This window comes from Pararcticibacter amylolyticus (assembly GCF_003130405.1).
GTDB lineage: Bacteria > Bacteroidota > Bacteroidia > Sphingobacteriales > Sphingobacteriaceae > Arcticibacter > Arcticibacter amylolyticus.
Map to the genome: position 1 here is coordinate 157,536 of NZ_QEAS01000007.1, position 57,671 is coordinate 215,206.

Genomic DNA, 57,671 nt, shown 5'->3' on the forward strand with positions numbered 1-57,671 from the left:
CTAATAAAGACAAAGCCGGGCGAACCCGGCTTTGTTTGATCTTATGGAACCAGATGGCGACTGACAGCTGACTGCCAATAACCAGCATCCGTTACAAAATATCAGTATTATTTTATAAACAGCAGTTCCCTGAACTTCGGTAACGGCCATTTGTCGTCTGCAACCAAACGTTCAAGCTTATCAACGTTATAGCGGATAGTTTCGAAATATGATTTCACCTTTTCATCGTAGGCGACTGCTTTCTCTCTTGCATCCTCAATCACGTTAGCTTTTTTGCGCTCGTTCACCATCTCAAGAACATTCGACCGTACAATATTGATATGGTATGAAAGCTTCTTAATGATGTCAAGCTGTGCCGTATATGCGTCTTCCTGAAGTCCTATTTCCTTCAATCCCTTTACGTTTTCGATCAGTGAAGTCTGATACGACACAGAAGCCGGAATGATGACGTTGTTCACCAGTTCTCCCATAACACGGGCTTCAATCTGAAGCTTCTTGAAATAGTTCTCCAGAAGGATTTCGTGACGGGCGTGAATTTCACGGGTGCTGAATACTCCGGTATCTTCAAAAAGCCTGGTTGATTTTTCGTCAACCAAAACATCCAGCGCTTTTGGCGTTGTTTTGATATTCGATAAACCTCTTTTTTCAGCTTCTTCAGCCCATTCGTCGCTGTAGCCGTTTCCTTCGAATCTGATTGACTTTGACTCTTTGATGTACTTTTTGATCACCGTCATCAGGGCAACGTCCTTTTTCTCGCCTTTCTTTAACAGCTTGTCAACTTCGACTTTGAATTTGGTCAGTTGTTCTGCTACGATCAGGTTGAGAATAGTCATTGGAGCTGCCGAGTTTGCTGAAGAACCTACAGCACGCAGTTCGAACTTGTTACCCGTAAAAGCAAACGGAGAGGTACGGTTACGGTCAGTATTATCCAGAAGTATCTGCGGGATCTTCGGAATATTTGTCCATAAAGTAGGCTCCTGCTTCATCTTTCCTGTTATACGGGAAGTTTCGATCTCATCCAGTACATTGCTCAGCTGGCTGCCCAGGAAGATCGAGATGATAGCCGGAGGCGCTTCGTTAGCTCCCAGGCGGTGATCATTGCTTACTGAAGCGATAGACGCACGAAGCAGGTCAGCGTGTTCATGAACAGCCTTAATAGTATTCACAAAGAATGTGAGGAACATCAGATTGTTCTTAGGAGTTTTTCCAGGTGATAACAGGTTCTTACCAGTATTGGTGATCATAGACCAGTTATTGTGTTTTCCTGATCCGTTAACACCGGCAAATGGCTTCTCATGAAGCAATACTTTAAAGTTATGGCGTAATGCTACTTTATCCATGAGATCCATTAACAGCTGGTTATGGTCGATAGCCAGATTAATTTCTTCGTAGATAGGAGCACATTCAAATTGAGAAGGAGCTACCTCATTGTGACGTGTCTTTAAAGGAATCCCAAGCTTCAGTGATTCAATTTCGAGATCCTGCATAAAGGCAAGAACACGGCCTGGGATAGATCCGAAATAGTGATCTTCTAATTGCTGGTTCTTGGCAGACATATGACCAAACAGGGTGCGTCCGGTGAGGTAAAGATCCGGTCTAGCGTTAAACAACGCAAGGTCAACCAGGAAATATTCCTGTTCGATACCAAGGGATGCGTTTACTTTTTCGATACTCTTGTCAAAATACTGAGCCACACCTACTGCTGCTTTGTCAAGTGCGCTTACTGCCTTGAGTAAAGGAGCTTTATTGTCAAGGGCTTCACCCGTATAGGAAACAAATACTGTAGGAATACAAAGCGTCTTTCCCATAATGAAAGCAGGAGAAGACGGATCCCAGGCAGTATAGCCACGGGCCTCGAATGTACTGCGGATTCCACCGTTCGGGAAGCTGGATGCATCCGGTTCCTGCTGGGCAAGGGCATCGCCTGTAAACTTTTCGAGTCCCAATCCATCACCTGATGGCTCAAAGAATGAGTCATGCTTTTCAGCAGTACTTCCAGTAAGGGGTTGAAACCAGTGGGTATAATGCGTAACACCCTGACTAATAGCCCAGGCTTTCATTGCTGAAGCTACCTGCTCTGCAATTTCACGCTCGATTCTTTCACCTAGAATGACAGAATCAGTAACACTCTGGAACGCTTCTTTTGAAAGATAATCTTTCATCTTTCTTCTATCAAAAACATTACAGCCGAAAAAATCGGAAATCTTAGGAGAAGGCAATGTAACTTCAGGAACTGATCTTGTCAGAACGGCATTTAATGCCTGAAAACGAAGATTTGACATGATAATATATTAGTTTTTACTGGATTTTATTGGAATAATAAAATTTGGGTCAAAGATTTGGAAAAAAATGTAAATATGCTAATTTATTGTGTGGTATTTTACATTAAAAAAATATATGGAAATTAGTAAATCGATATAATCAACGCATTCGCGTTGATTATCGCTGTATCCCATGAAATCGCGGACGTCTCTTAGTCTGTGTTATGTATTGTCTCGATGCTGAAGACGGCACTCTTGATCCTCTATAACACATATGAAAACAACGAATTGCATGGGCATAAAAAAGGGGAAAAGCGTCTTTTAACAACTCTTTTCCCCAATGACGGGTGGAAGGACTTGTTGTTGTCCACGGATTTTATGTACGATTTGACGCGTCTGGCTAATATGAGAGGGAAAATGATGGAGCTTGACCCCCAACTTCCAGCTTCAAGTTTGGCATCTTAGCACGTTTTTTTCGCATGCGCTTATTTCAATCAGTTTAATCCCTAGTAGAGAGCTAAATCTCAACTGGGGATTATTCTTTAACAGCAATTTTAGCACGCAGACCAATTAACTCCTGTGTATCGGAATCAACGTCATACATATATTCATAATCTTCAGGCTTCCTTTTCCCTGATAAATGAATTTCAAAGACGAATTCATCACCGTCTTTATTTAGAAAAGTAGCTTCACCGATGTTAAACTCATGGTTTTCTATTATAACGTACTTCTTTCCTTCTTCAGCAGTTGCATCCGAGGATATTAAACTTTGGTGTTTCATAGCAACAAAATTACGGATTAACGCAATTCTCTACTAGTTAAGTTTTTATTACCATAATCTCTACTATTTACTATATAAAACACTTGTCACTGATGTCGGAAATACCGAATCTGATAGACGATGCCGGAGTCGGGTTTTTGTCGTTTAAAATTTTAAGTATACCGTGATAGATCAGTTGGATATTCAAATTTTTAAGCCCCCAATAAAGCTTAATGATTAAAAGCTTGTCTTGTGGCTCGCTTTGCTTCTTGGGTACATAATCGTACAACCTATAATTAGTTCCGCCATGTGCTACTTCATTCCTGACCCTGAAACAATAATTCAACAATTCCTGAATTTTCTTTGCATCGGCCTTGTTTTCTGCAACAATAACCGATGAGACCAATTTCATGATTTCGGTAGAGGTATTGTTATCATAGAAACTCTCCAGGGTAAACATCAGGTCAAGAAAATTATCAATTGTAATATAATCTGAACGAACACCCTTCAAGAACCGATAAAAAGACCAGATATTCTTATGCCAGACTTGGGCGATTTGAGGCAAAACAGCTGTTAACGCCGGTAGCCTATCTTCTTCGATCAATAAAGGATAAGAAAAAATGTCGGAGTGTTCATCCATAATGTATTCGCCATTGCCGGAAAACGATAATAATCCACTCGATTGAGGCTTGAAAGACTCGTGAGAGTTGTTATGCGTGGGGTAAGTAATGTGAAGTCCTAGGAGAAAAAAAGAACAAATATCGCTGACCAACGAAATCATTTTACGTCTCATATCTTCAAAATCCATATCCCAGTTCATCATTTTTTCAATGTCAGTTTCCTCCGAAGTCCTGAGATTTTCAGTGTAAGTATAATCACCCTGAAACTCGACTGTAATAACCGCCAGGCCTTTGGCAAGCCTAAGATTTCCCCTATGAATGATATGTTCAAACTCTTTGAATGGCCCGATTTCCTGTATCACTAGTGTATTGGCTTCATGGGTATTGCTCATTGGAGCTGAAGTAAACGGATGGATTACAATTGAAATACGGTCAATTAGTGATGCAAAAGCTTGATCATAGCTATGCTGGGTATCAAACTTGACCTTCTTTTGGTAATAATCAGGTTGGCTTAAAAAGATCTTGCAGTCATTGGTAATGTCGAACTCAAACTTTGAAGTTCTGCTTCTCATCGAGGTTGGTAAAAACCATCGGAAAATATGTTTTTGCATAATGAATGTTATTTTGACTTGCTTCCTTTTCGAACCTGTAAGGTCTTTCCTTTTTCAACGATTAAAGAATCCTGACCGCCCACAATTTCACCATTGTCGTACATCAGGGTAATAGGATCAGAAAAATTAAATGTGTAGAATTCAAGTTGATGTGAGTGCAGACCATCTTTGCTTTCGGGATAATTATTATATAATAGCCTGTTATGCTTTGGTTTTAACGCATTGATCAGTGCCTTTTCGGCATCTAAATAAATGACATTATCGTCTATAGGTTTTTCGCCCATAAGCATCCTAACCGCAATATCCATTTCGTCATCGTCCGGGGAAAAGGTATTCATGAAAATGTTATCCTTGAATGATAGGAATAATATGGCAATTTCTTCGGTAGGCAGGGTTCCGTAATGAAATGGCCTTTCGACCGACAATATATCTTGCAGATGGGAATGCCCAGTGAGCCTTTTTATGATATCCTGTTCTGTTGCCTTACCAATGTAATGAACCTTGTATTTCAGGAATTTCGCAATGTCTCCCTTTATCCTGATATCCAGGGCATCCCTTAAGTAATGATAAATTAGTTTTTCGGGTGAAATCCAATAATAATCTTCCCCGGTATGTACCACGAAATTCGCCATTGAAGTAAATGGCATGGGATGCTGGAATACAACTTCCGATTTCGGATAGGTATAGTTAATAGCAATATCGCAGTGGCTGCCAAAAGGCACATTAAACTCGTCCTGAAATAACGGAAACTCACATTCGAGTATTTCACTGGTTCCTTTTTGATGGACTTCAAATTTTAAAACAGGGTTCTCAATGTCTTCACTGTCTATATAGAAATTTTCAAAGGTTAATACCGGGCGCTGGGCAATAATATACAGTTTTCCCGAATTGATAAACTGCTGGATGATGGCATCGTCTTTCACCATCACAAAATCGTAATTGCTCAGGGGGGTGTATGCCAATTGCAATATATTAAACAGCCTTTGTTCAGCCATAGTCTACGATTTTTTAACCAAATTCCTTTTTGCTTGCTCCGCTGCCATCTCTAGTGGACGCTTTACCATAACATCGTACCATAATTGCTCACTTACGACCATGATCTGATTGTCACCAGGCTTTACGTTACTGAAATTAGCCATAAAATTCCCCGCGATATCTTTTTCAGCTTTAAAGATATAGAAGCCGAATTTGTCAACGTGCAGGGATGCCGGGTTGCCAGGGTTTATAGCTGCTAAGACATTTTTCGTTTCATCTTTAAATGCCCCTGCCGTCATGGTGGCATAAGGATGCATTGTAAGCTGTTTGGCTTTGACATTGGCCTGCAGGTCCGCATTCGTCAGGGCTTTAAATTCCAATAAGCTGACCCTCAAGGATTCAGCCAGATCAGGATCTAGCTTATAGTCATTAAATGATTCCAATGATGATATATCAACCCGCCAAAACATAGAGTAAACCAGTAAGCGCATGATCACCGGATCAGGCGAATCAAGCTGCACTAATTTTAAATGCGGATGCACCGAAATAATTTTCAGATCGCCCTTTGCGACCTTATCCTGCCAAAATTTCAATGAAGCTGCTGAAGCTGTTTCCAGTAAACTCAAATAAGCTTCACACTCCTCACAAAGAATATAATTTTCTTTCGGTGAGTCCTGAACGGTTTTTGGTTTAGCGGTAAGTTCATTTTCACCGTTCAATAAATAACCTTTTCTCGGTGATCCCTTAGCGCCCAAAAAACCGGTCGATATAAACCGGGGTAAAATATGTGAATTGGTCTTGCCTGCGGCATTGACCCGGCATAACAAGCAATCGTCAGTAGCTTTTCTCATAATTTTATTTAAACAGTTTCGCGGGTAGTATGAACGGCGATATATCGGCTGATTTCCTCAAAACCAATCTCCTGAAACATACGATTGGTCACGGGATCGCTTGCATCAGATACAATTCCGCATTTTCCGTCACCATTAGTTGTAATCTGCCTGGTAATTTCGTGCACCAGACATTTGGCATAGCCCTTTCCACGATCCTGGGGATTTGTATAGAGGCTTCCAATAATTGGTAATTCCGTATCAGAATCCAATACACTTGCCATGGTCGTTATTTTACCGGCAGATTCCCAATGACAACTTGTTTCCTGCAAAATTGATTGATAAGAAAGCTGACGGGCATGGTTCAAGTCCCGGCCTTCGCGTACTCCCCATTCCTCTACGCCATAACGGTAGGTCATTTCTGCAACGGTATCCAGATCGGCCGTCGTGCTAAAAAAAGCAGCGCCGTTACATGGTTTGGTCAACGGCTTAACCTGCTTACATTCAAACAAAACGCGCTGTTTAAAAATTTCGTAGGCTACTCCGCTTTTTCCAAACAGTTCCAGGATCAGTTTGTCTGTGCCGCAAAAGGAGAATCGCTTGGTATATTTGGCAACATCTATCTTGGTCAATAAACCATCAAGGATAGTATCAGACCATTTTAAAGCATATAAATAATAAACCGAATCGCCCCAAACAGCAATTACATTCCCGTCGTCGTCATCAACTATGTTATAAGCCTGATAAACAGATTGTCTGCCAGCATTCAATTCGTCAAAATATTGAATCAGGTGATAATGCGCCAGTCTGTTCTTGTAAACGACCTTCTTATTTTCATTAAAAAAATCCTGAACCTTAGGATATTCGACGATTTTGAACATACATTAAAACATTTAATTAAATGTACAAAAGAAAATCAAGACACCTTATAAAACACTTATGCCCCGCAAGGGGCCGCCCGGAATTTGGGCGACACCTTGCGGGGCATACAACATTAAGGTACGGGCTACAGCGCTAACCCCTTAAAAATCCTTGTTGCCAAATGTTGGTTAACCATTGCTCCGCAAATTCGGCATGATCATGCTGCATCATATCATCACATCTGATAATAACTCCATTTTCATTAAAGGTAAGGCTTTCTTCATCGATGCCCATGTTTGACTGTTTGAAGGAATATGGTGTTACCTGCACATCCTCATAAGCTTCGGTTTGACCGCCCCTGTGATCCACGACCACGAAACACACTTCGGGGTCTGCCATCAAATCGCCAAGCTGTACATAATAATGGCAAAGGCTGTATAACGCCGCTTCACCGCCATAAGCCACACCGATATTTTCAATAGTCAGGGGCATAAACGGCTCATTTTCTATTTTAAGGTGCTGTTTGCCGTTCATTTTATCTAAAAGCAAACAGAATATTTTAGTGCAATCTGAATTTAACGTTTTCATAAAAAGATGCGCCCTTTGCACGGTTGCGCCTCCGTTTTGATTAGTGTTTCAAAAAATGCCGGTTAGGTCGGTTGCTGTTCAGCACTTCGCTGCCATATTTCGCCCTGATTTCATCAAGCGATTTTTTACCGCCCTTATTGACTTTATATTCAGCGGTACGGAAGTACCAGGCCAGCTTTTTAGGTGCAAAGAAAAATCCTGCCTGTTTCAATGTTTGTTTAACGGGCCTGGTCATGCCCGTTACCCAAATCCACCAGCCCACCAGTTCAATGGTGATACCATCCAAATGAATAATGGCTTCTATCGCTTTGCGGTAGGCTTCGGATGATAAAATTTCATTCTCGGTTTCCTCTTCCGACAGGTTAGCCCCCTTGATGACTTTGGCACTGGCAAATGCATATTCCTTGTTGATTTCCTGCATGGTCAGCGTATCACCTCCCAAATCAGGATGATGTTGCTTCGCCAGTTTTTTGTAAGCCGACTTAACCTCGTCAAGCGTCTTACACTCATTAAACCATTTCATGAACGGATTTTTGAGGTGCTGTAAATCTCTGTATACTCGGCTAACTGCTTGTAAAATGTATCGGGGTTATCCTCTTTGAACTGCTCCCCGTAACCCTCGTAATAGATTTGATCGAGGTACTCGATAAATGCCTGTTCCATCTGCTTGAAATTTTGATTAAATAGCCTCCCGATGAATGATCGGGAGGCATTGAAGGTTAAAGGGTCAACGAAATTTGCGCTTCCACCTCGGCCAGTTTGCCCTCACAAAGCGCCTTAATGTTGGTCGCTACCTCGTTAATAATAAAAGGATTCTTGGTGCTGAACGTATTCCCGTTATCATCTGTAATTTTCAATTCGCAACGCTGAAAATGGTTCAGGTTGGTTTCCTCGGCGTCGTCTAACTGCTTCACCTCAAAAGCGTCCAAATCCTCAATAGTGGATAGCAGTTTTTCACGTTGGTTGGATAATCTGCTTAAATCTTTGATTTTCTTTAAGGTCTGTTCCAAATTCAAAGCGGGCTTTTCCTGCTCCAACTGAAATTTGATTTCTTTTTTTGTTGGCTCTGCCTTTGGTGCCTCTCCTGTGGGAGTTTCCGCCTGTGGTTTTACCTCTTCGAGTTTAGCCTGTTCCTGCGGCTTTGCTTCTTCTGCTTTCGATACAGCGTTTACAGGGTTTCCCGCCACGAATTTTGGGGTTTTGTCAGCTTTAACGGTGTTTACATTTGCTTGTCCGTTGTTTTTTGCTTTTGTTTCCATTTTGTTAGAAATTAAGAGTTTGAACCGGCGTACTACCTTTCCGCCGGAGCCTTTCCTGGCTTTTTGATAGTCACCCTCACCTGATTGGGCGGGGATTGCGGACAAGGCTTTGCCGAAAAAAATACTACCCGAAGGGTGGAGATTTTTTTCGAGCAAACCCGTAGGGCTTGGCCTTGACCGTAAGACCCGGCCATCAGAAATTTGTGCTCAAAAAGCTTGGAAACCACTCTTTATACATCTTGGAAAAATCATCATGAAGGTCAAGAAGCAGCGCTGCGCATGCAGGGCTGCACCGGCAGGTTAAAACAGCGGCTGAAGGCTGTGCAGCGGAGCGAACAGACAAAGCGGCTGTCCTGCCTCGCATGATCAGCCACTTTAGCTTAAACAGTAAAATACTTACATTTGCAGGGTGTCATCCGCCTAAACAGCGGTAGACAGAAAAGATTTATTGAAAATATTGCGTTACGCAATCCTCGCTAAAGAAAACTGGTAATTTTTAAATGCACGAGGAAAACAGCGTAGCCCATGCCAATGGCGTGTGGCTGGCTTGTTTCGTGCATGGGTATACCAGTACCTCTTTAGCGGACAAGTTTTGCCCGCGCCATTGGTATTTATGATGAAAATAAAGGATTTAGTTACCCCTGGCAATGAAATGTTAGTTGCCGGATCGACCGCACTTCAAGCGGACAGGACGATTTTTCAGGCACTCGACCAATTTCTGAAATTAAAGTTAAGCGGCTCCCTGCCTGTTTATCAGCAAGGGAAATATATCGGCAATTTGGCCTTGATAGACATCACAAACCATCTGCTTGGTGAACATAAGATCGAAAAAGATAAAAGGTACAGATTTACACGTGGCCTGATGATCAATGTTATCAGATTAAGGAATTTGGCCAAACAAATTCCCGCAGCAGAGCATCGGTTAAAATTCGTTGCTGAATGTGACAGTATAATTATGGGTATAAAGGATTATATTTAAAAGTCTGTTGCCAAGGTTTAATAGTATTTGAAAGATTCTGCATCAGAACTAACAGCGAAGCTTTTTCCGAATGAAGTTATATAAATATGTCACCAGTGCGCGGATCGATATCCTGCAAAATCAGAAAATAAGATTTAGCCAGCCCTATGCACTCAATGATCCATTTGAAACTCAACCTTATTACAGTGATCATCAGGAAATCCATCCATTAAAAAAACTTGCCGAGTTTGCCAGCATCGTAAAAGAAGTTCAGGATACCGGCGTTATACCGGAAGAAAAAGTAGCCCGATGGGAAGAGGATCGGAAAAAACCGCAAAAAAACATCTTAAGCTGGTACGTGAATACCAATTTCGTGTCCTTATCACTGACAGAAGATCACGAAAACCTGTTGATGTGGGCACATTATACAGGTAACCACAGCGGATTTGTCCTCGAACTTGACAGCACACACGCTTTTTTTACGGATACTACTCGCTACCTCTATCAGGTTCCTTACGGAAATAGACGTCCGGCAGTAACGCTCCGGGAGTTTGAAAAATTAATCGTTCGGCAAGCCAACTTGCTCAAAAATGGCACGCCTGAAGCAAACGAAATGCAAAAAATAGTGCAGTTATTTCAAAAAAGTCACGATTGGGCCTATGAAAGAGAATGGCGGCTACTGGCGGTTCCTGAAAATGCGCTCAATTTTAAGAAAGAAGACCAGCAATATACCATCCATATCGGACAGGATAGAGCGTTTGATGAGGAATTTGAAAGCAGTTATGTAGCCCTTTTCCAGTTACCTGCTGATTGTATAACCGCGATTTATTGTGGAGCAAGGATCACCAAAAGTGCGCTGCGCAAACTTTATCTGCTTATTGAAAACAATGAATGCTATCATCATATAGATCTTTTCATAGGCGTAGTGGATCATCAGTATTACAAATTGAATTTCCGAAAGGTTGAAGCGGCCGATATTTTAGTGGTGGGTGAATTACAATACCATATGGCAGTAGTCTCCGGTAAGCGAAAGCGGCATGTCCCAAAATGGTATAAATTTTCCATGCTTGACCACTTAGAAAAGGAAAGGCTAAATGCGGTGATCCAACATAAGGTATGAGGCTTTGGATAGAAGAGCTAATCTTTGATTTCGATAAAATCGGTTATTTCACCGGCTTCAACGCGTTCTTCCGAAACATCGTCTATCGTAATCTCTTTGTAGGTAGACTTGATTTCCGGGCTGATTCGGATCTTTAAGGAGCCCTCCGTCTTGTAACGTTTAGAAATCAGCTTCCAGTTTAAAAGTACTTCGCTATCGGTTGCTGCAGGCTTAATATAAATGTCAGCAGATGTAAACGCATCATCACCCACCAGTATGTTATTCCTGGGGATCAGCTCGCCAGATAGTGTTTTCGCATCAACGTAAGTAGTTGGCCGTACGACATGGGCAACCGCTATGAGGGCCGGAAAGTCATCTTTAACATTTGTTTTTGCAATATCCTGAATATCCCCTTGCAGCCAGAATGATAGTTTGTAATCTTCCAGCGCTTCGCTGCCTGTATTGGTAATGACCAGGTTAAATTTGGCGTAACTAAAATTAACTGTAGCCCTGACTATTCGTGCTGACATACCGGCATTAAACATCCTGTTCCATGAAGCATTTGCGTTCATGGCCGCTGAAAGTCCCATTAGCCCCTTCTCCAGTCCGGCAGTAAAATCTTTCCTGTAAACTGTTTTGTGTTGTTTAAACTTAGGTTTCAGGATTATTTCATTTTCCCCGTTTTCAAACGTTACTTCAACACTGGTGGTATTTCGGAAATTCTGGCTTTCCATGTAATAATTAAAGGTCTGCCTGTTTTCTTCGATCAGGTCAGCAATATCTTCCCATGAAAACAAATGGACTTCAAAAATGCCGCTTTCTATGTTTTCCAGGTTTTTAAGGCGAACAAATTCTTCTATACCGGCATCTTTATTGGCCGTGGTTGCAAAATACAGTTTCTTCAACGGCGGTTTGAAATTCTTTGCTTTTTCGATCTCGTTGATCACTTCCTGTTCCGTAAACTGTTTGTTTGCATATTCGTCTTTCCCTTTGCATTGGATGCCGAAATATTGCGTTTCTCCCGACGGTATTCCAAAAACATCCACACCATTTTGTGCCTAGCCGGTGCGTCCGTTTTTCTTGATCTCCTTACATTCCCATATCTCACCCCATAGTTTTTTACATAGGGTTTCAAAATCCTGCCAGTTCAGCGGCTTACGTAAAGATTTAGGTGCTTGCATAAGGATTGAATTACTTACCGATAAAATCAGGCTGTGTCAATTTAGCTTTTGGTAAACTTACAAATCTTCATCAGCAAAAAACGTTCAAACAATCATTTGTTTTTTGTCAGAGATTTGAGGTTATCAAAAAAGGGGACAGTTATAAAAAGGTAGATCAGTTTGAGGTACTGATCAATGTTTGCCAAATGCGCGTTTATGATAGCAGTAAATTTTTCTACGAGGTCCTTTTGTATATCGCTTATGGCGAACTCATACCGATATTGTTCCAGTCTGTTTTTATGTTTTATGTCAATGGTGTAAAATGAGTTGACCAACGCGAGGTCTGGCATAGTGATAAACCCGTTATGGGCTACATGGTTGCGGTAGGGTTTTAGTTCATCTAAATTTTGTTTGACCTGCGACCAGATGCCTTGAAAGTGCGGATGATCTTTTGCGAGCAGTTTCAGTACGTTGGCTTCTAAGTTCAGGCCTTTTTTTATTTTAAGCATCATCACCTCATTGATTAGCAATAGAAAAAGATCCGTCATCTTTCCCATACGTAAAAAGAAATTTTCATAGTTATATCTGATCATTTGACCAGCATTTACAGTACGGTCAAGCCTAGATAATCCAGGATTGTGTGCACTGATCAATTGCTCCGTCAGCGCAATATCTTCGATATTTTGTTGAATATCCCAAATGCGGCTCTGAACCCGCCATAGATACTCACCGGAAGGTGTCTTGCGTATCTTAGCCTGTTCTTCGTCGGGTTTAACAGCAAAGACTTTAACAAACAACTCATTGAGTCCCTTAATGAATTGCATGTCTTCCGATTTCATGCTGTTTAATTCTGCGTTGGTCATCGTTTTTGAGGTTAGTAGAGGTTAAGACAACTGCATTTTTGAGTGGTCTTTGATCGCCTTGGTAATATCCGGCCTGTATCTTTCAATTACCGCATCGAATATGCGCTGGACAAAGGGTGCCACCTGGTACTGTAGCTCTTCGTCAGGTTTCTCCCCACATTCCAGACAATCCATATAATCAGAGGACATCATATAATGGTCATTCATATAAAACAGGTAGCCAAGGTGAAGAATAAAAATCTCCCGGAGATCATTCCTAAACCTTTCCAATATCTTCAAACGTTCATTGATGTAAACCCTATTGTCATTGAGCAACAGGGTGTTGTAATACAAATAGTGGGTATGATCGTTGCACCGTTGCCTGATGGCTTCAAATCCGCTATTTTTAAAGCCCCCGTTTTGGTAAAGCAGCTGAGTGATCGCTTTAACTTTACCAGAGGCAAGAATATATTCGGACATGGTACCAAAACCCGGAATAGATTCTGTGCCCCGGCGCCATTTTTCAATCTTTTCAACGACAAAGTTATCAATAGAAAAATGATCTTCCAGGTAAAGATTAGAATATATATTGATGATCGAGGAATCATAATATTTACGAAGCAGGGCATACCCGTCATTGATGCGCCCCCGTTTCAGGACATCAAAAATCGATTCCAGCGTCCCCTGAATAGAGCTAAAAATATAGGTATCCATATTCAAAAGGCTGCTTACTCCCTGGGTAACCCAGTGCATAGTCGAGAAGGACAGGCTGTCGTAGAACTTGGCATTCATGGTAAGCTCGTCAAAAATCGCGTGCTCCTGATACTCTTTTGAATTAACCTGCATGGTAATCTGTTTTTAATATAAAGCCAAAAGTATTTTCAATGTACGCAGTCTATCTGCGCGGTGATAATATTGTTAAAATAAATTTGTCAATACCTTTGAGGGCCAACGTACATTGATAACTAAACGAACCTGTTAACGATCAGTGGCTGAAATATTTCGTCCGTATTCTCTTCCAGTTGATTGCCGATAATACAATCTATATTGACAACAAACGCATTATTGGCAAAAGAAAAACATTTCCGCGGGCCATTCACATCCCTTTTGCTCAAATCATTGAAAGCAGATTCGGGAATGCGGCCTTTAAGCTGCTGGAAAGCAAGTGCATCAAAATCGAAAGTGACGACGTAACGCTGCCCGTCAATATTTACTGCTCCGGAAATACTGTACATATCCGGGTCTAATTGCCCGATATTCGTGATCGGCACGGCGGGAAAGAACATGCTCTCAAAATGGTCAAAGCCCAAGCGTTTTAAATGTAATCCTAAATCTTTAGCCAGCTTATGCTGGTCATTATTGAAAATAGCATCAGGTTTTAAAAAACGTTGAAGGTCGCCCCAGTAAAGCGATATCGCTTCGAGCGAAAATTGCAGTACCGGATCGTTTTTACTGATATTATAAAGAACGAACTCATTTCCATTGCAAAGCGCAAAATAATTTACCCGCACTTCGCTATGGATAGCATAAGAATAGGCTTGTTCAACATGCTTTGACTTGACCAGCATTTCACCGGGAGCTTTCGCGTCCATGATCCAGGCCGGCCGGTCATTAACCTCAAAAAGGTAGTCAGGAATGATATTGATAGGATGACGCTTGGAGCCTATGGATACGAAAGGGTGCAACAGCTGGCGACTCCTAATGATCTGGTATGGCTTGCTGGCACTATACCCCAATCCTTTGATTATCGGAACCACCAGTTCCTCGCGTACAGCATCCTCTTTAAATTCGGGGTTTTTTAAATGTGAAAAGTCAAATCCCTCAAGGATATTAAAGATAGGCTGTGTTTTCATCTATAAGTGTCGGTTTCAGGCTGCCATTAATAAAAATTACTCTAAGTTAAAATAAAACCTGAAGGGCCACAATTATAAAGCCCGCCGGAAACCGGCAGGCTTTATCCCAAAGCAGTTTACCCTGTTATTTACTTTCCTTGTTCTTCAGTTCGGTTACTTCATTACGGCCTGCTGAGGCGAGGTTCTTTATCTCCATGTACGCCTTGCGTAAACGGGTGCCAGCTGCTTTGTTGTTTTTCTCGTAAAATGCTGCTGCATCTTTTTCTGTGGCAGCTAACAGTTCTTTTAATTTTTCAAATGAGTTCATAAGTTTTAAAATTTGAAGTTTGAATATATGGGTTAATTAACTCGATAACAAATCAGATCGACATTCCCTGTTCCTGCCTTTGGTTAAGCTTTTTCTCGAAGATGTTCTGCTGGCCTTTTGCCATATCCTGCGAAGGCTCTTTCAGGAATTGTTCACGTTTTTCGATCTTGCCGTTCAATTGAAAGAAGTTGATGTTGTTGAAACGGGGCATCGCTTCGACACGAAGTTTTAGCTCTTGACCGTCCTGTCCAACTACGGTTACCACAGGTTTATTGCCGTCTTTGAGCGAATCGATCACCTGGGCTTCTTTTTTGGGATCAGCCAGCTCCTTGATGCCATACTTGTTCAGTTCCTTTGCGACATCAAAGCCGTAGCCCTCGCTATACTGTTTAACCTTATAATTGCCGTATTTGTCCTTGGGCTCATCAAACTGGTGAACGTTCCAGGCTTTATAGCTTTCTCCGGCGCGACTGACCAGATCGTCCCGATAGGCGGCGCGGCCTTGCAGCATATTGGCTGCTTGTACTACGTTGAAGCCCCGACCTCTATCCACGAATTGCGAATTGGCGATCACCGGACTATAATAAGCGGTACGGAAATCTTTGTTGACATAATCGACCTTGCCTTTTTCAATTGTGGCGAGCGTCATTTTATCGGCCACACTTTTGCCCACTGCCAGTTCACTGGTCTGTTTCTGCGATTTGAAATAATCCATCGCCTGTAAGGCACTGTCAAATTTCCTTGTGAGGTGCTTGCCCTTTTCTTCCGGGTTAGGACTGATCACAAAATACTGTTTGCCTTCTTCCAATGGTTTGGCTTTTGACAAGGCCAGGTCGTACCTGTTCAGGAAATAATAATCGCTCGAACCTGATTGTTTAAAATTTAAGGTAACGTCCAGCTGGCCGTTATCGGCCGGAACCTGTGTGTGAAGCTGGAAACCAGGCTTGCCTTTCTCCATTTCCTTTTGCATCTGTTCGATGAGCTTCTCATCGAATTTCAAGGCACGCATTTCGCCCTGTAGATTCTCCAAATTGTTTTTGTTCATCTGATAAGTATTAATGAATAGTCTGTTTTTTCGTATTGTCGCGCAACAGCAACGGATAGCCTGATTTGAGCGGCTGCTTGATGCGTTTTAACTTTTTGGTCAGAAGCGACCGTGCTGCATCAATACCCGCCCCGGCAATTTGGGTGGTCAGGTCAAAGCCCGTGATGCCGATGCTTCCGGCAGCATCAACCACGCCACCGTTTACTGCATCGGCCAATACCGCTTCGGGCGCATTGATCCCGCTCATGGCATCGCGCATATCAAATACGGTCAGGTTGACCGGTACGATGGAGTTACCCAAACGGATATTCTTGATCTCCAGGTTCAATCGCTGGTTACTGAATGCAGCCAAACCAAAAATCAAATGCCCTTTAGGGATGACCTGCCCACCCACGATCAGGCAATCCAACAATTTGAGTTTGACCACAGCGCCCTGAACAGCTTTCTGATCGCCCTCGATCACTGCGGGTATCGCTCTAAACTGACTGTCCGGTGCAGCGGCTGGCATCGCGTTCTTGTACTTCAATTTAGCCAGCTCTGGATTTTGGATTTCCTGAATGCTTTGCAGCATGGCCGACAACTGCTTCATTTCCGCATCTTCGCCTGAACCCGATTGCATACTTTTCATCAGCATTTCCAGCTTGGCCACATCTTTTTCTAGGGCTGAATCACTGGCATTGTTTTTACTGGTCACAACTCCCGTAGCCCTCGGCTCATCAGGCTTGGCCATTTCTTTGTTCAGTGCCGCCAACTTATCAGCAATTGCCTTGGCCTGCGGGTCTTCCGGCAGTCCGTTAAAACCCAATCGCCCGGCTACCGCCTCAATTTCTGAGGCTGAAGTATCGTTGCCGGACTTTTTCAGCTGGTCGTAGACCGACATCTTATCGGTGAGCGTATCACGGTTAAACTGGGCATCCGGCAGGGTCATATTGATACCTGCCTGTTTGGGCTGATCGGCAGCCGCCGATTTTTTGCCACCACCCAGGGCATAAAATGCAATGGCCAGCAGTGGAATGATCAGTAAGGGCAGGAACAATAGCATCCTGCGCGTTTCGATTCTTTGTTTCATTTTAAAGTTATTATGGTGAATAAATAGGTTAATTAAATGCGGAAACCAGCAGGTAAAGGCAGTACGCCCCGAAACCTAGGCTGAACAGTACGAGCAGCCATAGCCAGTTTTTAGCCGTTAGACCGGCCGTTTTGCCGTTTAGCCATTCTGCCAGTCGGCATTGGGTTTGGCGGATGCGGCCTGCGATGCGGTCAGCCAGGGCTTCCTGCTTAGGCGTTAGCTTATCCGCTGTGCCTTTTGCGAATAGCTTCATTGTTTAGCGGCGTTAGGGTTTACGTCCTGGTTAAGCAAGGTTTCCCATTTTTGAATGAGAAAACCGTGCGGGTTGTTATCAGAGCGGCTGACGTTGCGCAACCATCCCTGCGTGACAAGCTTGCGAGTGACTGCTGTACTTGAGCGTATCAGTTTTTGGGTAGCATAACACCTGAAATGATATGGGTATTCGCTGATGTCCAGTTGGATACTGTCTATGCTGATCTCCTGGGAGATATTTGCCGAGATGATATTATTATAATAGCCCTGCTCTTTCAGATTTTCATAGTTTTTGCGGGCGCTTTCATCGGCCAGGTTCAGTGCCTTGCCCATGTTGGCCTGTATCACTTTCTCGTCAGGGTCTAGGGTAAAGAACCAGTGGTGGAACATACCAATATGGTCGCGTGCCTCTACCGCCACGTTGTCCTTTCTTTCAGCCGAAAATGCTTCCAATGCCTTACCGTTCGCCAGGATATAGATCTTGCCCTGCACGGTCTTCACCATATCAAAACTGGTATAAACCGCAAAGCCGGAAATCAGTATACAGGCCACGACAAGGAAAAGGCTGAACCTTTTGATGTGCTGGAAAGCGGTATCGATGTTCTTAAGTTGTGTGAACATAGTTTATCCTTTCAATTTGTCTTTTAAATAATTATTTTGGTCGCCGCCTGCCTTGTCGGTGTTCATCCTGCGCCAGGCATCGCCCATCGCATCGGCCACCATGCCACCTGCGGCTATCCCGGTGTTCGCGGCAGTGGAACTTCCACCTACGACAAGCATGTTTACCTTTTGCAGCATTGCATTGCCACCGCCTGCATGGACGATATAATTCGCCACGTTCGGCACGGTGAAATAGCCGACAATGCCGATGACCATAAAAACGAGATACCCAACATCTGTGGGCGAAAAGAACGTATCGCCCGCCTGCCCGATCTGGCTCAAATCGATTTTGAGCATGTTTTCCTGTATCTTCCCCAGTATGGCACCGAAGATATTGGCGACGGGCAGCCACATGAAAATGTTGATATAACGCGCTAGCCAAACGGTCAGGGTATGTTGGAACCCATCATAAACTGCAAAGCCAAATACCAACGGCCCGAGTATGGCCATGACGATCAGGTAAAAGGTACGTACTGTATTGATACACAAGGCCGCCGCTGCGAAGAGTACCTGCAACACTTCCGACATCCACTGTTTGATAGAGTTCTTAAAGTTGTAGGCATTGCGGTCAAGCCAAAACTTAATATCATTGCCGACGCCCTCGAACATACCCTCTTTTTCTCTATTGGGGTCTTTTGGATGTGTGTAGCGATACCATTTATTTTCGTCACCATTGCCGGTTTCCCCAATATACATTTGCCAATGGGTGCTTTTTTTAATGGCTTCTTCTTTTTGTTTCAGCAATGCGGCTATCGCTTTATCACTATCACGAACCATGCCGCCCGTAGCCGAAACAACGGGTTGGAGTACGCCGTTCAGTACCCCGATGACCATCGGAAAAAGAATAATGGCCAGACCCAAAGCGAATGGCCGTAACAGCGGGTAAAAGTCAACCGGCTCGGCATTGGCAATGTGCCGCCATACCCTTGAAGCAATGTACCACAGCGCCCCGAACCCGGCCAAACCTCGCGCTACACCGATCAGTTTGGAACATAAGGGCATCATATCCCGGTAGACCTGATCGAGTACAGGCTGCAAGCCCGTAATACTACCTGCCATACCATTACCACTTTGCGCAAAGGAAATAACAGGCAAAAGCATGGCTAAGAGTGCGATAAAAGCACCCAAAAAAATTGTCTTTCTCATAAGCCGTTAGTTTTTGTTAAAGTAATTGTCCACGCCTTGCAGGTCTGCTTTCTCCCGCGTTCGCTGGATGCTGAGCATCCCGGTTTCCCGGTTGAACGAGCGCAAAAAAGTCAGTTTGTCCAGGGTATCATCATAAATCCGGTCAATGGCCTGTAGCCGTTCGTCATCGCTCATGCGCATTTTGCCCGCCGTAATCACCATGAGCAACCGGTCAAGGTTTTGCAGACTTTCATTAAAGAGCTTCTGATAGACTTTCGACAAGTAATCCAGTTCCGCTACGGAAAAAGAACCACTGCCTGAAAACCGCTTGTAGGCCGATTTGTATTCGGAGAGGATATCGCCCTGATAGGTGATGATGTCCGCTACCTTGTGGTATCTTCTGACCTCGGGACTGACGAGCATTAAACCATCCAAAAAGACTTCGTGCAGGCTGAAATTGCCCTGGGCGATGTTCCTGACGGAATTATAGCCGGTGGTTAGAATAGTGTAACCTTTTTTCATATCGCTCAAAATGCTTTTGAGTTGCGATAGCTTTTCCACGTTGAGCAACAACTGCTGAATTTCCGTGCTTTGCGCTTTCACATCGGGAGAAAAGAGGTTTAGCACCAATACACCACATAAGCTGACCCATAATATTTTCATCCTATTCATGATACCTCCTTAACTGGCTGGTCGACCTTTTTTCGGCTTCCTGCAATCGCAAAAACAGATCGGCCTTATTATAAAAATCCTGCGTAAAAGCTGATTTGTCCTGCATAGCGTCAAAAATCTGGTTCAACCGTTTGATCCGTTCATCATCGGTCATTTCTGCTTTTCCCGAAGTGATGACCAAATACAACTGTTCCAGGTCGTTAAGGCACTCGTTGATTACGCCCGCCTTGACATCCAGCACATATTCAAGATGTTCGCCGCTAAACCCGCTGGCCAAACCATTGAATGTTTTAAGTATATCCAACTGCATGGAGATGATCTCTGCGATTCGTACATCATTTCGGATAGCTGGCGATACCTTTTTTAGCTCCGTAATAAATAGTTCATGTAGCTTAAATTCGCCGTTAGTGATATCGCGGATCGTAGATAAACCCGTTCCCGCAATTTCATAGCCCTTCTTCGCATAACCTAGATACACCTGCAAAGCGGCGATCTGCTCGATCAGGTATTTCTTCTGCGTTTTCTTTTGGCTCCACCATTCGGCAAAGGTCTGTGCCTGAAGGCTGAGAGATGCCAATAACAACAAGCAGCAAACCGGAATAATTTTAATTGATTTCATACACATGCTTTAAGGTTTTTACTTCCAGTTCAGAACGGGCACGCTGTATGGACAGCGTAATGTTCTGCTGGTTGAACTGTTTGAGGTCGGCATAATTCTGCTCCATTTTGCCCCAAGCCTCATCGATCAGCTCCAGGCGTTTGGCATCGGACATCTGCGTTCTAAAGGAGTTGATGACGATAAAGATCTGATCCAGGTTTTTTAGGCTCTCCTCTAAAATCCCTTTGTACACCTCTTCGATATGCGACAGTTCATCTGCTGAAAAGTGCTTATCCCTGCGGAAAAGACTGGCTGCCCACTGATATTCCCTGACGATCTCGGCCTGTGTACCGGTCAGGTCTTTGATACGCTGGTAGGTGCTGATCACGGCTTTCACCTTTTGCAGTTCCTCATAATACCCGCTATAAAGTTTCTTTTGCCTTTCCGTCCAGTCGGATATTTCCGTCAGCTTGAATTTGGACAACTGATTTTCAACCACCTTTTGCGCGTTCTGCAACCAGATGGTCTGGTTTTGCAGGCGCTGTACCTTCAGGTCAATGGCCTTGATCACTTTTTTGATACCGGCCTTAATGACCTCGGCAATGATCAGTTGCGCATTGGCACCGGTTGGCAGAGCGACCAGCACGGTCGTGCCGCTGAGCGACAGCACGACCATATAAGTTTTTAATACTTTTTTTAATGTTTTCATACTTAGATAATAGGGTCAGGGGATGCGCCTGTAAAGGCTGTTCTCTAACAGCAGGCCATCCGCACTAAAGCGGATCAACCTGCCTTTTTGCTGTCCGGTCATGACCTTTTGTTCAGGATCGTAGATCGCTTTCCATTCTTCAGATTCCAGGATCAGTTTCCCGGGCTTACCGCTTTCATTGAGCATTCTAATGCCGGTCTTCCGGCGGATGATATAGTTTTCTTCCTGTATCTTTTCTACTGCCAGGGTATCGCTGGCGATACTGAACTCGCTTTTGGCCTGGTTCACATAGGTACCGCTGAAGGCAACCTGCGGATGGCGCTGGCAACCACCGAATAAGCTCATGGCCAAGCCAAAAAGGATAATAAAAACAGCACACCACTTTAGTGAACTGTCTGTTTTCAATGTTGAACTCCACATAATCAATTGGTTTTAGTGAATAAATCTGTTTACAATGCTTCGTCTCCGTTACGGAGCTGGGCCGCCAGTGCGGCGACCCCACGGGATATGTCGCCGTACTTGGCGGCGTATTCCTGAACTTTCATTTTCTCCCTTTCTTCGGTGGTGTATACCAAATATTCTTCGAGCGAAACCTCTGTGCGGTAAACCTTGGAATGGCTGGTGCCGAGCGATATAAAAACCTCTTTGTACTTCAGTTTGGGATCGTTGGCTTTGTTCATGGAAAGGATCTGCGTTTTTTCCGTTTCGCTGAAACCGAGCATGGCCTGTACCTCGTCAAACTTGTTCTGGTACTTGCTCTGATCCAGCAGGATTTTACAGTCGGCACTACCGATAATGGCCTTTTTGACAATGGGCGAGCTGATAATGTCTTCGATCTCCTGCGTGACCACGACCGCCTCCCCAAAGAACTTACGGACGGTTTTAAACAAATATTGAATGTACCCGCCCATGCTCTCTTTGGCAATGCTCTTCCAGGCTTCTTCCAAAAGCAAGACTTTACGGATACCCTTCAGCTTACGCATCTTGGAGATAAACATCTCCATAATGATGATGGTCAAGACCGGAAATAATATGGGATGGTCTTTACACTGGTCAATTTCAAAAATCACCAGTCGCTGTTGTAGGAGGTCAAGGTTTTCCGTGGCATTCAGCAGGTAGTCGAACTCTCCACCCTTATAATAAGGGTTCAGCACATAGAGAAAATTCTCGACATCGAAATGGCGCGTCTGGACTTTTCCATCTTCCAATACCTGTAAGTATTCCTGCATCAGGAAATCGTAGAAAGAATTAAAGCAGGGAAATATTTCAGGGTGCTTGTCCAGATAAGCGTAGTATAAGGTCAGTGAATTACTGATCGCCACATATTCCGAGCGGGTAAATTTCTCATCGTCCTTTTTCCAGAGGGTAATGAGCAGGGTTTTGATGCTTTCCTTTTTTTCGGTATCCAGCACATCGCCTTCGGTGATATAGAAAGGATTGAAACGGATTGGGTTTTCTTCCGAATAGGTAAAATAATAACCCTCCACCAGATCACACAAGCCCTTATAACTGTGCCCCACATCGACGATGACCAGATGTGCACCTTGCTCGTAATAGCTTCTCACCAGGTGATTGGTAAAAAAACTCTTACCGGAACCGGAAGGGCCGATAATAAATTTGTTCCGATTGGTTGTCCAGCCCCGTTTCATGGGTTCGTCCGAAATGTCCACATGCACCGGATAGCCCGAATTGCGTTCGGCCAGTCGAATACCAAAAGGAGATAAGGAACTGCGGTAATTGGTTTCCATGTTCAGGAAACAACAGGCCTGTTCTGCAAACGTGTCAAAAGTATCGCCCATCGGGAAATCCCCTGCATTGCCGGGGATGCCCGCAAACCAAATTTGTGCCGCGCCATCGGTTTCCTGTTTGCAGACCGCATCCATTGCCGCCATTGCCGAACCTACTTTGTTCTTCAGTTCTGCCGTGTCCTCGATATTGTCCGCCCAACATAGCACGTTGAAATGTGCCTTGACGGGCAGCTTTTGCGTGGTAATGGCTTCATTCAAAAAGTCGTTGCAGGCATCCCGCGATATCGCATTTTCCCGCGAGTAGGCAGAAAGCGATTGCAGCCGCAATTTTTTGGCTTCCAGTTCTTTAATCGTCTTCTGGCCGTCGCCGATAAACAGGTATTGGCAGTAGATATGATTACAGTCCAGCAGCTGTCCCAACGGCGAAGCGAAACCGACACTGAATTTGGTCTTGTCGGTAGAATACCTATCGTAATTGATACGGCTGCCACAAAAAGCGGGCAGATCCTCCGCATCAGATAATGCATAAAGTTCGATCTGTTTATCGCCGATACGAATACCATCCCTGATATGTACGTCCCTGATCATAGGCTGTTTGTGCCTACCGAGCAAAAAGCAATACCGTTCTAAAATACCGGCCTCGCCAGCTGTCCCGGCGAGTTCATCGTCTGTCAATCGCTGCAACCCGAGCAACCCACTATCAAGCAGTATCCGTTCAAACTGCCCACAGGCAGATAAAAAGGTTTTGTAACGGCGCTCATCCTTTACCTGTACCGGTGCTACGGATTTCCGCAATATGCCGGAATAAGAAGACGATGATGCCCTGCGGTTTGCAGGTTGTTGGGTTAAAAAGATAAAACATTCATGTTCCAAATAAGGCCGCTCATTGAAATGTCGTTCCGATGCACGGGACAACACTTCATGGTCACCAAATGCCTGCTTACTGAAATCGGCCTGCACCTTGCCACGAAGGAACCAATCTATCTTTTGCAGGATACTACCGGGCGGCAATACCCGTACCGCTTTCACAAAAGCCAGGTGCAATGCCTCGAACTGATCAGCGGACAGCGTGCCTGTCTCGGGCAGGGTCACTTTGAAACCGATCGTTAAGTCCCCTTGCATGGAAACCATAGACCCGTTTTCGACCTTCCAGATTGGCAAAATATTTTCCATACCGATCATAGGCCAGTCCTCCTGATTAATGACGGGTCGGTTGTATGTACCTTTAGCCTAGTGAACAACCGACGGGAACGGAAACTGATATAACGCGGCAAGCCACGCTTGGCAAAATACTTCTCCAGTCCATGCACGCCGAAGCGTTTGGACATACGGGCTACCAACCAGAACAAGACACTACCCAAACCGAAGATCAGCGGTAACAGGACGTATATCGGCATACCGATCACGTAAAGGATGGCAAAACTGACCAGCAAAGCGACCAGTCCGCCTGCAAGCCAGGCAATGTATTGCCCCTGCAAACCTTTAAAAACGATGGGCTTATTGATGCCCTTATTGATCTGATATATTGTACTCATAAAAAATAGATTAAAGACCGGTACAGGCGAAGCCGATAGCATTCTTGTTCAGCAGGGCACCCGCCCGAACCGGTCAGTTTTAAAAATTGTTAGATGCCAAAGAAAGATTTCAGCACCGTGGCCACCACCACTAGGAACACACAGCTCCCGAACCATGCCGCGGCAACCTTGTTGGTATCCGGCTCCCCGCTATTCCACTTGGAATACACCTTAATCGCACCGATCAGGCCCAATACCGCACCAATGGCATACATCAGGTTGCACCCGGCTTCAAAGTAACTGGTCACCTTACTGGTCGCCTCCTGAATACGTAGGATAATTCCTCGACGCCTTGTTGTATTTCTACAGTAGGTTTTCGTGTCATCTCCTCCAAACCGTACGTACCTGTCTCCAGGTATACGGCTTTCCACTAATATCCGCAGTCTAACTTCCATGATGAATCTTTTTGTGACAGGGTACGCATACCGCCATCGTTTTCCTTGCACGACCAATCATTTTGATTTCCCACGCCTCTTTCTTGGGGCGTTCTTTGAGGTCACTGATTTTCCTGACATGGTGCATTTGTAAGGGCACATCTGTCACACCACATAGTTCGCATGAACGGGCGTTTAGCCTATCTATCATGCTGGTATGTGCGTGTCTCCCCGTATATTTCGGGAACTCGTCAACCCGTGCGGTCAATGCTTCATCACGTTTTTGAAAACCACGATTGTAGAATATTCTCATCCTGTTACGGCCTTTTTTGTCCGTATATCTAATGGTGAACTCTCCGTTGATTTTGAACTTATCCAGTACTTGCCCGGTGAACAGCCTGTATTTTCGACCATAGGTTTTGTACATGCTGTATTCCATGAAGTAGTGGAAAGAGTTAATCGCACCAGCATTTAAGGCAATAGAGTAGTAGTTGTAGAAGCCTATGATTTCAGAGTTGTACTGGCTGATGATTTCTAAGTCATCTTTATTAAGCAGCCATGGCCTCGATTTTGGTTTCCAATGTTGCTGACTGTCGTAGTGTTTGAATTCTACAGCGCCATAGTACATCAGCTTTTCCTTCATCTTATCTTCCGGCATTTTCAGTACTACCCGTTTGTTATAGATGCGTTCTAACCGTCCTGATTTATTATCCCTTTTGGTTAGGTTGGATTTCTTTACATTAACATCGTATGAAAGGAATCTCGCTGCGTTTTCCGAGTGGGTAATCAGCGTTTTCTCTTCCGAGAGTTCCAATTGCAACGTATCATGCAGAAAGGTTTTGATGTCTTCCTTTATGCGTTTGCAATCTTCTTTATCACCGATTATTCCCACTAAAAAGTCATCAGCGTACCTGACGTATTTCAGTCGTCTGTAATTGCTGTCCATATCTTGACCGTAGGGTATCATTACTCTTTCACGTTCTATTAGCCTTATTTGGCTGATGAGTTCTTTTCTTTCGTTCTCATCACTTGTGATTTTCAATTTGTTTACCAGTCTGATTTTCATCGTACCGATTTTTGAGCTTTCAGGGGTTTGTTTCCTTGATTCGCCTTTATCGAATGTTTGGGCATATTCTTTCATGTATTTGTCCAGTTTATCGAGATAGATATTAGCCAGTATAGGGCTGATTATCCCACCTTGCGGTGTCCCGCTGTACGTTTTATGAAAGACCCAATCTTCAACATAACCTGCGTTCAGGAACTTCCTTATCAGTCGGATAAATCGGTCGTCTGCAATGCGTTCCCGCAGGATATTGATAAGCACCTCATGTTGGATGTTATCAAAGAATCCTTTGATATCGCCTTCAACGAACCATTTGACCCCTCTGTAGGTCGTTTTGATTTGCATTAATGCGGTATGACAGCTTCGTTTGGGACGGAAACCGTGAGAGCAATGTTCAAATTGCCCTTCGTAGATGGCTTCCAGTATCATTCTTACTATCTCCTGCACCAACTTATCATCGAATGCTGGTATGCCCAATGGACGTTTCTTCCCATTTTTCTTTGGGATGTATGTCCGTCTTGCCGGGCATGGCTGGTACGATTCATCACGAATGGTACCCATCAGTTTTTCAATCCGTTCCAAGCTCATCCCATCGACAGTACTGCCGTCTGAGCCGGGTGTCATGTTGCCGGGTTTCGCATAAATGCGCTGGTAGGCTACATGGTACATTTCCGGATTAAAAAGAATCCTGTATAGCTTTTCAAACCGGTAGCTTGAAACCATACTGTGTTTTGTTAGACTGTTCAATACTTTTTGCGGACTTCTCATAATGTCTCACACATTTTCCTTTATTAGTATTAAAAGATATTAGCTGCTTCCCTTCGCCATGTACAGGGCGTTACCCTGCTCAGACTACTACGGAAGCTCCGTTACCATATCGGATTTTCAGAAACTGCTCTCATAGCCGCGCCAGCGGCATTCCGACTTAGGTAATCCCCAGTTAACTGCTTAGTAACTATGGCTCGACAAATTGTCGGATATGACTTCCGCCTTTTCCTGCTTATTGCAGTTGTGCTGTAATTTGTTCTATGGTCTCTAATCACGCCGGGCTAAAAGAGACTATTACAGTATGACGAGTTTAGTTATCTTACGTCATAGACACGGTTGGGGCCACTCGGGCTATCATTTGGTTAGTATGAACCTTATCCTCGTATTTGTCTTTTCATCTCCCCATTCAGTCGCAGCCTGATAACTGGCTGACTCATGGCTTTACCGACATGCTGTTTTCCCCGGTATTGGTTTCCCTCACGGATAAGTCGGTGATGATGGATTTTTAAAGAACACTAATCCAGTTTCTTGCCAAAGAAACATTTACTAAGCAGCCCTATCTGGGCGCACCTGCCGAACCATCCTGGGCCAGTAACGGGATACTGCACAGCAGGTTATAGACGCAAAGCGTCATGGTTAGCAATAATCCTTTAGCGATCAGTCTTTTGCGCTCTGGTTGTTTTTCAAAGTTTTTTTTCATACCTATTGATTTGATTTCCTCTAATGGGCAGCCATTCATGCCGCCGTTACCTGCGGTAAGGAAAAGCAGATCAATACTTGTTCTACTAAAAAACAGCGTTACAGCCAAAGACTTTCCAGTTCCTCTTCGGACAAAAAGAACGGTACATGTTCGCGGATAAAATCATTTAGCAGTTCACGCGAAGCCTCCGGTATCGGGTATCGATCCCTTATCGAACGGAAAAGTGCATAGAATTCCTCCTTGCCGCCCAGGTCGCGTTCGATCTCACGGCAGGCCGATTTGATTTCTTCCTGCACGTCCGGCAACACGCCAAGCCTTGACTGTTCAGGTAATCCGAAAGAAAAATCTCCGGCATCAACCACACTTACCCCTCGTTCCAAAGCCCGTTTGCCCATCAGGTCGTCTTTAGGCACGTTTTCCAGCACATCCACTTCATCCTGCCAGCCGTGCGGCAGGGGCACGTCTGTGGCTGGTGTTTTTTTGCGATAGAACAGGAGCCATACACCGGCGTACCAGACCAGGCTCAATACCGCTGCGGCAAGCAAAAATTCCTGCCATGAAAAATTGTTGAATAGCATAAAATATTGTTTTTAACCTGCCGCTCCATTACGGCAGGCTTGACGATGACAAAGTTTAGGAACCTGCAAAAACCTTTATCTCTAGTAGCTATAAATAAATAATAAGCCACAGATTTACAATACTATACGGCTTTTACTATTCGGGCATGGAAACACTTTTATCGATGTATTCCATCAGCATTTCCTGCATCGAATCCAGGTATTTGAGCTTGCTGAGCCGTTTGCGGTTCTTGATCTCGCGCAAACGGTTGGCGGGTATACCGATTTCCAGTCCAAAGGCTTCTTCCAGCCAGCGAAAAATCTCCGTTAACCCGGCCTTGCCATCGTTCAGCTGTTTGGTCAGGTAGAGCGCATAACCCAATTCGACCAAGTTGATCGAATCGCCCGTCCATCGAAAAGTTTTTAGTGAAGCTCCTGCAGAAACAGCTAGAACCGGAGCCGGTCGATCCAGCTCCTTTAATTGTTCCAGGATAAATTCCTGTAATAGCTCGTAGGCGATAAACTTTGCAAATAGATAATCCCCAGCCGTAGAAAAGCCGGGATCGAGTTCCGGTACTTCGGGGATGAAGACCGGCTGTACCTCTGCGCCGCGCAGGAAAAGGATCTCATCCATTTCGGTAAAACCTGACCGGTAATACCCGTAGTGAAAAGCATGTTGCTTGAAAAAGCGGGATATGAATTTAAGTTCCTCTAGCCAGTAATCGCGGAGCATTTGTTCTGTACCTGACGGTTTGCCGTTCATCAAGCCAAACCAACAGGCCAGGAATATTTTTTGCGCATAGTATTCGGGCTTTTCAAATTTGAAAAAATAGATCTCATCAAATTTGTCTTTGAAGGCCATCGCTGTTTTTTCACTTCGGGCAAAGGCCAGGAACTCGGAGATCAGCGACATGGCCTGGTTAAATTTTTCCACCAGGGTCAGCCCGTCATTAGCGGTAATGGATCTTACTTCCGCACATAATTCACGAAAGGCAACTTTAAGGGTTTTCTTCCTCATATAGGTATGATTAAATGAACCCGTACGGCACCTGTTTACTGGTATCTACTTGCACACCGCACGGAAAACGTACACTTTTTTCATAGGCATTCTCATTTTAAAAAAATCACTATTGGAGCAGATCACAACTTATGCGAATGCCCCAAATGTGCGCCTCTTCAAGAAAAATCATCTACGCAAAACCACTATTTCTGCTACGCAAAAGCATCCGTAAATACAAAAACGGCCCTCCGCATTCCGGAAAAGCCGCTTTAAAACAAAATAAAAAAACGATAAGTATCAGACGCCCTCGGTCAGGGCATCTCCAATTTGGCCATCAGTTGCTGTCGGGTCGAAACTTCTGCTTTTTCGTGGATAAACTGAATGTGCTTACCCAAAGTACCGATGGAAATACAGAGCATATCGGCGATCTCCGCCCGCGAATAACCCTGGCGAATCAGGCGCACCACTTCGAGTTCGCGTTCGGTAAACCGGTACAATAAGATATTCCGCTCAAAAGCCTGTGAGAAAGGCACCTTGTTTTGCAATTCCAATAACCGTTCTTTATCCAAACGCTCCGCACGTATTGAGCGGGAAATGAAAATAAAAGTGGTAAACAAAAAGCCCAGGTTGGTGACCAGAACTTCGACCCATTGTGTGACGTGCAGCCATGAAAAAACACTCATCAACACCCACGGTGCAACAGAGCAGTACACCAACATCATTTCCAGCTTCGTATTGTACTGGCCATCCTGTTTTTCTTCATCGAACATTCTACGGACCGCCACCAGAATTACCCATATTAAAACGATTGAATACAGAAACGGCACCGGCATTCCCCACGTAATCGCCTTTTCCAGATCAGCGGTCAGCGGATAAACGACCAGGAACGCGGTCACATAAGGTAACAATAAAAACAGCGGTACACCCACCAACGCATGCCAGCGTAGGGAGGAAACCCCAAATCCCTTGAAGAAAAAAAAGGGAAAATAAGAAGCCATTAAAAACCCGCCGCCATAGGCAATGATATTCTGCGTCATAACCGGCAGCCAGCGAATATTGGGATCGGGAAAAAAACCACCGGTCACATTATAGAAGATCAGCAAGGCCAGCAACACCAGATACCAGAACCGCGACTTGTCATCCGGCCAGGCCAAATAGTGCGTCACCTGATAAAAAAGAAAACAACATTCAATCACGACGATCACTAACGTAACGCCGTGCATTTCTCCAAAAGCAAACATACAAGTAGATAGGTTTATGTTTACGGTTGAAGTTCAGTTGGCCGGTTAAGGAAATATAAAAGGTAGCCAAGATCGATCGTGCCATAAACCGAGAACCCCGAACGGATATACCAGGGCAGATTGCGCTCCGTAGAAGTTTCCAGCATCACGAATCGACCGGCTGCCTCGCTGATCTCGACCACTTTGTCCATCAATAACGTTCCCAATCCATTGCGCTGAAAAGCCGGATCAACCCCAATAAACCAAAGGTAGGCACTTTTGCCCGGCAACTGCATTGCTTTGATCTTACCCTCGCGCGACAGCACTTTCCCGATACCCATGATGCCTACGCAATTCCAGATCAGCGAAAGATCAAGCGTAAGAGAAGTAAAATCGGTTTTTTTAAGTTCAGGATAAAGGATCAACGCACAACCTTTGAAGTCTTCGGTAACCAGCACTTCACCATAACGATAACAAACCTCAAATGCATAGTCCATCAACCATTTGATCTTTTGCTTGCTGTCCTCTCCATTACCGGCGATGTATAAAACACTCAAGTTATCGGCAAATGCCCGCGACAATATTTCTGAAACCGCCGTCTTATCGGCTGGGTAAGCTTTTCTGATCATTGGATATTTATCATAGGTAAATTATTAAAATCAAATTCTCTTGGAAGCGAAAACTCAAAGCCAAGAAAGCGCCACCCGCACCGGTGACGCCTCTACTACTACTAACTATTAACTAATCTTATAAAGAACAAACGTGCTTAAGACCAAACCTTCATTGCCATCTCATTTCTTACTTCACTTGTAATCGTTGTCAGTCGTTTTTTAGTCCACCTTTTAAATACTTGTTCCCCTTTGCAATGATTGGTATCGCCGATTCTTGATAGATCGCAAGGCCATATCCCCGGAGGGCATCCATTGTATCCATCTGGTGCATTTTTGGCTGCATAGCTTTGCCATCGCCTTCTTTAAAATTATTTTTATAAAACTGGTTAGCGCCACCCAAAATGGGTTTAACGGCAAGCAGTTCAGTGGTATGGTCTTTAAAAACCGGGGTAACCCGTTCCTGGGGCGCACGTGATAGCATACCTGCAAACGTATTTTTCCGGTAAATGCCATTCTCAGACCAGTCGCGAAGCGAAAAGCCGGATAAAAATTGGTTACCGATCACCGTGTAGCGGCCATGATTGACCTCCGGAAAAAAGTCCACATAATCATTGTCATAAAACACGTTCTTTTTTACCAAAGTCCCCTGTGCCATCCAGTCGAGCCATAGGCCGACAAAAGCACCATGCACCCGGTTACCGGAAATCTCTATATCAATGGCACCATGAAACTTCATACCCGCCATTTCTGCCCCATAGAAATTGCGTCTTTTGTAGATGTCATGTATAACGTTGTTCAGTATCCGTGAATAAGCCGCTCCGAAACTGCCGCATATGCCCGCTGCACCACAATTATAGATCTTATTGTTCCGTACCAGGTGCGAGCCGATGTTCCCTTTATTCCATCCGCCAGCGATCACCCGAATAATCATTTCGTTATAAACCACCGACCCGTCTTTCGACATGTCCGCAGACCAGACATTTTGGCCCGAAGCCCGATCTTTTCCCAGAGTGATGCCTACGCATTTGCTGTCCGAGATCACATTGTCCTCGATCACCCAGCCCTTGCTCCAGTTCGTTCCGATCAAGCCAACTTGCTCTGCCGTGGGTGGCGCCCACTGCGTTGCGGCCTGGGATAAATGAAAACCCCGGACGGTAATGTAATTTACGCCTGTTTTTTGCGGATAAAAGCAAGCCGGGCGCACATTGATCTCCACCAAAGCATTATTGGGATTGGTGTTGCCGAAGTTGGCCTGTATGACCGTACTGTCACCTGAATACCTGCAGCTCCACGAGTTTTCATCCCTGACGTTTAACCTTTCCTCCAGTGCTTTTCCGTTCAGGTATACTTCACCGGTATGCAGCTGCATTTCTTTCGGAAAGAACCAATCGCCAAAAATGATATCATTATATGGATTGTATTCGCCAAAAAATCGATCCGGTAATCGCTTTTCCCATACACCGTTACCAAGCGATGCCCAATCCCTAACTACTTCCGATCCTTTGATCTCCACCAGCTCTCCAGGTGCAGCCCGGAACGTGATCCGGTGGTCTGCATCCGTACCTGAAAAAGCTGGCGCAACCCATTCCCGGTAGGTTCCGGCGTGTACCGTCACGACATCGCCGGGCCGGGCAAGCGCCGCAGCGTGGTTAATCGTCAAGAACGGTGTACTCTTCGTACCGGGATTGGCGTTGCTGCCATTTTTGGCGACATGGTATTCCGCTGCAATGAGCCTCGTGGCGCAAAGCATTACAGCTAATAGCGATAAAAGCTTTTTACTCATCATCAATGCTCCTGTATCGCTTTTTGAAACATCGCCTTTTCATTCTCTTTGATATTGGTGCTATACTTATCAAGGTAAGCTTTCGCTGCGGGTTTATAAGTGTTCCAATCCTGCTGATTGTACGTATGAATGACCTTAGCCCTTAAATAGATTTCCTCACCCGGCGAACCGAAATCTTTGATCTTGCTTTCTACTTCGTTCCAATTCGGTTTTGCGTCCGGTGTTGGTACATATGGCTGGATGACATCTGTAAAGATGGTATTCATGGCTTTCACATAGGCCGTGCGGTCCGTCTTTGCCCGTGCCAATAATGAAGCAAACCCTTTATCGCTTACCTTTTTCGTCATACCGTCGATAAAAACAATGTCTTCCACACTGTAAGGCGCTTTAAGCGTGGCGAGGTAATCATTGCCAAATCGCGCCTTACCGGCCAGGTCATTGGTCTGTCCCGCCAGCATCGTTAACCGTTTCAGGAAAGCCGCGTCGTGTTTACCATTGATATATTGCTGAATAGCATCGGCATATACCTGTGCCGGTTCAGTCAGGTCAGCATCTTTCGCGGTAACAACCGGCACATTGGTATTGGCATCCGGGTTCAGTTGGCTGTGAATTTTTCGTAATTCCGAAAATGGCACCTTGACCACTTCCCGGTCATAGGTCATCAGACCATTTTGCTCGCCTTCCACATCAAAAGGCTGGGTATAAATCGAACCCGATAAGCCTTCCTTTTTCAGCAGTTGTAAATGCTGGTTCATAATTCGGTATTTCCCGGCTAGGGCCGCAGGTTTTTCCTGGATGTAGCCCCAAGCCGAACCGGTCAGCCACTGATGATCAGGGATAAAAACACCGATCCCGCCAAACTCACCCACCACCTGTGCTTTTCCGGGCTGCTTGATCGGCATCATCGGATCAGGATAAGCATGCACATCCGTCATATCCGCAGACACATATGTATTTGGTGAAGGAGAACGCAGTTGTTCATTCACATATAACAACTCACCTGTATGACCATTGACAATACGCGAAGGATCTGTTTTCTTTACCCATTCGGTTAGCCGCTGCTGATCGTACTGGCCCCATTTTTCGTTGAACAGTACCCAGCAAATAATACTCGGGTTGTTATGCAGTTGCACCAGCTCTTCCGCTGCCTGCTTTTCAAACGCAGGTTTGGCACCTTCCGGTAAGCCCTGGTTCGGGTTCACAAAGTCTTGCCATACGAGCATACCCAGCTTATCCGCATAATAATACCAGCGGGCGGGCTCGATCTTAATATGCTTGCGGATGGTGTTAAAACCCATCGCTTTGATTGCTTCGATATCAAATTTCAGGGCGGCATCGGTCGGGGCGGTGTATAACCCGTCCGGCCAGAAGCCTTGGTCTAAAGTACCGAGGTTGAAATAGGGCTGATTATTGAGGGCAATACGGTCAACACCCTGCTCATCTTTCGTGATCGAGATCTTACGCATACCAAAATAGCTTTTAACTTCATCCGAACCTAGCTTCACGTTCAGATCATACAGGTAAGGGTCGCTAACACTCCATAGGCGCATGTTGGTTATCGGGATAACGATATTGCTGTTGGTTTTTCCTTCGACGGTCTTTCCGGCAGCGGTCAAAGTTACAGCGGCGTTTAAAAGTGAATGCACAACAATATTTACCACCTTTTCATCAATATCCGGTGTAATGGTTAGTCGCTCCACGTAAATGTCGGGTACGCGCTCCAGCCATACGGTCTGCCAGATACCCGAAGTGGGCGTGTAATAAATGCTCTGAGGGTTCAATACCTGTTTACCATGCGGTCCATAACCCTGATCACTCGGGTCCCAGACTTTTACGACGATCTCATTCTCGCCGTTTTTTAGTAATGAGGTGATATCATAGGTAAACTCTGTATAACCGCCCGTATGTTTCCCGGCTTCCTTACCATTAATCAGCACTGTGGCCTCAAAATCTACCGCGCCGAAATGGAGCAGGGTTTTGCCTTTGCCATTGTAGGTAAATGTTCTCTTGTACCACAGGTTTTCGTTGGGATGCAGTACTTTCCTAACGCCGGATAGCGCCGACTCAATGGGGTAGGGTACTAAAATCTGGCCTTGAAAATTAGCAGGCTGTGCGACATCTTTTTTGGTAATGGCATAGTTCCACAGCCCATTCAAGTTTTGCCAGTCCTTTCGTTTCAGTTGCGGGCGCGGGTATTCCGGCAACGCATTAGCCGGGGCTACTTCCTTTGTCCAACGGGTTTGAATAGGCAGAGGTTGTACTTTATATTGCTGGGCCGTTGCTAATAATGGCATTACCGGCAAAACGGTTATTATTATTCTCTTAATAAACTCTTTCATAACGTAATTTCATTTGTGAATTTTTAATCACCAGCAGATCCAATTCCAGTTTGTGCTAAAAGTTATATTTGCTGCCAGCCAGAATTGTTTACTGCGGCTTATTTTATCAGGATTGTCAAAACAACATTTAAAAGCTTCACAATAAATGGCGCGACATCCCAATAATCAGTTTCTTGATTTGCCCCCCGGTATGCCCTTTGGGGCGTTGGAATAATAACCAAGATGTCCCGAATTTCGCCTTGATAGCCGTTCATAGCTGTCCAATCTGTTGAACCATAGGGGGCTTGGCGAACACCATCAAAACTGTGCACTATTTAATATCAAATTAGTCTATTTATGCAGTTTCCGTTTTCTCAGGTAAGCAATCAGTTCATGTGGCCTGTCCGTCTGGATGATATTTACCCCTCTAGCAATCAGCCAGCCCCAGCTTTCTTCAAGCTTTCCTTCAACAGATGCCACATCGTCGTTGTGCCCTCCACAGAGATTCGCCCATAAAGTATTCACCCAAATTCTGGAACCGCCTTTTTTGATGAATTCATTGCGTTTGAATATGTCAATTGTATCATGTTCAAAGACTAGCTCAACCGCTGCAGGCTTCAGGTGTTTTTGGTAATCCAGGATCATCTGCTTATTGCCGCCATAGTCAGTTTCTACAACGGGCATGAACGTAATCGAATCCAATATGCTTCCATACATGGCGTGTAGTATCGAATAATGTTCGTCGCTCTTGAACAAAGCCTGTGATAATGTTCCTGTTTTCTTCAGCACAGCAAATGCCTCTTTGTAGAAAGGCGTGCTATGGTCCAGGTTCACCAGCACTTTACCTTTAGTGAGTAACATGACGTCTTCAAGTGTTGGGATACGTTGTGATGTAGGCGCGCCCAATCCATCCCGAAGGTTTAGCCGTTTTAATTCGGCAAGCGTAAAATCTGAGGGCTTGCCCTTACCTGTTGTCGACCGGTTTAGCGTCTGATCGTGCAGGATCACCAACACACTGTCTTTCGACATTTTCAGATCAAGTTCGACAATATCCACACCTTCCGCGATTGCGAGTTTGTAGGCTTGAAGTGAGTTCTCAGGTGCATTCCGCCAGTCGCCACGGTGAGCGGCGACCATTACCTGTTTATCATTCGGTTCATACAGTTGTTGGATTAGTTTGGCAACCTGTCCAAAGCTGGTCTGGGAATAACCAAATAGTAACATTCCGCAAAACCCATATTTCATCTTTTTCATAAAAAACTATTCATCTATTTTATCCAGTGGTGTTTACCAGGTTTTACGTAGAGCGGCTGTTTCGAACCCGGCAAAAAGACCTCAGCGGTACAGCCCTCAGGAATCTCCACATCCAGTAAAAACTGATCACCTTTTATCTTCCAGCTTACACTGATCTTTCCCTGCACGCTGTCATAACTCGCCTTACACCAAGTCAATCCGCCACCGGGATGAGGCCTGATCCGTATTTTTTTATAGCCTATTTCTCCAGGCGCATTGTCTATCCCCGCCATCACCCGGTACATCCAATCACCGATTGCGCCGTAGGCATAATGATTGAAGCTGTTCATTTCTGGGTTCTGCAGACTGCCATCCGGACGGATCCCGTCCCAACGCTCCCAAATTGTCGTGGCTCCCTTGGTGACCGGGTACAGCCAGCCCGGATACGTCTTCTGCAACAGCAGGCGGTAGGCGACATCGGAGTAACCGAATCTAGAAAGCACATGGCAGATGTAGGGGGTACCGATAAAGCCAGTAGTAATATGGTCATTATAAAACCGAATGTTGTCAACTAGCCGTTTGGCTGCGCCTGCACGCATATTTTCAGGTAATAGGTCAAACTGCAAAGCCAGCGTATATGCGGTCTGCGTATTGGATGAGACCATGCCCCAAGGCGTCACATACTCAGCGCAAAAAGCTGCTTTGATTTTATTCAGCAATTCTGAGTAGATCCTGATGTCATCCGTTTTGCCAAGTACTTTCGCGGATTTCAGTAATAGTTCAGTCGAATGGGCATAAAAGGCCTGGGCTATCAGGTACATATCGGTATGAGCGGTGTATTCCCGGTTGGTCGTCGAGCGGTAGCTCAGCCAGTCGCCATAATGGATGCCTGTATTCCAAAGATCGTCCTTTGCCTGGCTGTGCATATATCCCACAAAGGCCTTCATCGAAGGATACTGCCGGGCAAGCAATTCCCTGTCTCCATATACTTCATACATAGTCCATGGAATAATGGTAGCCGCATCGCCCCAGCCAGCTGATCCTTTTAGTTCCGGGACTACATCCGGGACCACGTGCGGTATCATCCCGCTGGGCAGCTGGTCTGCGGCCAGGTCATTCAGCCATTTGGAAAAAAATGTCCTGACGTCAAAGTTAAAGCTGGCCGTACGGCAAAAAGCCTGCGCATCACCTGTCCAGCCCAGCTTTTCATCGCGCTGGGGGCAATCCGTCGGCACATCCATGAAATTGCTCTTTTGTCCCCAGACGATGTTGTGGTGAAGCTGATTGAGCAGCGAATCGGAGCATTCAAAACTACCAGTGGGTTTCATACCAGCATAAACCGCTACTGCGGTAAAGTCCGACGGGTTTAGCCTACCTCGAACACCGCTTACTCTCACGTACCTGAAACCGAAGTAGGTAAAATGAGGTTCAAAGTGTTCTTCTGCTTCACCGGATAGTATGCCTTTATAAATAGTCTTTGCGGATCGCATGTTATCCATATAGAAGTTTCCTTTCGGATCCAGCACCTCACCGTGGCCTAAGCTTATGGTATCTCCTTTTAGTCCATGCGCCTTAAACATTACCCAGCCTGCTAGGTTCTGTCCGAAGTCCAGCACCTCTTCGCCTCTTGGGGTAATGATGAGCTTCGGGGTAAAGGTTTCATGTTTGCACACCGGCACTCCTTCATTCAACACCAGGTTCCCAAAACCATACTCTGCAACTCTAACCGGCCTGTCAAAATCCGGGTTCTTAGTCGCATCATAGGTTTCCCCGTTCATGATCTCTGCAGCACGGACAGGGCCTTCACTACATTTCCAGCTTTCATCTGAAACAATAGTTGCCTTTCGGCCATCGGTATATACGACCTCGAGCTGACAAAGTAAGGCCAATGTGCTACCAAAGAAATTTTTATTGCCCATCCAATCGATCTGTCCGCGGTACCAACCGCTTGCAAGGGTGACCGTCAAATGATTATCTTTCTGTCGTAGTAGGTGAGTTACGTCATAGTTTTGGTATTGCAGTCGTTTTTGATATGCGGTAAAGCCTGGTGTAAAATAGTCATCGCCAACTCTGTTGTCATTCATCGAAGCGTCATATAGACCATGCGCAGTAATCAGCAGGCTCGCCGATTTTATTTCCCCTTTTAAACTGAACACTTTACTAAAATACTGGGCAGGACGATTAACCGTATCTTCATTATAACCAACCTGGAGCCATCTTGCTTTCCAGTGAATTGATTGAGCATGTGTGGCTGAGCATAAAAGCACTAGCCACAGTGATATTATCCAGGATTTCATTTGTATTTGGATTGTGTTTATTAATAAATTAGTAGAGGTATTTTACATTTTATAGGTAATGAGATTATGCATTGAGTGTACGCTCTGAATTTGATTTTTTAAATCAATTCGACAACTTCCAATCTTTTGGATAGGTTACCTCGTTCTCATTTAATTTTTCGCCGTTCTTCATCTTTTCAATTTTCTTCAAAAACCCACCGCAGCCCCTATTTGCTTCATGTCCATTTTCCAAATTTTCTCTTCTAATCATTTCTAATGCAGTATTTTCAATAGCTATCGCTTTGTGTCTGTATCCAAGTTTGTAAAGTAATGCGGCTTTAGTATCAAGTAATGTTGCTTTATCCTCTGAATTAACCTCTTTCTTTTCCATCAATTTAATAATTGCCTTATCCATCCAAGTAACTGCCAGCTTTAATGATGTGGGCTCTATAACGTGATTGAAATATGTAAACCAGCACAGGTTATTCACGCCATATATAAGAACGTCAGCGGTATTTTCAATGAGATATGTTTCAACTAAGCGATTGTAATATGCATCCCGCTTTTTTATGTTACCTACCCGCCCGTAAAAAGACAAATCTGGCCCTGTCAGTCCCCTGTTTAAGCCCCATAGTCGATATTCATCCACAATTTTATCAGCATCTAGTTCCGGATATTTACTTCGAATCATCTTAGCCAATTGCACCCAATCAGGTCCTTTTTTAAGTGGCTTCCCATCTTTCCATAACCTGTCCTCTAATTCTTCCCTTTTGACTACCGCAACAATAAGAATCTGTGCCCAACCAGCAGATCTTTCCAAAAGACTGTCTGTTTTGTCCACGCCGTATTCCCTTATTGCCTTGAAAATGGCATCGGATGATTTGACAGCAGGTCTGGCGTATGTGAAGGCAATATCAAAGTTTTCTTTTGTTAGAATGATTGATTTTTCCTTTTGTAAGTTGAGATAATGATCAAAATAATCCCTGGTCATCTTAACCACAAGTTCGTTGTCCTGTAACACAGTATAAACAATCTTGATGAGTTCAGGTAATCGCAAATAGTCCTTATTCCCCATCTGGTAGGCAAAAAGCTGATCCCGGAAATGCATAACTTCGGGTTTAGTAGCGAACTTCACCATATTCAGGAACTTGTCTGCTCCTGCGTATCCATAACTTCTGTAAAGTAGCTCTCCATCAGGGGAGAGAATAACCTGTGCTGGCAAAACGCTTAAGCTATACTTTTTATTGATCATTTCAGCGTCCTTGTACCAATTTCTGATAAACTGACCGTCCTTATCTGTCTGATCAACTTGAACCTTAACCGAAATAAAATTTGGATTCATGAACTTACCAACTTCGGAATTGGCAAAGACATGTTCCTCCATTAGCTTACAAGGTGTACACCAAGTAGCGTAACCATCAATAAAGATAAACTTGTCGGTTTCTTTGGCATCCTTTAAAACGTCTGCCCAATTTGTGGCTTTTGAAAACTGTAGCTGTTGAGCTGTAGAAAACGTAACATTTGCCAGGAATATGGCTATTAATGCAATTAATTTCATATAATTTCCTTTTACGAGTTTATGAATGGATTAATGTTTCAGGAGATTGCTGCTCTGAGGAGTTTGAACCTTTGAATCAAATTCGTAGCCAGAGGTCACACCGCGGTCATTGCCCCCCATTACCTTCGTCATCCATATAGGGGCAGGAGAACCTTTAAGATAGTGATCAAAAAATTGCTTCATCCTCAGATAAAAATCTTTTTGATCATTCAAATCTCCGACCCCATGACTATCTTCTTGATATTGAAGCATCCACGCTAGTTTTCCTTCTCTTCTCAGCGAAACAAACCATTCTATTCCCTGTTGAACATTAACGTTTCCATCATGCAGTGTATTGATAATTAAAATAGGTGTAGTGACACGTTTTGTGTAAGTAATAGGTGAGTTTCTAAGATAGCGCTCAGGATCAGTTCCAAGGCTCATCCCTATGCCAGGCTGACGCAATTCAAGATGATCTCCACCTGTACCTGGAATTGCGGAAAATTTACTAATTAGGTCCGAAGCTCCTGAAACGCTAACCAAAGCTTTGAATTTCTTACTCAATGCCGCCAAGCAGTTTGTAGCATATCCACCATAGCTTCCTCCTGCGGCACCAAATCTATTTCTATCTATATAAGTTCTTTTTGCCAATTCATCTGCGGCACCTTCGACTGAGTTTACAATTGCCTGGGCTGGCTCTCCAATTTTATTTTGCTTAATATCTGTTTGGCAGATAATGTACCCCGCAGAGAGCATCATTGGAAAGTTAAAATACATTCCGTGATCTGTATATCCCGGATATTTGAAAACATGGAGATGATCACCCATTCCTGCTTGGTAATAATTAAACAATACAGGATATTTTTTATTCTTATCAAGATTTCCGGGCTTATACAGTACCGCTTCGCATTTAAATCCGTCTTTGGTCGTAAAAGTAAATAACTCGGTATTAAACCATTGATATTCCTTTTCAAAGGAGACATTGCTGAAGTTTCTAAATGTCTTAAAATCACTTGTGGTGAAAAAATTGGGCGATTCCAATTCCGACTGTCTTGGAACAAGCCATATATTAGCATATTTTGCCTTCATTGGTGCTGCCCAGTTACCAATATCTTTACCTGGCGCATAGTATGCATAAGGTCCCATTGTCAACTTTTTAAGACTTGAAGGCTGGCCAATAGTTAGAGTATAAAAGCCGTTTTCCTTTGTATTCTGGTTGAACGCTGAAATGATCAACTGATCCTTTTTGCCAATCAAAAGTTCTGGCCCATTTGAAATAAACCGGAAGCAGATTTTATTGTTTCTTCCGGCTCCGCCCGTAAGGTTGATCGGCGCAATGATACCTGCAGGATCTAACTGCCAAATATCGTAACGGTCATAAACAATTAGTGCTCTTCCGTCCCGGCTCCAATTATAAAATTCAAGTCCCTTACTTTTTGCGTTCATCGGAATTAAATAATCAATATCTGGAACTGGGATATTTATTACATTAGTGAGATTATGAGAGGCTTTCTTTTGATTATCGTAACAAACAAGATCTCCACCTCTGTCACTTTGACCTATAACAAATTTCCCATCAGGGGACATTTTACTCCACAGCACATTATTCAAAATCACTTTCTTTCTATCTTCCAAAGACAGAATGAAGTCCTGATGTTCTCCCATTTTATTCCAAAAATATTCAGTATCGGACCCCTCAATATGGTCAATCAAAGCAAATCTTCCATCATAAGACAAATTCTTCAGTTTATCTTTCTCATGCTCTATCCTGATTGTCAGATTATTTTTGGAATCATACAGTGCAGCATATGATTTTTCAGCTCTTACAGCCTCATCAGTAGCGCTATATGCATAAGGATTCTGATAGCTAAAAACTTTGACCTGATTGACGGACGAGTCAATTTGCTTCATTGGTTCAGCCAACCTAATTAGCAACTTGCCGTTCTCAGTAAAACGAACAACATCTTTTAACGAAAGGTCTGAAAGTTGGTTATTAATTTTCCCATTCAGTTCAATTATATTATTATCATGGAAATTATATAAAAACCAGTTGTTATCAACATCAGAAAACGCAAACCGATCACCTTTACTACAAAGGATGACCTTTTCAATTTTTCGTGTAGAATTATATAGTGTTTCTTTTCTTTTGCTCATAACATCAAAAAGGATTATTCCAGATCCAATGCTAGATTGCTGAACCATATAAATTTTATTGTTCAATTGATCGCTCACGAAAGAGTAAATGTTACTAAACGACATTTCTCTGCTCAAATTAAGGTCACGAAAGAAAAGTCCGCCATTCTTCAACGTATATAATATGTAGGGCTTACCATTCAGACTCCATAACTCATATTGTTTTACGTCGCTAATACTATGAAACTGCTCAGTTCCTAATGCTTGAATATTTAGTTTTCCATTCTCATGCATGCAAATTGCAAATCTGGAATCGCTGGAAAATTCAAGACGACTTAACTCCGAAAACTCCATTTTCCAATTTCCATCTACAGCTTTTATGGTTGAATTGAAGGGATAGTACTGGCCTACAAGTGTAGTATGGAATGCAGCATATTTTCCGTCATCACTGATAACGCCGCCAACAACTTGTTTCCATTTTTTTATTGCATCGGGATCTAGTTGACGTAAACCCCGCTCCTGTCCCTTAGAAATGAGAGAGGAAAGAGCAATAAGAAACGATATTTTAATGAAGTGTCTCCAAAAAATTAGAGAGGCAGACATATAAGAAAACATTAAGTGATCTAATTTTCTATAAAGCTGAGGCCAATGGCGTTCCCAGCCATCCTTATTATGGATAATTTGCATATTATCTATCTGAAAGTTCTATTATCTCTCCAGATCAAATACAATCTGGAGAGAAGTAATAATTAATAGCCAGGGTTCTGGGCTTTTGCAAGATTGGGGTTAGCATTAATCGACTGGATAGGTATTGGATAGAGTTTCCAGTTAGGGCTCCAATTACCACCTTTCGCTCTTGTTACCGTGGACATTACCTCATCTGCTCTGGTGGAGGAGGCATCCGTAAAACCCGGAGTACGCTTAAGGTCTAACCACCGGTGGCCCCACTCAGTAAATAATTCAGATTGACGTTCATGTTCAATAGCAACATAAACTTGAGGAGCACTCAAACTTGTTGAAAGCGGAGGAAGCGGATTTGGAGTTTGTATGCTAGTTGCGGAGCGGGCTCTGGCTCGAATCAGATTAAGATCTGCCACTGCACCTGGAATATTTGATTGCCTTGCCCTAGCTTCCGCACGGATCAAATACTGTTCAGCTAAACGCAAAACGATGGAATATTCCTTAACTACTGTTTCGGAAGGTCTTGACTTATATTTATAAGCGTATCTGAATTTCGTGCCGTTTGCTACCACGCTATCTATCCAACTCGTTCTTCGTAAATCTCCGCCTTCAAAGTTATTAATAGTGTAGTCACTCAAATACACCGGGTAAGAAGGCGATACCCCTGCATTAGGTCCTTCCGAAGGTAAAATGAATAAACGGCCTTCAGCAGTGTTATAACCAAATGTGGCGTTTGCATATATTTGTTGCAGTGCCCAAATTGTTTCATCACTATTTTTAAGGAACACCTTGTTGAGATCCGAAACCAAAGCAAATCTTCCAGAGTTAATTACTGAATCAGCTTCTTTCTCAGCGGCGTTAAACTTCGAGTCATAAAGATATGCCCTCGCTAACAAACTCCCTGCTGCCCATTTTGTTGGCCTGACGCGCTCACTAGTGGTTTTCAATAAAGTAGCGTCAAGAAAATCCTCATTTAAAAGCGCCTTCGCTTCTTTAAGATCGTTTTCAATTTGCATGTATACGGTGGCCTTTGGAACCCTTGGTAACGACCTGTTAACCTCTGGATCTGTTCCCAATACCAAAGGGACATCTCCGTAGCAGTTTACTAGATAAAAATAATAAAAAGCACGCATGAATTTTGCTTCACCAAGCAACTGCTTTTTGATAGTAGGGGAAATAGTAGTCGAACTATTTAGTCCTTCTATGGCCGAATTTAACGTAAAGATGTCAGTATATAACTTTCCCCATATACCTTCATTTTCTTTTGAACTAAGGTTATTCTGGTAATATCTCTGAATGCCTGCATCAGTTTGATCATATAAAGTAAATTCATCTGCTGAAAGTCCGGAAACGTAGAAAAGCGAGCCAAAACTAGCTCCAAGTGATTGCATACTAGCACTCAAACCAGCATATATTCCCGTTAACACCTGTGATGCCGTCTGATCACTTTGATAAACATTCGCTTGGGTAATCGCTGTTTTTGGCGCATCTATTTCTAAGAACTTGCGACAGCCAGCTAAGGTTAATCCTAGGAGTGCCGTGAGAAATAGATATCTTTTTATTTTCGTAAGATAAGCGCCGGTAATCCTACGCTTTTCAAAACAAGGAGATGCTCCAAGCTTAGTACTGGGACCACCATTCTTAAATTTATTTAATTGTTGCATTACTTCTTGAATTAAATGGTTAAAAAAAGGTTAGAAGTTTCTACGATATAGCTCTAATTCTCAAAGGCCTAATTGAAAACCAAATACTATAGTTCTCAACGGCCCTAAATTGCTATTTCCGCTTTCTGGATCTATCCCGTTATATTTTGTAATTGTAAATAGGTTCTGAGCATTGGCGAATAATCTTAGATCCTTAATTCTTGCTTTCTCTAACAAATTGGGCACTATAGAATAAGACAATCCAAGGTTTTTTAACCTAATAAAAGATGCATCAGAAATACTTGCATCAGAAGATAAGATGTTGCTATATCCATCTGCTACGCCACCACCTCCGGTAACACTGACTTTTTGTAGACTCGCAATTTGATTGGAATTAGTCCAGTAATTTCCGCTAATTGAAGCCAGCTGATTAAATAATCTTCCTGGCCTTCTCGAAGCTAAAGCGAAGGTATTATTGGGAAGTCGTTGCTTGGCGAATGAAAATAATATATCTAATTGGAACCCTCTGTAAGTGAAACTATTTTTAAAACCTCCTAAAAACTTTGGTAAAAGATCAATATTCTGAGTTCGGTCTTTTGAAAAATCAGGTGTGGAAGTCAGATTACCCGCAGCGTTGTAAAACTGATATAAACCGGTTTGTGAGTTTACTCCTGCATATTGAAAAGCGTTTAATGAATATGTTGATTTACCAATTGCAAATGTGGTCGCATATGATGATTTTTCAATATCTGGGAAACTGATCAATTTGTTTCTGTTAAAAGAGATGTTGAAATTGCTTGACCACGAAAAATTACCCTCTTTTATGTTAATTGATCGCAAGTTGAATTCCCAGCCAGAATTTTGAACCGTTGCTGGCAAATTTGCGTTAATGAAATTTCCACCCGTAATAATTGGTAAAACGTAACTTAAAAGCTGATTAGATGATCGGTTTATGTAATAAGTTACATCGAAAAGAATCCTGTCTTTAAACACACCAAGATTCAATCCTGATGAAAATTTTCGAGTTTCTTCCCATTGTAAATTTGGATTCGGTAATCCCTCAGGCGCTAACCCTACCTGTCCTTGATAATTCACTTCGTAATTATTTGGACTATACAAATTCAGATATTTGTAATCGCCAATTTGATCATTACCTGTGGTTCCATAACTGGCTTTAACTTTACCAAAACTTAGCCAAGGCAAGCCAGACTTAACCAGCTTTTCTTCTGAGAAAATCCACGCAGCTCCTGTACCCCAAAAATTGTGAAAAAGATTATTCGCTCCGAATCTTGAACTTCCATCCCGACGGGCACTTAAATTAATTAGATATTTGTTGTCCCAGTTATAGGCTATCCTTGAAAAAACACCATTGTATTTATACTCGGAAATATCACTAGTAGACCTGCTAAGATTTCCTGCTGCGGACATACTTTCCAGCAGCAAATCATTTGCGTAATTACTTGCATTGATCGCTTGCTGATTTGCATATTTTGTCTGGAAGGTAGTACCTAATTGGACATCTAATACTCCTTTTGAAAAATTACTTGTATATCGCAATTGCGGCTCAACCTGCCATCCATAGATACTAGAATTATTAAAGAACGAGGAAGGTTTGTTACCAGCCCTAACTGCGTCCGGAGACATTGCTTTTAACGGGCTTGTCTGGAACTCGTTTAATTGAAGATTTGAATATCCAAAAAAAGATGAAAAATTCAGGCCATCTAAAATTTCATAACTCAAATTAAGACTAGTAATTAGATTCGATGTCTTACCATTATTTTTTGCGTACTTGTTTGATGCTATGGGGTTAGTCCAGGACGAGTTACCAGACGGTCCGGGTTGCCAGTTCAATGTTCCATCGGGATTCAAAAGTGCTGGTGCTACAGGAGATAGTTGTAAAGCTAATACCCCTAAATCAACAATCGGCGCCTCATTGAAATCTAACTGGTACTGTGACGAAAGAGTAGCTTTAAATTTCCGGTTTTTGCTCATATGATTCAGGTTGAAACTTAAAGAGCCTTTCCGATCACTAGCATCGGTGTAGTTAAATATAGTTGACTGACGGTGAAATGCGGCCCCAACGCGATAGACGTCAAATTCATTTCCACCCTCTAGCGAGGCAGAAAAGTCACTATACTGTGCTGTTCCTAGCAGTTCTCTTTGCCAGTCTGTATATCTGTTACTATCCCAAACACCATTCAAATCATACGCTGAAGCCCATTGGGGAGAACTTGTGAGTAAACCATCTGTTTTAAAATAAGCATCTTTTCTCATTTGTAGATATTGATCCCTATTCATTAATTGTTGAAATCTCCCAGCCTTCATGACACCCTGCTGTAAGTTCAAATTTACCTTTGAATCACCTGGTTTCCCTTTTTTTGTGGTAATCAATATAACGCCGTTTGAACCTCTAGAACCATATATTGCAGTTGCATCGGCATCCTTCAAAACACTAATGCTTTCTATATCCTGAGGATTAAGAAAGTTTAACGGGTTTCCCATAGTTGTCGGAAAAATCCCGGCAAGATTTGGATCTTTGCCACCAGAAAATCCGCTACCCGTGACATTAGTTGGGAGCTGCGATGTAAAAGGCATGCCATCAATTACAAATAAAGGATCTACTCCTTTTGTCATGCTATTTATCCCTTGTATCTGAATTCTTATGCCTGAATTTGCATATCCGCTCGCCTGATTAACTGCAATTCCCGCAACCTCGCCCTGCAAAGCTAGTAATGGATTAACAATAGGCTTGTTCTCTATTTGCTTAGTCGTGATACTGCTGATATTTCCAGTGCTTAACCTTTGTGAGGTTCTCCCGTAGGCTTGTACCAACACCTCATCCAGCTTTGATGTCGCAAGGTTAAGCTTGACCGTGCCGATATTCGACGTCGCTTTCAATTCTCTTTCATCATAGCCAATAAATGTAATGACAATCGTCGCACCTTCATCTACATTCTTAATCGTGAAATTTCCCCTCTCATCGGTGATAGTAGCGCCTTTGCCATCTTTTACCCTTATCGTCGCTCCCGGTACAGGTTGACCTTTTTCATCTAAAACCTTACCGGACACATCAATACGTTGCAATTGAGCAATGATTTTTTCAAGGATATTTCGACTTTCTTTTTGCTTTACAGCAATAGTATTCCCCTCAATCTTGTAAGTAAGGTTTAACCCTTTCAAAATCTGGTCGAGCGCTTCTTCGATGGAAGCTTCTTTGAGTACAACAGATACCTTCTGATTTTTTGGAAAATCTTTGCCATCAGAGAACACATCATACCCGCTTTGCTTGCGAATCTCCTTTAAAACGGAAGTCAGTGGGATATTCCGGACGTTCAGCGTGATCTTCTGAGCAAGCCCGGCAGCGCTGACCTGCATCAGGCAAGCTATCAATAGCACTGTGGTCAGTCGCATGATAAGCCATATTTTGTGGTATAGCCGCTTAGGCCTACCAATTACTTGAATTAATTGATACATTTGTTTAGTGTTTGGTTCAAGCAGTATCCTCACTCTTTCCACGGAACAGGACACTGCGGATTAACAGTTTAAATATTTAATATTTGGCGGTGCCAAACCACAACCAGTTCCTTCCTGGAGCTGGTTGCTTTTTTTTAATTTTCCTTTCGTAAAGTTTTATCCATCCAGTCCTGTGGTTTAAATTGTGAACGATTCAGTTAATTGTTGTTTTAACATAGGATGATCAATATGATTACTTAAACACATATACTTTTTTACCCTCGATCCTGAACCTGACAAGACCTGAATTTTCGATCAGTTTCAAGACAGACGACAATTTACTGCTCCTGGAGATCCAGCCCCAGGCCTCGATATTTTCGGGTACAGATTTATCATAAACCACCTCGATATCATACCAGCGGGCGATCTTACGCATAGCCGTCCGGAAATCCACCTCGTCCAGGTTAAACTCACCATCTTTCCAGTCCACCACCTTATCAACATCCGTCTTAACTACTTTAATACCAGCTCCGTCATTCAAGGCCTGCTGCCCCGGTTTAATCATGTGCGCTCCGGACGAACTACTTACCTTCACAGAGCCTTCAAGCAGCGAAGTGGCTACCGCAGCCTCATCAGTGTAGGCGTTCACATTGAAATGCGTACCCAGAACCTCTACTTTCTGCGTAGCGGTCTCCACAACAAAAGGATGTAATTTATCTTTAGCAATTTCGAAATAACCTTCCCCGGTCAGCTTGACCGAACGGTTGCCGTTTTTAATCAATGACGCAGAATAGGTCAGGCTGGAAGCGGCATTTAGCCAAGCCTGCGACCCATCCGGCAACCGCACCTGATAAGTTTCCCCATTGGCCGTAGTCAGTGTATTAATCTTATCTTCGCCACCGTCTCCGGTCACCTGATAAAGTAATTGCCCGTTCTTAGATTTGCTGATCTTAACCCCGGCCTCCCTGGCCAGCTGTCCATTAACCGCATCCGTCAGCAGTATCTTTTTGCCATTGGCCAAGGTCAATGTCGCACCTACTTTACCGGGCGCCACGTCATTGACTGCCAGCGTTTCTATATTATGCTTATTATGCCTGTTTACATATATCAAAGTACCGATACCCATCACCGCGGCGATAGATGCGGCAACGGCGATCTTCGGCCAAAGGCGGATCTTTTTCGGTTCCGGTGAAACCTGCACCGGTTCAGACTGGAATATATTAGCGATCATCCGGCGGTCGGCACCGGGTAGCAAATAACGATCTGCGGTACCCTGCTCCGAGGCATCCTGCTGATAGGCTTCCTGCATCAGCTCTTTGAACCGCTCGTCATAAGCACCATTATTCAGCATCGTGTAGAACTCGCTCAGCTCATCTGGATTAGCTAAGTTTTTCCATAACTGATGAAATAAAAAATCGAAACGCTCTTTCATAAATCAACGGGGCTAATGCCCTTTAAAAGGATAGAGTATTTTCGACGGAAAAAACGAGTAATGAAAATGAAAAAATTATTAAAAAAATTATTACCGCCACATTAAGGGCGTAGTCAACAGTATCATCAGACCCGCACTGATGCCTTTTTTGGCAATATCGTTTTGAATAAACTGCACAGCCAGCTGCACGTGTTTTCTCACCGTAGTCACCGATAATCCTAATTGAATGGCGATCTCGTCGTATTTTAACCGGTCATAACGGGACATGGTGTAGACCCGTCGCTGCTGTTCAGGTAGTTTGGCAACCGCTTGTGCGATGATCTCCCGATATTCCTCGGCCGGATTGTCCATCAGGTCTAACGCCGCCTCGTCTATGACATACTGTTCGAAACTGCCCTGCAAAGATTTTTCAGCGGCGATCTTTTTTAGTGCCGTAAAAGTACCGTTCCTACAAATGGCGAACAGGTATTTGCCAAAATGGTCGATTTGCGCAAGTTTTTCACGCCTAAGCCAGATGCTAACGAAAGCATCCTGCACAATTTCTTCAGCCAGTTCCCGTGAACCGGTAAGCTTATACACAAATCTGGCAAGTGCGGTATAATAATGATAGAACAACTCGGTAAACGCACGTTCGCTTCCTTCTGCTGCACGAAGCAGCAGTTCAGTTTCGAGGCTATGAGGTTTAACGGCCATTTTTGAATCTATCAGTTATTCTAAAGTTACAAAAAATCGACCTCAATATTAGTTATTATTTGCAATATATCACGTATTTATACGTAGTATCGACCTAATTCATTAGGTGAATACGACTACATCGACATCGGCTTCACCTGACTCTGTTCGATCTTTTTTTCAGAGGTTTTCCGCTCTTTTGGCTTTTGGGCTGACCTCCTTAGCTGCGATTGCGACTTACGGTTTTTGTCTTGTTCTGTTTGCCTGGGCGCAGACTTTTCGTCGGGTTCGTCCAAATCATTCATCGTTACAGGCCTAAGTTTCCTGAGTTCAGCACACACCAGTTCAGCAACCTCTTTTTTTATCCTACTGTAGTTTTCTTCTACAACTTCAGCTGTGACATTTGCAATCCGTGGAATGGGTTTATAATTTTCTTCTTCACGCTTTAAGGCATCGTGGTCGTTCTGTATAGCCGAATGAAACATCTTTAGCGCGATTTTTTGCTCTGGATTGTCCGCAACAATACCAACAAACTCGCCCGATGACAAAGACGAGATCTTACTGGCCGGTATAGCATTATCCATTTGAGTAGATTTTGAAATAGAAGTATCGCTGCTGCTGATGCTATGGCTTTCTTTATCCTGCATGATCTTACCAAAAGTCTCGCTCAATGTTTTGGCCGTATCACCTGTTACCTGACCACTGATCACATTGCCCACAATGCCGGTTATTACTTCCGCTTGTTCTTTCCCATAATCCTTGCGTAACTGGCTGAAATCCTGTACGGCTAAGGTCGTGGCTACCTTATTGCTTCTTGCTGTTGCGATCAGGCTATCCATGTGGTTAAAATAGATGGTCGGGAACTCATCAAAAACCAAACTGCTTTTTTGCATCCCTTTCCGGTTGACCAGCTTGATCATTCTGGAAATATAAAGCGACAGCACCGCACCATAGGTTTGCAGCTTCTGCGGATTATTACCGACACAAATGATCTTCGGTGATTTCGGATTGTTGACATCCAGTGTAAAATCGTTGCCGCTCAATACGTAGTACAACGACGGTGATGCCAGTCTTGCCAGCCCAATCTTGGCAGAAGCAATCTGTCCTTCCAATTGCGCCTGTGCATTGTTTTGCCAGGCTGAAATAAACGGGTTGATCAGTACGCGTATCTGCTCCTGCATTTCCAGCAAAGCAAACAGCTGGTCGTAATTAACCTGCATTAGTTCAATTACATGTGGGAGCGTACAAAACCGTCCATCCTCATGTTTTCTTAAATACCATATAATGGACGTCAGGAAATTGATCGGTGACTCTACGAAAAAATCGCCCTGCTTTTTAATCCAGTCCCTATTTAAGCCCATCATGATCGTTCGGCTGGCTTCCGTAGCATCGGTCAGGTCTTCCATGCCCTGCGGATCGAGCGGATTACAACGGTGGGTTCTGTTCAGATCATCAAAATTGATCAGGTAAAAAGAAGGCTTAATTTTATAATTAGCTTGGTATTGCAATAGCTTGTTGTAGGCGATGACCGACAGATCATCGAATTTGAAGTCATATAAAAACATGGTGAACCCTTTTTTGATATGTTGGTCAATGATGTGCCGGATCACAAAATAGGATTTACCCGCGCCGGGTGTTCCAGAAACCAATAATCCCCTGAAAGGATTGATAATGTTAATCCAGCTGCCCCGTATCTTACTTTTAAGCCTATATTTCGCTGGCAGGTTGACGGAGTATTCATTTTCCAGCAACCGCTCTTCTTGGGGGAACGTTTCGTTATCGGTGTTAAAAACATCTTTATTCAAGCCGTTTTTAATCAGCCTCGATAGTCGTGTACCGCCAGCGAGGATAAGTAGGTAGCCTGTTACGGATAATCCGATATAACAGGCTGCGAGAATGCTGTTGCCTCCAGGCATGTAAAACAAGAGGGGACTAATCAGGTATACCAGTAGCCCGCAAAGCAGGTAGGCAGCTATGCTATTCTTTTGGATGTGCTCATCTTTACGGCCTTTAGCACCAATAAGAGATATGATTAGCATTAATAACACGGCCAGCTTTGCCGGCCAAATGCCCTTAAACAGACCGGTCTTTGCAATGTTCGCAATAAGCTTATCGGTAATTTTAGCTGTCCAATGCCATTCGTAGAATGCCTGATAGCATGTCTTATAAAAATGAATGGCCAGTATCATCAAGCTAAGCAACCTAGTGAAATCTATGATTTTACGCAAGCCTTGCATATCTTCCCCTGTATTCATAGTAATATTTTATAATGTTAATTGCTGTTGTTGTTTCTTCTTTTTCTTTCGCTTAGGTACGCCCGTGCCATAATCCGGCTTGGTCTGCGCTAACGCCATCTCCAAAAAGTTGACCGAGGGTTGATCTCTTAACGTCCTATTATTTGATGTCTCAAATTGTTTTTCCATACGTTTTGCAGCTCTCGGTTGTGCTGTTCGAGTTTCGCCTAAGCTTCGTGTTTGTGCCGAAAAACGCTCGGACAGTCCTTTTGCGCTGTAAGTTTTGCCAAGATCAGAGCCATTGAAAATGCAATGGTTCTTGTGATCGACAAAGGTCACCCCGAAAACCTGGCCTTGTTCATTTTGCCTGAACATCACAGCAATGCCATGTTTTCTTGCTTCTACTTCAAACCTGCTTTGAGCAATGCTTCTAAAGGATTGGAAAATACGATCAATACGAAGTTTCAAATCTTCTTTATGCGGTTTACGCCTCCTGTTGTTCTTTTCGAACTGCTGCTCCAGGTTACGAAGTGTGGGTTTGGTATATAAGGAACTGGCTTTAACCGGCACCCCAATAGGTCTGCCATCCTCATTTAAGATCGAATACATCAAACCTTTTTTGACAAACATGGCCGTATGTTCTTCACCACGGAGCGCCACCACATTAAAACACTTCAAGGCCGCATTTAATTCCGCGAGTGAGGTGAAAGCATAATCGCGCGTTACCGCCGTAATTACATTGCTTATCGCCCGTTTAGTCGGTAGGCGGCCATATTTCGCTTTTTCAAGGTTCGCTTTTTTAATGACTGGAAATTGTTTAAAGTCTTTACTTTCGGCTTTAACTAGCTTATAATCTTCTTCAATGGCTTTTCTTGCTGGCTCTGATAGCTTGCGCCCAATATCATGCAAGTCGATGCGTTCCCCCTGCGGAGTGATATTGGTGGTAACTATGTGCATGTGGCTGTGTGCTGCATCTTCATGCCGGTAAACTAAGAAAGGCTGGTCGCCAAAACCTATCTTATCCATATAGGTAGCTGCGATTTGTTGTAGCTTAAAGTTGCTGAGTGTCTCACTGGAATGAAAGTTCAGGGAGATATGCAAGGCATTGGTTTTGACATTTGGTTTTAGCTGTAACAGGTGATTAAAGCGGTTGAGCTTCTGATTAAAATTTATTTGGTCGATATCGCCCGCAAAACCGCTGGCCAGTATTAAACTGGCTTCCCCTTCGATAACCTTATTTTCGTTATAATGAAGCATCGCGCGTAGGCTTTTTCCAATACTTATTTTTGTAACCATTTTTCTGCGAGTTGGGCCACGATGGCCAGTAAGTGATCTACTTTGGCGTCTACGTGTTTATACAGGTCTGCAACTTGTAAAGCATAATAGCTGCGATTGCTTTCTGCTTTTGCACCATTGAAACTTCTTGTGACTTGATTAATATTGATACCAATGGCTTTCAGTTCCTTTCTGATCATCGCCAATTGTTCCATAGTTGGATTCATAGTGACGTCCTCCTGGTAAAATTTGATCTTCTGATTGGTCAGTATTTTTCGGCAGACATCAGCAATCGAAGGACTGCGGCTTTCTTTCCTGATCTTATCGAGCTTATTGAACAGCTTTTCAGAAACACGGATAATGATATTATGGCTCAACAAATCCTCATTGTTTGGCAATTTCTTTCTTGACATGGGATATACTTTATGAAAGCTTTAGCACCACGAGTTCCGAGTGATGCCCCGGCCTGAAGGACGGCAAAGATTTTTTTGCGCATGCAAAAATACATCTTTGCCTAGACCACGCGGGCTACAAACGAAGCACCTTACCGGAGTGCTAAAAAACTTCGGTTAACAGATTTTTAATGTTTTGGTCAGAATTAAATAAGCGCTGTTACCTCCAGTTTAGCGACCGCTAAAACAATGGCATTTCGTAATCTTAATTTGATCGTTCGCCTGGGTGAAACGTTCACTTTTTTTAACTTCAGGTAAGGCGTGCCGTGGAATTTCCTGCCTTTCACTTTCGGGTTCTTATTTGTATTCATAGAAATTGCTTTTTGTCCGCCTCAAAGTTGGGAAGGCTAAAAAACTGTTTATCTCTAGTAGTGATAAATAAAATAAGCGGATAATATATTTTACTCTAGTAGAGTAAAAAAAACTTGTACATAAGCCAAGTTTGCAGGGTAAACGATAAACCTATGTTACCCCAATTCAGAAACGAACAATACAATCTTACACCCGTCAAGGCGCAGCGGATATTAGCCCAATACGGCACTAATATTACCTTAGAAGATGCGGAAATTATGTTGGAATTGTTGCGAAAATTGAGTAAATTGTCTGTGAACGAGACGCTTAAACACGTTTCAGCCAGTCAAGTAAAGCCCCGCGAAGGGGAAATTGTTAATCCTTAATTTATTGCCTATGCAGGTAGCAGATTTGTATGTCCGTGTAAGTACGGATGAACAGACTAAGGGCTATTCTCCCCGAAGTCAAGAGGCAGTATTACGACAGTACTGCCAGTTAAGAAACATTACGGTACGCCATGTTTTTGTTGAAGATTACACGGCCAAACACTTTAACAGGCCAGAGTGGCGAAAGATCATGGTCATTTTAAGAAAGCAGCGGAATAAAACCGATCTCTTGCTTTTCACTAAGTGGGACAGGTTCAGCCGCAACACTTCAGATGCCTACCAGATGATCGATGTGCTAAAAAAGCTTGGTGTCGAACCGCAAGCCGTAGAACAGCCCCTTGATCTGACCATCCCTGAGAACAAGATGATGCTGGCCATTTATTTGACAGCACCTGAAATTGAGAATGACCGCCGTGGCTTGAACACGAAAGCAGGGATACGCCAGGCTAAAAAGGAAGGCCGGTACATGGGTAAAGCGCCAAGGGGTTATATTAATAAAGCCTATGAGGACGGTCGAAGGTATATTACTTTTAAAGAACCGGAAGCCTCCATTATGCGATGGGTCTTTAATGAGGTCGCCGAGGGTTTATATTCCTCTGAATCAATCATGAAGCAGGCTAATGAAAGAGGATTGAACATCGATAAAAACACCTTTTATTTAAGTTTGCGTAATCCTGTGTATTGCGGTAAAATCCGTGTTGCTGCCACTAATGATGAACTGGCACATCTGGTTCAGGGCTTACATGAGCCTTTGATCTCCGAAGCTTTATTCTATAAGGTGCAGGATATTATGGATGGCAGGTCAAAAATCTTAAAAGGACTGGCGATTGCAACGCCGAAAGACTTACCGCTACGTAATTTCATCAAGTGCAACAGATGTCCAAGAATGTTAACGGGGAGCGCTTCAAAGGGTCGTAACACCTACAGAGTGTATTATCATTGCCGTTCATCTTGCGGGATACGATATAAGGCAAAAGACGTCAATAATGCTTTTATGGATGAACTGACCACATTGTTACCACGTGCGGGCTATCCTGAATTGTTTGTCGCCAGTATTGCTGAAGCCTATACCAACCAGCACCGCGCAATAAAAGAAGAAAGCGACGAACTGATCAGGCAAATTGGGGAAGCCAATAGAAAAATTGACAACGCACGAGAATTATTGCTGCTGCATGAGTTGGAAGCGAATGAATATCGGAAGATCAAAGAAGAGAATGGTTCGACAATTGCACGTTTGGAGATGCGGCTAAATGAAGTAAACGTACAGAAGTCAACGCACGTCAACATCAAAAAGCTGGCTCAAATGGCTATAAACGCACTTTGTGAAGTGGACAAGTTATATGATATTGCCAGTACAGAGGCGAAAAGATACCTAGTAGGTATTTTGTTCCCCGAAAAAATGACCTATGCAGAGGGGGTATGTCGAACCGGAAAACTCAACCGGGCGGCTGAGCTAATATATCTGGAAAACAAAGAGTTACGGGCAAAAAAAATGGGGCAAAAATCTCGTTTAAAGACTTTGCCCCATAAAGGGTGGAATATGGGGCTCGAACCCACGACCTCCTGAACCACAATCAGGCGCTCTAACCAACTGAGCTAAAACCACCGTGTTTAGTGGATGCAAAAATAAAGCATTTTCGAGATTCTGCAAATTTTAATTTATAATTTTAATAAGAGGCTAGAACACAGCCAGATGTTTTATTGATTTGCTTTTAAAAGCAACAGAAATGGAGTCTTTAGCTTTATCTTTTTAATTTTGCGGCTCATATTTTACATACTTCATGATAGAGATTTTTACAGACGGAGCTTCAAGTGGTAATCCGGGACCGGGGGGATATGGCGTTGTTCTAAGAGCAGGGCAGCATTATAAAGAAATTTCGGCCGGATTCAGAAAAACTACCAATAACAGGATGGAGCTTCTGGCTGTAATTATCGGGCTCGAGGCCTTGAAAAAGCCGGGGCAGGAGGTTGTTATCTATTCAGATTCAAAATATGTAGTAGACGCTGTAGAGAAAAAATGGGTGTTTGGTTGGGTAAATAAGGGGTTTGCGGGGAAGAAGAATAAAGATCTCTGGCTTCGTTTTCTGCAGCTTTACAAGCTTCATAATGTAAGGTTTCAGTGGGTTAAAGGGCACGCAGGTCATCCTGAAAACGAACGCTGCGACCGGATGGCGGTCGCAGCGTATCAGCAAAAAGGAAATTTGCTTATTGATTCAGTGTTTGAAGCAGAGAACGGAAGCTAACCTGCGTTCGCGTTCTTGATCCTAAACTGTTATTTTTGTTACATCCGGAGATTCCTTGGCTGCCGAAACCTGCTTTTCAATCGTCTTTCCAAGTTCAGGTGAAAAATCTCTCATCATCTCTTCTGCTTTTAATACCATGTTCTCGGAACCCAGGAAAATAGCTGAACGCTGATGCAGCGAGCCCACCTCTTTATCAAGGATCCTTTCGAACCCGTCAGTCGCTCTTCCTCCTGCCTGTTCAATAATGAAAGCCATTGGATTACATTCATATACTAGCCTCAGTTTGCCCCGTGGCGCGCTGGCAGTTGTGGGATAAATAAAAATTCCTCCCTTTATGATATTCCGGTGCAGATCGGCCACCATCGAACCGATATACCTGGATGAATAGGGCCTTTGGGTTTCCTTGTCCATCACCTGGCAATACTTTATATACTTCTTCACTCCATCCGGGAAATGGACGTAATTCCCTTCATTGATGGAATAGATATAGCCTTCTTTAGGGATCTTCATGTCCGGATGTGAAAGGCAAAATTCTCCGATAGAGGGATCCAGGGTAAATCCATTAACCCCTTTGCCCGTGGTATACACCAGCATGGCAGAAGAACCGTAAACGACATAGCCTGCAGCTACCTGTTCAATCCCTTTCTGTAAAGCATCTTCCACTACAGCCTTTCCTACTGTCGATTTGCGCCGGTAGATGGAGAAAATGGTGCCTACAGCAACATTTACGTCGATGTTGGATGAGCCATCAAGAGGATCAATTGCCACAATGTATTTAGCATCACGCGAAACTTCCGAATCAATATAGACCGGATCATCATTTTCCTCGGATACGACAATACAGCATTCCCCTCCGCAAGTAAGAGCTGAAATGAACTGTTCGTTGGCAAAAACGTCAAG

The 57,671-nt window shown here is 43.6% G+C and carries 52 protein-coding genes and 1 tRNA gene (1 of these 53 only partly in view); 4 read left to right on the plus strand and 49 right to left on the minus strand.

Annotated elements, in window-relative coordinates; genetic code table 11:
* Positions 1 to 107: 107 nt before the first annotated feature.
* From DDR33_RS10000 to DDR33_RS10045, 10 genes are all read right to left on the minus strand, one after another.
* Positions 108 to 2,282, minus strand: coding sequence for a glutamine synthetase III family protein (locus DDR33_RS10000; RefSeq protein ID WP_109415638.1), 2,175 nt, complete (start codon positions 2,280 to 2,282; stop codon positions 108 to 110).
* A 514-nt stretch (positions 2,283 to 2,796) separates the two neighbouring features.
* Positions 2,797 to 3,042 carry a hypothetical protein gene (locus tag DDR33_RS10010; protein ID WP_109415640.1) on the minus strand — a complete coding sequence of 82 codons (246 nt, stop codon included), beginning with the start codon at positions 3,040 to 3,042 and terminating at the stop codon, positions 2,797 to 2,799.
* Between the two features lie 70 nt (positions 3,043 to 3,112).
* Complete coding sequence (locus DDR33_RS10015; protein WP_146198737.1) at positions 3,113 to 4,252, minus strand: hypothetical protein; 1,140 nt, start codon at positions 4,250 to 4,252, stop codon at positions 3,113 to 3,115.
* 8 nt (positions 4,253 to 4,260) lie between these two features.
* Positions 4,261 to 5,247, minus strand: a complete 987-nt coding sequence (locus DDR33_RS10020) for a hypothetical protein (protein WP_109415642.1) — start codon at positions 5,245 to 5,247, stop codon at positions 4,261 to 4,263.
* 3 nt (positions 5,248 to 5,250) lie between these two features.
* Positions 5,251 to 6,078: a hypothetical protein gene (locus DDR33_RS10025; protein ID WP_109415643.1), complete on the minus strand. Its 828-nt coding sequence runs from the start codon at positions 6,076 to 6,078 to the stop codon at positions 5,251 to 5,253.
* Positions 6,079 to 6,086: 8 nt separating this feature from the next.
* Positions 6,087 to 6,938, minus strand: a complete 852-nt coding sequence (locus DDR33_RS10030) for a GNAT family N-acetyltransferase (protein WP_109415644.1) — start codon at positions 6,936 to 6,938, stop codon at positions 6,087 to 6,089.
* Between the two features lie 133 nt (positions 6,939 to 7,071).
* Positions 7,072 to 7,506 (minus strand): DUF6908 domain-containing protein, encoded by a 435-nt coding sequence (locus DDR33_RS10035; RefSeq protein ID WP_146198738.1) that lies wholly within the window; start codon positions 7,504 to 7,506, stop codon positions 7,072 to 7,074.
* A 40-nt stretch (positions 7,507 to 7,546) separates the two neighbouring features.
* On the minus strand, positions 7,547 to 8,029 hold the full coding sequence (locus DDR33_RS10040) for a molecular chaperone DnaJ (protein WP_109415646.1): 483 nt from the start codon (positions 8,027 to 8,029) through the stop codon (positions 7,547 to 7,549).
* Entirely contained in the window at positions 8,026 to 8,169 is a 144-nt protein-coding gene (locus DDR33_RS25790) for a hypothetical protein (protein WP_158280699.1), read from the minus strand. Before DDR33_RS25790 ends, DDR33_RS10040 begins: the two co-directional genes overlap by 4 nt.
* Before the next feature lie 56 nt (positions 8,170 to 8,225).
* Positions 8,226 to 8,765, minus strand: a complete 540-nt coding sequence (locus DDR33_RS10045) for a hypothetical protein (RefSeq protein WP_109415772.1) — start codon at positions 8,763 to 8,765, stop codon at positions 8,226 to 8,228.
* Positions 8,766 to 9,378: 613 nt separating this feature from the next.
* Here DDR33_RS10045 and DDR33_RS10050 point away from each other — a divergent pair.
* Together DDR33_RS10050 and DDR33_RS10055 are read left to right on the plus strand one after the other, a co-directional pair.
* On the plus strand, positions 9,379 to 9,744 hold the full coding sequence (locus DDR33_RS10050) for a hypothetical protein (RefSeq protein WP_109415647.1): 366 nt from the start codon (positions 9,379 to 9,381) through the stop codon (positions 9,742 to 9,744).
* A 70-nt stretch (positions 9,745 to 9,814) separates the two neighbouring features.
* Positions 9,815 to 10,843: a DUF2971 domain-containing protein gene (locus tag DDR33_RS10055; protein WP_109415648.1), complete on the plus strand. Its 1,029-nt coding sequence runs from the start codon at positions 9,815 to 9,817 to the stop codon at positions 10,841 to 10,843.
* A gap of 17 nt (positions 10,844 to 10,860) precedes the next feature.
* Here the strand turns inward: DDR33_RS10055 and DDR33_RS10060 are convergent, their stop codons facing one another.
* From DDR33_RS10060 to DDR33_RS25795, 37 genes are all read right to left on the minus strand, one after another.
* Entirely contained in the window at positions 10,861 to 11,868 is a 1,008-nt protein-coding gene (locus tag DDR33_RS10060; protein WP_202913708.1) for a hypothetical protein, read from the minus strand.
* 227 nt (positions 11,869 to 12,095) lie between these two features.
* A complete protein-coding gene (locus tag DDR33_RS10065; RefSeq protein WP_109415649.1) occupies positions 12,096 to 12,845 on the minus strand; it encodes a Cthe_2314 family HEPN domain-containing protein in 750 nt (249 codons plus the stop codon).
* A 21-nt stretch (positions 12,846 to 12,866) separates the two neighbouring features.
* A complete protein-coding gene (locus DDR33_RS10070) occupies positions 12,867 to 13,670 on the minus strand; it encodes a hypothetical protein (RefSeq protein ID WP_109415650.1) in 804 nt (267 codons plus the stop codon).
* A gap of 119 nt (positions 13,671 to 13,789) precedes the next feature.
* On the minus strand, positions 13,790 to 14,677 hold the full coding sequence (locus DDR33_RS10075) for a type I restriction enzyme HsdR N-terminal domain-containing protein (RefSeq protein ID WP_109415651.1): 888 nt from the start codon (positions 14,675 to 14,677) through the stop codon (positions 13,790 to 13,792).
* Positions 14,678 to 14,801: 124 nt separating this feature from the next.
* Positions 14,802 to 14,984: a histone H1 gene (locus tag DDR33_RS10080; protein ID WP_109415652.1), complete on the minus strand. Its 183-nt coding sequence runs from the start codon at positions 14,982 to 14,984 to the stop codon at positions 14,802 to 14,804.
* Positions 14,985 to 15,036: 52 nt separating this feature from the next.
* Complete coding sequence (locus DDR33_RS10085) at positions 15,037 to 16,029, minus strand: hypothetical protein (protein WP_109415653.1); 993 nt, start codon at positions 16,027 to 16,029, stop codon at positions 15,037 to 15,039.
* Positions 16,030 to 16,039: 10 nt separating this feature from the next.
* A complete protein-coding gene (traM, locus tag DDR33_RS10090) occupies positions 16,040 to 17,098 on the minus strand; it encodes a conjugative transposon protein TraM (protein WP_109415654.1) in 1,059 nt (352 codons plus the stop codon).
* Between the two features lie 28 nt (positions 17,099 to 17,126).
* On the minus strand, positions 17,127 to 17,351 hold the full coding sequence (locus tag DDR33_RS10095; RefSeq protein ID WP_109415655.1) for a hypothetical protein: 225 nt from the start codon (positions 17,349 to 17,351) through the stop codon (positions 17,127 to 17,129).
* On the minus strand, positions 17,348 to 17,971 hold the full coding sequence (gene traK / locus DDR33_RS10100; protein WP_109415656.1) for a conjugative transposon protein TraK: 624 nt from the start codon (positions 17,969 to 17,971) through the stop codon (positions 17,348 to 17,350). Before traK ends, DDR33_RS10095 begins: the two co-directional genes overlap by 4 nt.
* Before the next feature lie 3 nt (positions 17,972 to 17,974).
* Positions 17,975 to 19,156: a conjugative transposon protein TraJ gene (gene traJ, locus DDR33_RS10105; RefSeq protein WP_109415657.1), complete on the minus strand. Its 1,182-nt coding sequence runs from the start codon at positions 19,154 to 19,156 to the stop codon at positions 17,975 to 17,977.
* A gap of 6 nt (positions 19,157 to 19,162) precedes the next feature.
* Positions 19,163 to 19,798, minus strand: a complete 636-nt coding sequence (locus tag DDR33_RS10110) for a hypothetical protein (RefSeq protein ID WP_109415658.1) — start codon at positions 19,796 to 19,798, stop codon at positions 19,163 to 19,165.
* 1 nt (position 19,799) lies between these two features.
* Entirely contained in the window at positions 19,800 to 20,426 is a 627-nt protein-coding gene (locus tag DDR33_RS10115) for a hypothetical protein (RefSeq protein WP_146198740.1), read from the minus strand.
* Complete coding sequence (locus DDR33_RS10120; RefSeq protein WP_109415660.1) at positions 20,413 to 21,114, minus strand: conjugal transfer protein TraI; 702 nt, start codon at positions 21,112 to 21,114, stop codon at positions 20,413 to 20,415. The genes DDR33_RS10115 and DDR33_RS10120 overlap by 14 nt, the downstream gene beginning before the upstream one ends.
* Positions 21,115 to 21,129: 15 nt before the next feature.
* Positions 21,130 to 21,534: a hypothetical protein gene (locus tag DDR33_RS10125; protein ID WP_109415661.1), complete on the minus strand. Its 405-nt coding sequence runs from the start codon at positions 21,532 to 21,534 to the stop codon at positions 21,130 to 21,132.
* Between the two features lie 29 nt (positions 21,535 to 21,563).
* Positions 21,564 to 24,044 carry a TraG family conjugative transposon ATPase gene (locus DDR33_RS10130; RefSeq protein WP_109415662.1) on the minus strand — a complete coding sequence of 827 codons (2,481 nt, stop codon included), beginning with the start codon at positions 24,042 to 24,044 and terminating at the stop codon, positions 21,564 to 21,566.
* On the minus strand, positions 24,041 to 24,397 hold the full coding sequence (locus tag DDR33_RS10135; RefSeq protein WP_109415663.1) for a DUF4133 domain-containing protein: 357 nt from the start codon (positions 24,395 to 24,397) through the stop codon (positions 24,041 to 24,043). Before DDR33_RS10135 ends, DDR33_RS10130 begins: the two co-directional genes overlap by 4 nt.
* An 89-nt stretch (positions 24,398 to 24,486) precedes the next feature.
* Positions 24,487 to 24,831, minus strand: a complete 345-nt coding sequence (locus DDR33_RS10140) for a DUF4134 domain-containing protein (protein WP_109415664.1) — start codon at positions 24,829 to 24,831, stop codon at positions 24,487 to 24,489.
* Entirely contained in the window at positions 24,821 to 26,596 is a 1,776-nt protein-coding gene (locus DDR33_RS10145; RefSeq protein ID WP_238387750.1) for a reverse transcriptase/maturase family protein, read from the minus strand. Before DDR33_RS10145 ends, DDR33_RS10140 begins: the two co-directional genes overlap by 11 nt.
* Before the next feature lie 601 nt (positions 26,597 to 27,197).
* Positions 27,198 to 27,449, minus strand: coding sequence for a hypothetical protein (locus tag DDR33_RS10150; RefSeq protein WP_109415666.1), 252 nt, complete (start codon positions 27,447 to 27,449; stop codon positions 27,198 to 27,200).
* Positions 27,440 to 27,919 (minus strand): hypothetical protein, encoded by a 480-nt coding sequence (locus tag DDR33_RS10155; RefSeq protein ID WP_109415667.1) that lies wholly within the window; start codon positions 27,917 to 27,919, stop codon positions 27,440 to 27,442. Before DDR33_RS10155 ends, DDR33_RS10150 begins: the two co-directional genes overlap by 10 nt.
* Before the next feature lie 136 nt (positions 27,920 to 28,055).
* Positions 28,056 to 28,832 carry an RteC domain-containing protein gene (locus tag DDR33_RS10160; protein WP_158280700.1) on the minus strand — a complete coding sequence of 259 codons (777 nt, stop codon included), beginning with the start codon at positions 28,830 to 28,832 and terminating at the stop codon, positions 28,056 to 28,058.
* 377 nt (positions 28,833 to 29,209) lie between these two features.
* Complete coding sequence (locus DDR33_RS10165; RefSeq protein ID WP_109415669.1) at positions 29,210 to 30,139, minus strand: helix-turn-helix transcriptional regulator; 930 nt, start codon at positions 30,137 to 30,139, stop codon at positions 29,210 to 29,212.
* 20 nt (positions 30,140 to 30,159) lie between these two features.
* Positions 30,160 to 30,747, minus strand: coding sequence for a GNAT family N-acetyltransferase (locus DDR33_RS10170; protein ID WP_109415670.1), 588 nt, complete (start codon positions 30,745 to 30,747; stop codon positions 30,160 to 30,162).
* Between the two features lie 190 nt (positions 30,748 to 30,937).
* Complete coding sequence (locus DDR33_RS10175) at positions 30,938 to 32,515, minus strand: right-handed parallel beta-helix repeat-containing protein (RefSeq protein WP_109415671.1); 1,578 nt, start codon at positions 32,513 to 32,515, stop codon at positions 30,938 to 30,940.
* Positions 32,515 to 34,851, minus strand: a complete 2,337-nt coding sequence (locus DDR33_RS10180; protein ID WP_109415672.1) for a glycoside hydrolase family 2 protein — start codon at positions 34,849 to 34,851, stop codon at positions 32,515 to 32,517. Before DDR33_RS10180 ends, DDR33_RS10175 begins: the two co-directional genes overlap by 1 nt.
* 330 nt (positions 34,852 to 35,181) lie before the next feature.
* Complete coding sequence (locus tag DDR33_RS10190) at positions 35,182 to 36,084, minus strand: glycerophosphodiester phosphodiesterase family protein (protein ID WP_202913709.1); 903 nt, start codon at positions 36,082 to 36,084, stop codon at positions 35,182 to 35,184.
* A 14-nt stretch (positions 36,085 to 36,098) separates the two neighbouring features.
* The gene (locus DDR33_RS10195; RefSeq protein ID WP_109415675.1) at positions 36,099 to 38,360 is read right to left on the minus strand and encodes a family 78 glycoside hydrolase catalytic domain; all 2,262 of its coding nucleotides are present in this window, start codon (positions 38,358 to 38,360) and stop codon (positions 36,099 to 36,101) included.
* Between the two features lie 103 nt (positions 38,361 to 38,463).
* Positions 38,464 to 39,897: a thioredoxin family protein gene (locus DDR33_RS10200; protein ID WP_109415676.1), complete on the minus strand. Its 1,434-nt coding sequence runs from the start codon at positions 39,895 to 39,897 to the stop codon at positions 38,464 to 38,466.
* Between the two features lie 30 nt (positions 39,898 to 39,927).
* Positions 39,928 to 42,696 carry an alpha/beta hydrolase family protein gene (locus DDR33_RS10205; protein ID WP_109415677.1) on the minus strand — a complete coding sequence of 923 codons (2,769 nt, stop codon included), beginning with the start codon at positions 42,694 to 42,696 and terminating at the stop codon, positions 39,928 to 39,930.
* A 62-nt stretch (positions 42,697 to 42,758) separates the two neighbouring features.
* Positions 42,759 to 44,354 carry a RagB/SusD family nutrient uptake outer membrane protein gene (locus tag DDR33_RS10210; protein ID WP_109415678.1) on the minus strand — a complete coding sequence of 532 codons (1,596 nt, stop codon included), beginning with the start codon at positions 44,352 to 44,354 and terminating at the stop codon, positions 42,759 to 42,761.
* Positions 44,355 to 44,414: 60 nt separating this feature from the next.
* Positions 44,415 to 47,744, minus strand: a complete 3,330-nt coding sequence (locus DDR33_RS10215) for a SusC/RagA family TonB-linked outer membrane protein (RefSeq protein WP_158280701.1) — start codon at positions 47,742 to 47,744, stop codon at positions 44,415 to 44,417.
* Between the two features lie 295 nt (positions 47,745 to 48,039).
* Positions 48,040 to 49,218: a FecR family protein gene (locus tag DDR33_RS10220; RefSeq protein ID WP_238387751.1), complete on the minus strand. Its 1,179-nt coding sequence runs from the start codon at positions 49,216 to 49,218 to the stop codon at positions 48,040 to 48,042.
* A gap of 90 nt (positions 49,219 to 49,308) precedes the next feature.
* Positions 49,309 to 49,911, minus strand: coding sequence for an RNA polymerase sigma-70 factor (locus tag DDR33_RS10225; RefSeq protein WP_109415680.1), 603 nt, complete (start codon positions 49,909 to 49,911; stop codon positions 49,309 to 49,311).
* 116 nt (positions 49,912 to 50,027) lie between these two features.
* The gene (gene mobC / locus DDR33_RS10230; RefSeq protein ID WP_109415681.1) at positions 50,028 to 52,145 is read right to left on the minus strand and encodes a conjugal transfer protein MobC; all 2,118 of its coding nucleotides are present in this window, start codon (positions 52,143 to 52,145) and stop codon (positions 50,028 to 50,030) included.
* A gap of 9 nt (positions 52,146 to 52,154) precedes the next feature.
* A complete protein-coding gene (locus tag DDR33_RS10235; protein ID WP_109415682.1) occupies positions 52,155 to 53,420 on the minus strand; it encodes a relaxase/mobilization nuclease domain-containing protein in 1,266 nt (421 codons plus the stop codon).
* Positions 53,405 to 53,812, minus strand: coding sequence for a plasmid mobilization relaxosome protein MobC (locus tag DDR33_RS10240; protein ID WP_109415683.1), 408 nt, complete (start codon positions 53,810 to 53,812; stop codon positions 53,405 to 53,407). Before DDR33_RS10240 ends, DDR33_RS10235 begins: the two co-directional genes overlap by 16 nt.
* A 185-nt stretch (positions 53,813 to 53,997) precedes the next feature.
* Positions 53,998 to 54,162 (minus strand): hypothetical protein, encoded by a 165-nt coding sequence (locus DDR33_RS25795; protein ID WP_158280702.1) that lies wholly within the window; start codon positions 54,160 to 54,162, stop codon positions 53,998 to 54,000.
* A gap of 376 nt (positions 54,163 to 54,538) precedes the next feature.
* Here DDR33_RS25795 and DDR33_RS10250 point away from each other — a divergent pair, with 376 nt between their 5' ends.
* Positions 54,539 to 56,095 carry a recombinase family protein gene (locus DDR33_RS10250; protein ID WP_109415685.1) on the plus strand — a complete coding sequence of 519 codons (1,557 nt, stop codon included), beginning with the start codon at positions 54,539 to 54,541 and terminating at the stop codon, positions 56,093 to 56,095.
* Here DDR33_RS10250 and DDR33_RS10255 read toward each other — a convergent pair.
* Positions 56,060 to 56,135, minus strand: a tRNA-His gene (locus DDR33_RS10255). The two genes, DDR33_RS10250 and DDR33_RS10255, sit on opposite strands and share 36 nt — an antisense overlap.
* Before the next feature lie 174 nt (positions 56,136 to 56,309).
* On the opposite strand from DDR33_RS10255, the gene rnhA reads away from it, so the two are divergent.
* Positions 56,310 to 56,771: a ribonuclease HI gene (gene rnhA / locus DDR33_RS10260; protein ID WP_109415686.1), complete on the plus strand. Its 462-nt coding sequence runs from the start codon at positions 56,310 to 56,312 to the stop codon at positions 56,769 to 56,771.
* Positions 56,772 to 56,792: 21 nt separating this feature from the next.
* Here rnhA and fbp read toward each other — a convergent pair whose 3' ends face one another.
* Positions 56,793 to 57,671 carry the 3' portion of a class 1 fructose-bisphosphatase gene (gene fbp, locus DDR33_RS10265; protein ID WP_109415687.1) on the minus strand. Its footprint extends 201 nt past the window's final position, so 879 of the gene's 1,080 nt are visible here — the last part of the coding sequence; its start codon lies beyond the right edge, outside the window; the stop codon is at positions 56,793 to 56,795.

Bases quoted from the DNA above. Each gene is read 5' to 3' on its own strand.
- DDR33_RS10210 (WP_109415678.1), bottom strand. From the start codon at position 44,354: ATGCAACAATTAAATAAATTTAAGAATGGTGGTCCCAGTACTAAGCTT.
- DDR33_RS10135 (WP_109415663.1), bottom strand. From the start codon at position 24,397: ATGAGTACAATATATCAGATCAATAAGGGCATCAATAAGCCCATCGTT.
- DDR33_RS10010 (WP_109415640.1), bottom strand. From the start codon at position 3,042: ATGAAACACCAAAGTTTAATATCCTCGGATGCAACTGCTGAAGAAGGA.
- DDR33_RS10190 (WP_202913709.1), bottom strand. From the start codon at position 36,084: ATGAAAAAGATGAAATATGGGTTTTGCGGAATGTTACTATTTGGTTAT.
- DDR33_RS10030 (WP_109415644.1), bottom strand. From the start codon at position 6,938: ATGTTCAAAATCGTCGAATATCCTAAGGTTCAGGATTTTTTTAATGAA.
- DDR33_RS10145 (WP_238387750.1), bottom strand. From the start codon at position 26,596: ATGGTTTCAAGCTACCGGTTTGAAAAGCTATACAGGATTCTTTTTAAT.
- DDR33_RS10055 (WP_109415648.1), top strand. From the start codon at position 9,815: ATGAAGTTATATAAATATGTCACCAGTGCGCGGATCGATATCCTGCAA.
- mobC (WP_109415681.1), bottom strand. From the start codon at position 52,145: ATGAATACAGGGGAAGATATGCAAGGCTTGCGTAAAATCATAGATTTC.
- DDR33_RS10240 (WP_109415683.1), bottom strand. From the start codon at position 53,812: ATGTCAAGAAAGAAATTGCCAAACAATGAGGATTTGTTGAGCCATAAT.
- traK (WP_109415656.1), bottom strand. From the start codon at position 17,971: ATGTTCACACAACTTAAGAACATCGATACCGCTTTCCAGCACATCAAA.
- DDR33_RS10220 (WP_238387751.1), bottom strand. From the start codon at position 49,218: ATGAAAGAGCGTTTCGATTTTTTATTTCATCAGTTATGGAAAAACTTA.
- DDR33_RS10085 (WP_109415653.1), bottom strand. From the start codon at position 16,029: ATGAACAAAAACAATTTGGAGAATCTACAGGGCGAAATGCGTGCCTTG.
- traM (WP_109415654.1), bottom strand. From the start codon at position 17,098: ATGAAACAAAGAATCGAAACGCGCAGGATGCTATTGTTCCTGCCCTTA.
- DDR33_RS10040 (WP_109415646.1), bottom strand. From the start codon at position 8,029: ATGAAATGGTTTAATGAGTGTAAGACGCTTGACGAGGTTAAGTCGGCT.
- DDR33_RS10110 (WP_109415658.1), bottom strand. From the start codon at position 19,798: ATGAAAATATTATGGGTCAGCTTATGTGGTGTATTGGTGCTAAACCTC.
- DDR33_RS10070 (WP_109415650.1), bottom strand. From the start codon at position 13,670: ATGCAGGTTAATTCAAAAGAGTATCAGGAGCACGCGATTTTTGACGAG.
- DDR33_RS10235 (WP_109415682.1), bottom strand. From the start codon at position 53,420: ATGGTTACAAAAATAAGTATTGGAAAAAGCCTACGCGCGATGCTTCAT.
- DDR33_RS10155 (WP_109415667.1), bottom strand. From the start codon at position 27,919: ATGCTATTCAACAATTTTTCATGGCAGGAATTTTTGCTTGCCGCAGCG.
- DDR33_RS25790 (WP_158280699.1), bottom strand. From the start codon at position 8,169: ATGGAACAGGCATTTATCGAGTACCTCGATCAAATCTATTACGAGGGT.
- DDR33_RS10195 (WP_109415675.1), bottom strand. From the start codon at position 38,360: ATGAAATCCTGGATAATATCACTGTGGCTAGTGCTTTTATGCTCAGCC.
- rnhA (WP_109415686.1), top strand. From the start codon at position 56,310: ATGATAGAGATTTTTACAGACGGAGCTTCAAGTGGTAATCCGGGACCG.
- DDR33_RS10175 (WP_109415671.1), bottom strand. From the start codon at position 32,515: ATGATGAGTAAAAAGCTTTTATCGCTATTAGCTGTAATGCTTTGCGCC.
- DDR33_RS10065 (WP_109415649.1), bottom strand. From the start codon at position 12,845: ATGACCAACGCAGAATTAAACAGCATGAAATCGGAAGACATGCAATTC.
- DDR33_RS10130 (WP_109415662.1), bottom strand. From the start codon at position 24,044: ATGATCGGTATGGAAAATATTTTGCCAATCTGGAAGGTCGAAAACGGG.
- DDR33_RS10095 (WP_109415655.1), bottom strand. From the start codon at position 17,351: ATGAAGCTATTCGCAAAAGGCACAGCGGATAAGCTAACGCCTAAGCAG.
- DDR33_RS10050 (WP_109415647.1), top strand. From the start codon at position 9,379: ATGATGAAAATAAAGGATTTAGTTACCCCTGGCAATGAAATGTTAGTT.
- DDR33_RS10075 (WP_109415651.1), bottom strand. From the start codon at position 14,677: ATGAAAACACAGCCTATCTTTAATATCCTTGAGGGATTTGACTTTTCA.
- DDR33_RS10165 (WP_109415669.1), bottom strand. From the start codon at position 30,139: ATGTTTGCTTTTGGAGAAATGCACGGCGTTACGTTAGTGATCGTCGTG.
- DDR33_RS10180 (WP_109415672.1), bottom strand. From the start codon at position 34,851: ATGAAAGAGTTTATTAAGAGAATAATAATAACCGTTTTGCCGGTAATG.
- DDR33_RS10020 (WP_109415642.1), bottom strand. From the start codon at position 5,247: ATGGCTGAACAAAGGCTGTTTAATATATTGCAATTGGCATACACCCCC.
- DDR33_RS25795 (WP_158280702.1), bottom strand. From the start codon at position 54,162: ATGAATACAAATAAGAACCCGAAAGTGAAAGGCAGGAAATTCCACGGC.
- DDR33_RS10225 (WP_109415680.1), bottom strand. From the start codon at position 49,911: ATGGCCGTTAAACCTCATAGCCTCGAAACTGAACTGCTGCTTCGTGCA.
- DDR33_RS10170 (WP_109415670.1), bottom strand. From the start codon at position 30,747: ATGATCAGAAAAGCTTACCCAGCCGATAAGACGGCGGTTTCAGAAATA.
- DDR33_RS10115 (WP_146198740.1), bottom strand. From the start codon at position 20,426: ATGAAATCAATTAAAATTATTCCGGTTTGCTGCTTGTTGTTATTGGCA.
- DDR33_RS10025 (WP_109415643.1), bottom strand. From the start codon at position 6,078: ATGAGAAAAGCTACTGACGATTGCTTGTTATGCCGGGTCAATGCCGCA.
- DDR33_RS10215 (WP_158280701.1), bottom strand. From the start codon at position 47,744: ATGCGACTGACCACAGTGCTATTGATAGCTTGCCTGATGCAGGTCAGC.
- DDR33_RS10045 (WP_109415772.1), bottom strand. From the start codon at position 8,765: ATGGAAACAAAAGCAAAAAACAACGGACAAGCAAATGTAAACACCGTT.
- DDR33_RS10125 (WP_109415661.1), bottom strand. From the start codon at position 21,534: ATGTGGAGTTCAACATTGAAAACAGACAGTTCACTAAAGTGGTGTGCT.
- DDR33_RS10080 (WP_109415652.1), bottom strand. From the start codon at position 14,984: ATGAACTCATTTGAAAAATTAAAAGAACTGTTAGCTGCCACAGAAAAA.
- DDR33_RS10250 (WP_109415685.1), top strand. From the start codon at position 54,539: ATGCAGGTAGCAGATTTGTATGTCCGTGTAAGTACGGATGAACAGACT.
- DDR33_RS10000 (WP_109415638.1), bottom strand. From the start codon at position 2,282: ATGTCAAATCTTCGTTTTCAGGCATTAAATGCCGTTCTGACAAGATCA.
- traJ (WP_109415657.1), bottom strand. From the start codon at position 19,156: ATGAGAAAGACAATTTTTTTGGGTGCTTTTATCGCACTCTTAGCCATG.
- DDR33_RS10200 (WP_109415676.1), bottom strand. From the start codon at position 39,897: ATGAAATTAATTGCATTAATAGCCATATTCCTGGCAAATGTTACGTTT.
- DDR33_RS10035 (WP_146198738.1), bottom strand. From the start codon at position 7,506: ATGAAAACGTTAAATTCAGATTGCACTAAAATATTCTGTTTGCTTTTA.
- DDR33_RS10120 (WP_109415660.1), bottom strand. From the start codon at position 21,114: ATGAAAACATTAAAAAAAGTATTAAAAACTTATATGGTCGTGCTGTCG.
- DDR33_RS10140 (WP_109415664.1), bottom strand. From the start codon at position 24,831: ATGGAAGTTAGACTGCGGATATTAGTGGAAAGCCGTATACCTGGAGAC.
- DDR33_RS10205 (WP_109415677.1), bottom strand. From the start codon at position 42,696: ATGCAAATTATCCATAATAAGGATGGCTGGGAACGCCATTGGCCTCAG.
- DDR33_RS10015 (WP_146198737.1), bottom strand. From the start codon at position 4,252: ATGCAAAAACATATTTTCCGATGGTTTTTACCAACCTCGATGAGAAGC.